Origin of the sequence: Streptomyces vinaceus (assembly GCF_008704935.1) — a bacterium.
Lineage (GTDB): Bacteria > Actinomycetota > Actinomycetes > Streptomycetales > Streptomycetaceae > Streptomyces > Streptomyces vinaceus.
The window spans coordinates 3,898,483-3,954,860 of sequence record NZ_CP023692.1; the positions used below are offsets into that span (position 1 = coordinate 3,898,483).

The 56,378-nt window shown below is 71.7% G+C and carries 53 protein-coding genes, 6 tRNA genes and 1 other RNA gene; 26 read left to right on the plus strand and 34 right to left on the minus strand.

Going from position 1 to position 56,378, the window contains the following annotated elements; genetic code table 11:
• Positions 1-23: 23 nt before the first annotated feature.
• The gene (locus CP980_RS17495) at positions 24-1,604 is read right to left on the minus strand and encodes an MDR family MFS transporter (RefSeq protein WP_483028308.1); all 1,581 of its coding nucleotides are present in this window, start codon (positions 1,602-1,604) and stop codon (positions 24-26) included.
• 109 nt (positions 1,605-1,713) lie between these two features.
• Entirely contained in the window at positions 1,714-2,106 is a 393-nt protein-coding gene (locus CP980_RS17500; protein ID WP_229907426.1) for a MarR family winged helix-turn-helix transcriptional regulator, read from the minus strand.
• 267 nt (positions 2,107-2,373) lie between these two features.
• Between CP980_RS17500 and CP980_RS17505 the strand changes: the two genes are divergently transcribed.
• On the plus strand, positions 2,374-2,607 hold the full coding sequence (locus tag CP980_RS17505; protein ID WP_099890897.1) for a hypothetical protein: 234 nt from the start codon (positions 2,374-2,376) through the stop codon (positions 2,605-2,607).
• A gap of 142 nt (positions 2,608-2,749) precedes the next feature.
• On the opposite strand, the gene CP980_RS36380 is transcribed toward CP980_RS17505, so the two are convergent.
• The 10 genes from CP980_RS36380 to CP980_RS17555 all read right to left on the minus strand — a co-directional run bounded on the left by CP980_RS36380 (position 2,750) and on the right by CP980_RS17555 (position 9,572).
• On the minus strand, positions 2,750-3,442 hold the full coding sequence (locus CP980_RS36380; RefSeq protein ID WP_268257479.1) for a hypothetical protein: 693 nt from the start codon (positions 3,440-3,442) through the stop codon (positions 2,750-2,752).
• A gap of 75 nt (positions 3,443-3,517) precedes the next feature.
• Positions 3,518-4,375, minus strand: a complete 858-nt coding sequence (locus tag CP980_RS17515; RefSeq protein WP_099890899.1) for an RNA polymerase sigma factor SigF — start codon at positions 4,373-4,375, stop codon at positions 3,518-3,520.
• Positions 4,376-4,594: 219 nt separating this feature from the next.
• Complete coding sequence (locus CP980_RS17520; RefSeq protein WP_132761405.1) at positions 4,595-5,572, minus strand: RNA polymerase sigma factor SigF; 978 nt, start codon at positions 5,570-5,572, stop codon at positions 4,595-4,597.
• A 219-nt stretch (positions 5,573-5,791) separates the two neighbouring features.
• A complete protein-coding gene (locus CP980_RS17525) occupies positions 5,792-5,953 on the minus strand; it encodes a hypothetical protein (protein ID WP_165937499.1) in 162 nt (53 codons plus the stop codon).
• A gap of 378 nt (positions 5,954-6,331) precedes the next feature.
• Positions 6,332-6,619, minus strand: a complete 288-nt coding sequence (locus CP980_RS17530; protein ID WP_099890903.1) for a hypothetical protein — start codon at positions 6,617-6,619, stop codon at positions 6,332-6,334.
• A gap of 175 nt (positions 6,620-6,794) precedes the next feature.
• Positions 6,795-6,879: transfer RNA gene (locus tag CP980_RS17535), tRNA-Ser, on the minus strand.
• A gap of 78 nt (positions 6,880-6,957) precedes the next feature.
• Entirely contained in the window at positions 6,958-7,449 is a 492-nt protein-coding gene (gene tadA / locus CP980_RS17540; RefSeq protein WP_132761407.1) for a tRNA adenosine(34) deaminase TadA, read from the minus strand.
• Positions 7,449-8,000: a tRNA adenosine deaminase-associated protein gene (locus tag CP980_RS17545; RefSeq protein WP_150528572.1), complete on the minus strand. Its 552-nt coding sequence runs from the start codon at positions 7,998-8,000 to the stop codon at positions 7,449-7,451. Before CP980_RS17545 ends, tadA begins: the two co-directional genes overlap by 1 nt.
• A 277-nt stretch (positions 8,001-8,277) precedes the next feature.
• Entirely contained in the window at positions 8,278-8,472 is a 195-nt protein-coding gene (locus tag CP980_RS17550) for a hypothetical protein (protein WP_132761409.1), read from the minus strand.
• 152 nt (positions 8,473-8,624) lie between these two features.
• On the minus strand, positions 8,625-9,572 hold the full coding sequence (locus tag CP980_RS17555) for a universal stress protein (protein WP_150528573.1): 948 nt from the start codon (positions 9,570-9,572) through the stop codon (positions 8,625-8,627).
• 236 nt (positions 9,573-9,808) lie between these two features.
• Between CP980_RS17555 and upp the strand changes: the two genes are divergently transcribed.
• On the plus strand, positions 9,809-10,444 hold the full coding sequence (gene upp, locus CP980_RS17560; protein ID WP_030160225.1) for a uracil phosphoribosyltransferase: 636 nt from the start codon (positions 9,809-9,811) through the stop codon (positions 10,442-10,444).
• Positions 10,445-10,589: 145 nt separating this feature from the next.
• On the opposite strand, the gene CP980_RS17565 is transcribed toward upp, so the two are convergent.
• Positions 10,590-11,252: a LytR C-terminal domain-containing protein gene (locus CP980_RS17565; RefSeq protein WP_099890914.1), complete on the minus strand. Its 663-nt coding sequence runs from the start codon at positions 11,250-11,252 to the stop codon at positions 10,590-10,592.
• Between the two features lie 152 nt (positions 11,253-11,404).
• Positions 11,405-11,704, minus strand: coding sequence for a type II toxin-antitoxin system VapB family antitoxin (locus CP980_RS17570; RefSeq protein ID WP_030160221.1), 300 nt, complete (start codon positions 11,702-11,704; stop codon positions 11,405-11,407).
• An 88-nt stretch (positions 11,705-11,792) separates the two neighbouring features.
• Between CP980_RS17570 and CP980_RS17575 the strand changes: the two genes are divergently transcribed.
• Complete coding sequence (locus CP980_RS17575; protein ID WP_150528574.1) at positions 11,793-13,373, plus strand: helicase HerA-like domain-containing protein; 1,581 nt, start codon at positions 11,793-11,795, stop codon at positions 13,371-13,373.
• Between the two features lie 102 nt (positions 13,374-13,475).
• The gene (opcA, locus tag CP980_RS17580) at positions 13,476-14,411 is read left to right on the plus strand and encodes a glucose-6-phosphate dehydrogenase assembly protein OpcA (protein ID WP_150528575.1); all 936 of its coding nucleotides are present in this window, start codon (positions 13,476-13,478) and stop codon (positions 14,409-14,411) included.
• Positions 14,412-14,428: 17 nt separating this feature from the next.
• On the opposite strand, the gene CP980_RS17585 is transcribed toward opcA, so the two are convergent.
• A complete protein-coding gene (locus tag CP980_RS17585) occupies positions 14,429-15,037 on the minus strand; it encodes an HhH-GPD-type base excision DNA repair protein (protein ID WP_132761412.1) in 609 nt (202 codons plus the stop codon).
• 105 nt (positions 15,038-15,142) lie between these two features.
• On the opposite strand from CP980_RS17585, the gene CP980_RS17590 reads away from it, so the two are divergent.
• The 3 genes from CP980_RS17590 to CP980_RS17600 all read left to right on the plus strand — a co-directional run bounded on the left by CP980_RS17590 (position 15,143) and on the right by CP980_RS17600 (position 17,315).
• On the plus strand, positions 15,143-15,961 hold the full coding sequence (locus CP980_RS17590; protein WP_132761413.1) for a VOC family protein: 819 nt from the start codon (positions 15,143-15,145) through the stop codon (positions 15,959-15,961).
• A 598-nt stretch (positions 15,962-16,559) separates the two neighbouring features.
• Positions 16,560-16,751, plus strand: a complete 192-nt coding sequence (locus CP980_RS17595; RefSeq protein WP_132761414.1) for a DUF1059 domain-containing protein — start codon at positions 16,560-16,562, stop codon at positions 16,749-16,751.
• 144 nt (positions 16,752-16,895) lie between these two features.
• Complete coding sequence (locus CP980_RS17600; RefSeq protein ID WP_099890926.1) at positions 16,896-17,315, plus strand: TOBE domain-containing protein; 420 nt, start codon at positions 16,896-16,898, stop codon at positions 17,313-17,315.
• A gap of 24 nt (positions 17,316-17,339) precedes the next feature.
• Here CP980_RS17600 and CP980_RS17605 read toward each other — a convergent pair whose 3' ends face one another.
• The 3 genes from CP980_RS17605 to CP980_RS17615 all read right to left on the minus strand — a co-directional run bounded on the left by CP980_RS17605 (position 17,340) and on the right by CP980_RS17615 (position 21,501).
• Entirely contained in the window at positions 17,340-17,786 is a 447-nt protein-coding gene (locus CP980_RS17605) for a molybdopterin-dependent oxidoreductase (protein ID WP_229907423.1), read from the minus strand.
• Between the two features lie 80 nt (positions 17,787-17,866).
• Positions 17,867-20,668 carry a molybdopterin-dependent oxidoreductase gene (locus CP980_RS17610; RefSeq protein ID WP_150528576.1) on the minus strand — a complete coding sequence of 934 codons (2,802 nt, stop codon included), beginning with the start codon at positions 20,666-20,668 and terminating at the stop codon, positions 17,867-17,869.
• Positions 20,665-21,501, minus strand: coding sequence for an FAD binding domain-containing protein (locus CP980_RS17615; RefSeq protein ID WP_150528577.1), 837 nt, complete (start codon positions 21,499-21,501; stop codon positions 20,665-20,667). Before CP980_RS17615 ends, CP980_RS17610 begins: the two co-directional genes overlap by 4 nt.
• A gap of 254 nt (positions 21,502-21,755) precedes the next feature.
• Here CP980_RS17615 and CP980_RS17620 point away from each other — a divergent pair, with 254 nt between their 5' ends.
• Positions 21,756-23,216 carry a PucR family transcriptional regulator gene (locus CP980_RS17620; protein ID WP_150528578.1) on the plus strand — a complete coding sequence of 487 codons (1,461 nt, stop codon included), beginning with the start codon at positions 21,756-21,758 and terminating at the stop codon, positions 23,214-23,216.
• Between the two features lie 7 nt (positions 23,217-23,223).
• On the opposite strand, the gene CP980_RS17625 is transcribed toward CP980_RS17620, so the two are convergent.
• Complete coding sequence (locus CP980_RS17625; RefSeq protein ID WP_132761420.1) at positions 23,224-23,628, minus strand: TOBE domain-containing protein; 405 nt, start codon at positions 23,626-23,628, stop codon at positions 23,224-23,226.
• An 84-nt stretch (positions 23,629-23,712) separates the two neighbouring features.
• A complete protein-coding gene (locus CP980_RS17630) occupies positions 23,713-24,279 on the minus strand; it encodes a threonine/serine exporter family protein (protein ID WP_150528579.1) in 567 nt (188 codons plus the stop codon).
• 97 nt (positions 24,280-24,376) lie between these two features.
• Here CP980_RS17630 and CP980_RS17635 point away from each other — a divergent pair, with 97 nt between their 5' ends.
• Positions 24,377-24,889, plus strand: coding sequence for a PadR family transcriptional regulator (locus CP980_RS17635; RefSeq protein WP_132761422.1), 513 nt, complete (start codon positions 24,377-24,379; stop codon positions 24,887-24,889).
• On the opposite strand, the gene CP980_RS17640 is transcribed toward CP980_RS17635, so the two are convergent.
• Positions 24,886-25,875: a sigma-70 family RNA polymerase sigma factor gene (locus tag CP980_RS17640; RefSeq protein WP_150528580.1), complete on the minus strand. Its 990-nt coding sequence runs from the start codon at positions 25,873-25,875 to the stop codon at positions 24,886-24,888. The genes CP980_RS17635 and CP980_RS17640 overlap by 4 nt on opposite strands.
• Before the next feature lie 117 nt (positions 25,876-25,992).
• Here CP980_RS17640 and CP980_RS17645 point away from each other — a divergent pair, with 117 nt between their 5' ends.
• Entirely contained in the window at positions 25,993-26,409 is a 417-nt protein-coding gene (locus CP980_RS17645; protein ID WP_132761424.1) for a hypothetical protein, read from the plus strand.
• Positions 26,410-26,414: 5 nt separating this feature from the next.
• On the opposite strand, the gene CP980_RS17650 is transcribed toward CP980_RS17645, so the two are convergent.
• Positions 26,415-26,502: transfer RNA gene (locus CP980_RS17650), tRNA-Ser, on the minus strand.
• Between the two features lie 142 nt (positions 26,503-26,644).
• Here CP980_RS17650 and ffs point away from each other — a divergent pair.
• The 6 genes from ffs (at position 26,645) to CP980_RS17680 (ending at position 35,048) form a co-directional block, all read left to right on the plus strand.
• Positions 26,645-26,743: signal recognition particle sRNA small type (ffs, locus tag CP980_RS17655), an RNA gene on the plus strand.
• 88 nt (positions 26,744-26,831) lie between these two features.
• Positions 26,832-29,090, plus strand: coding sequence for a DNA polymerase III subunit gamma and tau (locus CP980_RS17660; protein ID WP_150528581.1), 2,259 nt, complete (start codon positions 26,832-26,834; stop codon positions 29,088-29,090).
• A gap of 60 nt (positions 29,091-29,150) precedes the next feature.
• A complete protein-coding gene (purD, locus tag CP980_RS17665) occupies positions 29,151-30,404 on the plus strand; it encodes a phosphoribosylamine--glycine ligase (RefSeq protein ID WP_132761426.1) in 1,254 nt (417 codons plus the stop codon).
• Positions 30,405-30,703: 299 nt separating this feature from the next.
• Positions 30,704-32,317 carry a M48 family metalloprotease gene (locus tag CP980_RS17670; RefSeq protein ID WP_150528582.1) on the plus strand — a complete coding sequence of 538 codons (1,614 nt, stop codon included), beginning with the start codon at positions 30,704-30,706 and terminating at the stop codon, positions 32,315-32,317.
• Positions 32,318-32,531: 214 nt separating this feature from the next.
• The gene (locus CP980_RS17675; RefSeq protein ID WP_132761428.1) at positions 32,532-34,028 is read left to right on the plus strand and encodes a N,N-dimethylformamidase beta subunit family domain-containing protein; all 1,497 of its coding nucleotides are present in this window, start codon (positions 32,532-32,534) and stop codon (positions 34,026-34,028) included.
• 117 nt (positions 34,029-34,145) lie between these two features.
• Positions 34,146-35,048: a phosphoribosylaminoimidazolesuccinocarboxamide synthase gene (locus CP980_RS17680; RefSeq protein WP_150528583.1), complete on the plus strand. Its 903-nt coding sequence runs from the start codon at positions 34,146-34,148 to the stop codon at positions 35,046-35,048.
• Between the two features lie 121 nt (positions 35,049-35,169).
• On the opposite strand, the gene CP980_RS17685 is transcribed toward CP980_RS17680, so the two are convergent.
• The 6 genes from CP980_RS17685 to CP980_RS17710 form a co-directional block, all read right to left on the minus strand.
• A tRNA-Gly gene (locus CP980_RS17685) sits at positions 35,170-35,245 on the minus strand.
• A 24-nt stretch (positions 35,246-35,269) separates the two neighbouring features.
• Positions 35,270-35,881 carry a response regulator transcription factor gene (locus CP980_RS17690; protein ID WP_099890959.1) on the minus strand — a complete coding sequence of 204 codons (612 nt, stop codon included), beginning with the start codon at positions 35,879-35,881 and terminating at the stop codon, positions 35,270-35,272.
• Positions 35,878-37,104 carry a sensor histidine kinase gene (locus CP980_RS17695; protein ID WP_150528584.1) on the minus strand — a complete coding sequence of 409 codons (1,227 nt, stop codon included), beginning with the start codon at positions 37,102-37,104 and terminating at the stop codon, positions 35,878-35,880. Before CP980_RS17695 ends, CP980_RS17690 begins: the two co-directional genes overlap by 4 nt.
• A gap of 71 nt (positions 37,105-37,175) precedes the next feature.
• Positions 37,176-37,248: transfer RNA gene (locus CP980_RS17700), tRNA-Gly, on the minus strand.
• Between the two features lie 80 nt (positions 37,249-37,328).
• Positions 37,329-37,400 (minus strand) — tRNA-Gly (locus CP980_RS17705).
• A gap of 150 nt (positions 37,401-37,550) precedes the next feature.
• On the minus strand, positions 37,551-37,868 hold the full coding sequence (locus CP980_RS17710) for a histone-like nucleoid-structuring protein Lsr2 (protein ID WP_030292364.1): 318 nt from the start codon (positions 37,866-37,868) through the stop codon (positions 37,551-37,553).
• A gap of 348 nt (positions 37,869-38,216) precedes the next feature.
• On the opposite strand from CP980_RS17710, the gene purS reads away from it, so the two are divergent.
• The 5 genes from purS to CP980_RS17735 all read left to right on the plus strand — a co-directional run bounded on the left by purS (position 38,217) and on the right by CP980_RS17735 (position 43,166).
• Complete coding sequence (gene purS / locus CP980_RS17715) at positions 38,217-38,468, plus strand: phosphoribosylformylglycinamidine synthase subunit PurS (RefSeq protein WP_008740952.1); 252 nt, start codon at positions 38,217-38,219, stop codon at positions 38,466-38,468.
• A 2-nt stretch (positions 38,469-38,470) separates the two neighbouring features.
• Positions 38,471-39,151 carry a phosphoribosylformylglycinamidine synthase subunit PurQ gene (purQ, locus tag CP980_RS17720; protein WP_150528585.1) on the plus strand — a complete coding sequence of 227 codons (681 nt, stop codon included), beginning with the start codon at positions 38,471-38,473 and terminating at the stop codon, positions 39,149-39,151.
• The gene (gene purL, locus CP980_RS17725; RefSeq protein ID WP_150528586.1) at positions 39,148-41,397 is read left to right on the plus strand and encodes a phosphoribosylformylglycinamidine synthase subunit PurL; all 2,250 of its coding nucleotides are present in this window, start codon (positions 39,148-39,150) and stop codon (positions 41,395-41,397) included. The genes purQ and purL overlap by 4 nt, the downstream gene beginning before the upstream one ends.
• A gap of 128 nt (positions 41,398-41,525) precedes the next feature.
• On the plus strand, positions 41,526-42,317 hold the full coding sequence (locus CP980_RS17730) for a maleylpyruvate isomerase family mycothiol-dependent enzyme (protein WP_132761433.1): 792 nt from the start codon (positions 41,526-41,528) through the stop codon (positions 42,315-42,317).
• 36 nt (positions 42,318-42,353) lie between these two features.
• Positions 42,354-43,166: an META domain-containing protein gene (locus CP980_RS17735; RefSeq protein ID WP_150528587.1), complete on the plus strand. Its 813-nt coding sequence runs from the start codon at positions 42,354-42,356 to the stop codon at positions 43,164-43,166.
• 39 nt (positions 43,167-43,205) lie between these two features.
• Here CP980_RS17735 and CP980_RS17740 read toward each other — a convergent pair whose 3' ends face one another.
• On the minus strand, positions 43,206-44,600 hold the full coding sequence (locus CP980_RS17740) for a sulfatase-like hydrolase/transferase (RefSeq protein WP_373313004.1): 1,395 nt from the start codon (positions 44,598-44,600) through the stop codon (positions 43,206-43,208).
• Positions 44,601-44,769: 169 nt separating this feature from the next.
• On the minus strand, positions 44,770-44,865 hold the full coding sequence (locus CP980_RS36740) for a putative leader peptide (RefSeq protein WP_350325720.1): 96 nt from the start codon (positions 44,863-44,865) through the stop codon (positions 44,770-44,772).
• 147 nt (positions 44,866-45,012) lie between these two features.
• Between CP980_RS36740 and purF the strand changes: the two genes are divergently transcribed.
• Both purF and purM read left to right on the plus strand, forming a co-directional pair.
• Entirely contained in the window at positions 45,013-46,530 is a 1,518-nt protein-coding gene (purF, locus tag CP980_RS17745; protein WP_132761436.1) for an amidophosphoribosyltransferase, read from the plus strand.
• Between the two features lie 108 nt (positions 46,531-46,638).
• Entirely contained in the window at positions 46,639-47,709 is a 1,071-nt protein-coding gene (gene purM / locus CP980_RS17750) for a phosphoribosylformylglycinamidine cyclo-ligase (RefSeq protein ID WP_150528589.1), read from the plus strand.
• Positions 47,710-47,813: 104 nt separating this feature from the next.
• Here the strand turns inward: purM and CP980_RS17755 are convergent, their stop codons facing one another.
• Positions 47,814-48,080, minus strand: coding sequence for a DUF3073 domain-containing protein (locus CP980_RS17755; protein ID WP_030292353.1), 267 nt, complete (start codon positions 48,078-48,080; stop codon positions 47,814-47,816).
• A 281-nt stretch (positions 48,081-48,361) separates the two neighbouring features.
• Entirely contained in the window at positions 48,362-49,474 is a 1,113-nt protein-coding gene (locus CP980_RS17760) for a Leu/Phe/Val dehydrogenase (protein WP_048476884.1), read from the minus strand.
• 183 nt (positions 49,475-49,657) lie between these two features.
• On the opposite strand from CP980_RS17760, the gene CP980_RS17765 reads away from it, so the two are divergent.
• On the plus strand, positions 49,658-50,512 hold the full coding sequence (locus tag CP980_RS17765; RefSeq protein ID WP_189999135.1) for a DUF8083 family protein: 855 nt from the start codon (positions 49,658-49,660) through the stop codon (positions 50,510-50,512).
• Between the two features lie 500 nt (positions 50,513-51,012).
• On the plus strand, positions 51,013-51,219 hold the full coding sequence (gene bldC / locus CP980_RS17770) for a developmental transcriptional regulator BldC (RefSeq protein WP_003949541.1): 207 nt from the start codon (positions 51,013-51,015) through the stop codon (positions 51,217-51,219).
• Between the two features lie 524 nt (positions 51,220-51,743).
• Here bldC and CP980_RS17775 read toward each other — a convergent pair.
• Both CP980_RS17775 and hrpA read right to left on the minus strand, forming a co-directional pair.
• Positions 51,744-51,817 (minus strand) — tRNA-Asp (locus CP980_RS17775).
• A gap of 69 nt (positions 51,818-51,886) precedes the next feature.
• Positions 51,887-55,822, minus strand: a complete 3,936-nt coding sequence (gene hrpA / locus CP980_RS17780) for an ATP-dependent RNA helicase HrpA (protein WP_150528590.1) — start codon at positions 55,820-55,822, stop codon at positions 51,887-51,889.
• Positions 55,823-56,126: 304 nt separating this feature from the next.
• On the opposite strand from hrpA, the gene CP980_RS17785 reads away from it, so the two are divergent.
• Positions 56,127-56,363 (plus strand): hypothetical protein, encoded by a 237-nt coding sequence (locus CP980_RS17785; protein ID WP_150528591.1) that lies wholly within the window; start codon positions 56,127-56,129, stop codon positions 56,361-56,363.
• The last annotated feature ends 15 nt before the right edge of the window (positions 56,364-56,378 follow it).

Below are 56,378 nucleotides of genomic sequence, written 5' to 3' on the forward strand. Positions count from 1 at the left end.
GGTGCGCGAACCGCTCGGTGCCGCTACTCCGCAGCAGCGGCGGAGGCGGCGGCCGGTGCCGTGGCCGGTGCCGGGGCCGCCGAAGCGGCCGGGGCGTGGGCGGCCGGCTTGGACTTCAGCGCGACCTCCTTGATGAACAGCACCAGGACGAGCCCGAGCAGCGCGAACGGGGCCGCGTAGAGGAAGACGTCGCCGACGCCGTGCCCGTAAGCGGACTCGATGACCGTGCGGAACGGCGCGGGCAGCTTGTCGAGATCGGGGATCCCGCCGCCGGCGGTGCCGCCGTGGCCCATCGCGGCGGCCTTCGGGCCGAGTTCGGCCAGCCCGTCCTTGACGTAGTGGGTGACCCGGTTGGCCATGACCGCGCCGAGCGCCGAGACGCCCATGGCGCCGCCGAGCGAGCGGAAGAAGGTGACGACGGAGCTCGCGGAGCCCAGGTCCTCGGGGGCGACCTGGTTCTGCGTGGCCAGGACGAGGTTCTGCATCATCATGCCGAGACCGAGGCCGGTCAGCGCCATGTAGATGGCGATGTGCCAGTACGGGGTGTCGTAGCGCAGGGTTCCCAGGAGCCCGAGGCCGGCCGTCAGGAGGACGCCGCCGGAGACGAGCCAGGCCTTCCACTTACCGGTCTTGGTGATCACCTGACCGGAAACGGTGGAGGAGACGAAGAGTCCGCCGATCATCGGAATCGTGAGGATTCCGGACATCGTGGGGGACTCGCCGCGGGCCAGCTGGAAGAACTGGCTGAAAAACACCGTGCCCGAGAACATCGCGATGCCGACGAACAGCGAGGCCGCCGAGGCGAGGGAGATGGTCTTGTTGCGGAACAGGCGCAGCGGGATGATCGGGTCGCTCGCCTTGGACTCGACGAGGAGGAAGAGCAGTCCGAGGACGACGGCGCCGCCGGTCATGGCCGCGGTGGTCCAGGAGATCCAGTCGTACGAGTCGCCGGCCTGCGTGACCCAGATCAGGAGCAGGGACACGGCCCCGCTGATCAGGAAGGCGCCGAGCCAGTCGACCTTGACGTCGCGGCGGACGACCGGGAGGTGCAGGGTCCGCTGGAGGACGATCAGGGCGATGACCGCGAACGGCACGCCGACGTAGAAGCACCAGCGCCAGCCGAGCCACGAGGTGTCGGTGATGACACCGCCGAGCAGCGGGCCGCCGACGGTGGCGACGGCGAAGACCGCGCCGAGGTAGCCGCTGTACCGGCCGCGCTCGCGCGGGGAGATCATCGCGGCCATGACGATCTGGGCGAGGGCGGAGAGGCCGCCGACGCCGATGCCCTGGACGACGCGGCAGGCGATGAGCATGCCGGTGTTCTGGGACAGGCCCGCGACCACGGAGCCGAGGACGTAGATCACCAGGGATATCTGGACCAGCAGCTTCTTGCTGAAGAGGTCGGACAGCTTGCCCCAGAGCGGGGTCGCGGCCGTCATCGAGAGCAGGGCGGCGGTGACGACCCAGGTGTACGAGGACTGCGTGCCGCCGAGATCGCTGATGATCTGGGGCAGGGCGTTGGAGACGATCGTGGACGACAGGATCGCCACGAACATGCCCAGCATCAGGCCGGACAGCGCCTTCATGATCTGCGCGTGGGTCATGGGGGCGGGGGAACCGGAGCCGGGGGTGGACGCGGGGTCGGACGTTGTCTCCGACCGGCTGCCTCCCTGCACACCGGTGGGTGCGGTGGTCGCCATGGGGTTCCTTTGTCTAGAAGCTCGATCGGAGCCGGGTCAGCAAGGTGTTGAGTACGTCGATGTCGTGCGGGGACCAGTCGGCCAAGGCCTTTTCCAGCGCGCCGGTGTAGCGGGCGCCCACCTCGGCGAGGAGGGCGTGGCCGGCCGGGGTGAGCCGCAGGATGCGGCAGCGGCCGTCGCCGGGGTCGATGTCGCGGGTGATCCACCCGCGGTCGGCGACGTAGGCGACGTGGCGGCTGGTCACCGAGATGTCGATGGCCATGAGGTCGGCGAGGCGGCTGAGCCGGACCTCGCCGTGGCGGTCGAGCAGGGTGAGGACGGCGGCGGAGCCGGGCGGGCAGTCCGGGGGGAGCAGGCGGGCCAGGTCGCGCTTGACCGCGCCGATGCCGGTGAGCTGGCGGGCCAGCTCTTCGTAGCGGGTGGTGGGGGCGTGCGGCGCGGGTGGCGTCTGTGGTGCCGGTGCCGGTGCATGTGATGCAGGTGCCGGTGCCGCTCCTCGTGCCTGTGGCGCTTGCAGCGTCTGGGCTTCCGTGGCCATGGGGCTCCCCCCTCTCTTTCCTCGTCCTGGATGTTGTTGCTTAGGGCAACCATAGAAGCGATTGGTTGCTACAGGCAAATGAATAGGGGGGTGGGGGCGGTAAAGGAATCGGAAAACCCGCTAGGGTCCTGAGGCATGGCTGCGAACCACAACTCACAGGGACCCGAGGGCAACTACGACCCCGCGGGCAGCACTCAGATGTTCCGGGCGTTCGTCGAGGAGGCCGCGCCGGCCGGGCCGGGGCCGGTGGCTCCGGGGTCCCGCCGGCGCCAGGCGGCACAGGGCTCGGGGTCGAAGACCGGGCTGTGGCTGGGGGTGGGGGTCGCCGCCCTGGTGCTGATCGGGCTGGTGGCCTGGCTGGCCCTGTAGCCGCGGCGAGGGCCGACGGGGCCGGGAGGGCTGGCAAGGCCGGCAAGCCGGGAAAGCCCGACGAAGCCGGGACGGCCGGGGAAGCCGGTGCGGCCGTGAGCGGCGGGGAGGCCTGGACGGCCGCGAGGGGGCGGCGCCGTCCTCAGGTCCAGGTCGCCGTGGCCTTCCGGGTCTCCACGTGCATCCCCAGGGGGACCCGCCAGGATTCGACGCAGACCGTGTAGGTCTGCGCCTTCGTCGTGCCGCCGGGGATGGGGGCCGGGAGGGGCTGGGCCGTCGTGATCGTGGCCCAGTCGACGCCCAGCGCGCCGATGATGTGCGTCGAGAACGTGACCGTGCCCGAAGCGGCCGCCTTCGTCCCCGTGTTGGTGAACGCCACCGTGACCTTCTCGCACCACCGGTCCGCCGCCGGGGCGCGGGTCGGCGGGCCCAGGGTCAGGTTCGCCGGCGTGCTCGGGGGAGCGGTCCCCGGGGTCGGGACCGGGGCGGGCGGCTTCGAGGTGGTCGGGGGCTGCGCCGGCGGGGGCTGGGGCGACTGGGCGGTCCCGGGCTGGGTGGCCGGGGATCCGCCCTGGGCGGAGGGCGCGGCACTCCTCGGGGCCGGGGTACCGGACGACGTACTGCCTGTCGAGGCCGCGGGGGCGGGGCCGTCGCCCAGTGGCCGCAGCTCCACCGGGGACTGCGGCGGTACGTTGTCGCCCGCCCGGCGTTCCGGGCCCGGGGCCACGGCGCCCGCGGCGGCGTAGCCGTCACGTGCCGGGCCGCCGCACCCCGTCAGGCATGCGGCGGCCAGAGAGCAGCACAGGGTCGTCAGGGTGAGCGTTCGGCGGTCCACTCGCATCGCCGTAGTTTCGCTGACCCTGCGTCAGGTGGGAACCCTCGCGGCCGCGAGGGTTCGCCGCTGCCGCGGCTACTCGCCGATCAGGCCCACGCGCAGCTGCGCCAGCGTGCGCGTCAGCAGCCGGGAGACGTGCATCTGGGAGATGCCGACCTCCTCGCCGATCTGCGACTGCGTCATGTTCGCGAAGAACCGCAGCATGATGATCTGCCGTTCCCGGGGCGGGAGTTTGGCGAGCAGCGGCTTGAGCGACTCGCGGTACTCGACGCCCTCCAGCGCGGTGTCCTCGTACCCGAGGCGGTCCGCGAGCGAGCCCTCGCCGCCCTCGTCCTCGGGGGAGGGCGAGTCGAGCGAGGAGGCGGTGTACGCGTTGCCCACGGCGAGGCCGTCGACGACGTCCTCCTCCGACACCCCGAGTACGGCGGCCAGTTCCGGCACCGTCGGCGAGCGGTCGAGCTTCTGGGCGAGCTCGTCGCTGGCCTTGGTGAGGGCGAGGCGCAGCTCCTGGAGGCGGCGCGGGACGCGCACGGACCAGGAAGTGTCCCTAAAGAATCGTTTGATCTCTCCCACGACGGTCGGCATCGCGAACGTCGGGAACTCCACGCCGCGTTCGCAGTCGAACCGGTCGATCGCCTTGATCAGGCCGATCGTGCCGACCTGGACGATGTCCTCCATCGGCTCGTTGCGGCTGCGGAAGCGCGCGGCCGCGTACCGCACCAGCGGCAGGTTCAGCTCGATCAGGGTGTCGCGTACGTACGCCCGTTCGGGGCTGTCCGCGTCCAGGGCGGCGAGTCGCTGGAAGAGGGAGCGGGAGAGGGTGCGGGTGTCGATGGCTTCCGAGCGGACAGGCGCTGCAGGCAGTGCAGGCGCTGCCGGTGCCTCGCTCTTGACGAGCGTGAGCACCTTGGAGCTGCCCTGGTCTACGGACATGCCACCCCCTTGAGGTCGCGGACGGTCGCGTACGGCGCGCCCGTCGGAGGAACGCAGCCTCCACCTGAATACCGGAGGCGGGGCTGCGGCAAACGCGGTTCCAGCAGAATGTCACATGTCGGCAACGCGCTGTAGCGCCAAGTCGACATATATCTCCAGCGACAGAGCGGAATGAGCCCATTCCGTGGGAAACGGCGGAGCGACCTCCACCCGTTCCAGCTACGCCTCGATCCTGTTTGCGGACCGGAGCCGGGCGAAGCTGCGCGCGAGCAGTCGCGAAACGTGCATCTGGGACACCCCGAGCTCCGCGCTGATCTGGGACTGCGTCAGATTGTTGTAGTACCGCAGCAGCAGGATCCTTTGTTCACGTTCGGGCAGCTGTACGAGGAGGTGCCGTACGAGGTCGCGGTGCTCGACCCCGGCCAGCTCCGGATCCTCGTAGCCGAGGCGGTCCAGCAGCCCCGGGAGCCCGTCGCCCTCCTGGGCGGCCTCCAGCGAGGTGGCGTGGTACGAGCGCCCCGCCTCGATGCAGGACAGCACCTCGTCCTCAGTGATCCGCAGCCGCTCGGCGATCTCGGGGGTGGTGGGCGTGCGCCCGTGCAGGGTGGTGAGGTCCTCGGTGGCCGCGTTCACCTGGACCCACAGCTCGTGGAGCCGGCGCGGCACGTGGACGGTGCGGACGTTGTCGCGGAAGTACCGCTTGATCTCGCCCACGACGGTCGGCATGGCGAACGTCGGGAACTGCACGCCGCGGTCGGGGTCGAACCGGTCGATCGCGTTGATGAGGCCGATGGTGCCGACCTGGACCACGTCCTCCATCGGCTCGTTGCGGCTGCGGAAGCGGGCGGCCGCGTACCGCACCAGCGGCAGGTTCGCCTCGATGAGGGCCCCGCGCACCCGGTGGTGCTCGCTCGTACCCGGCTGAAGGCCCTTCAGCTGCCCGAACAGGACCTGGGTGAGCGCCCGGGTGTCCGCGCCCCGGCTCTGCGGTCTCGGGGGCGCCGGTGGCTCCGCAGGGGGGTCCTGCTGGGGCGGGACCTGGGAGTCGTGGGGCGAGGGCGAGGGTGAGGGCGACGACGAGTCCGGGGAGGGGCCCTGGGTGGCGCTCTGGGGGGCGGGGCCTTGCGGGGAATGCGGGGAGGAGTCCTGCGGGGGCTCCTGCTGGGGTGGCACCTGAGGCGCAGTACTGGCCGGCACGGTCACGCCACCCCTTCATGTCAACTCATCCGTCAAAAGCGGTCATAGCATCACAAGACATGTGCACTGTGTGCAAGCACCGTATATCGCCGTGTTGAGGGCAAGTTGGGCATAATGGGGTGTTTTGGGCAAGGTAATGACGAGGGTGCGGGAACGTAAAAGCCCCCCACCCGTCGGAGTGGGGGGCCGGTCGGTCGAAAGGCCGCGTCAGCGTACGGGTCAGCGCACCAATTCGGTCATGAACGCGCCGATGCCGTGAGCGGCGTCCGATATGCCCTGGAAGCCGATTTTGACGATGTCGGCAGCCTTGACCGGCTGGGTGATGATCACGAAGAGCACGAATACGACGAGCCCACTCATGATCATCTTCTTGGTGTCCATCAGCGGTGTCGGCCTCCCCAACCGGTACTGCCAAGTCGGGTGAGTCTAACCGTTCGTCTTCGGACACTCACCAGGCCTTTATGGACCAATGACCCGGCGGTCCGGGCCCTTTGCCGCGGCGGGGGAAGGTGGGGGTGGCGCAGTATTGAAGACGAGCCCACCGGTTCTGGCAGGAAATCGGTGGGTGAGGGACAGGACCTCACTGCGGGGTCCGAGCCGCAAGCTTCCCCCTGACTGCGGCCCGGACTGGCAGGTTCCGTCCTCGTCGGGGGAAGTGGCTTGTCCCCCCGATGCCACTTCCCCCGCCCGTACGTCGAAGGCCCCGACCCCGGTCGGGGCCTTCTTCGGGTTCCGCGGCCCGCAGCTACCGCCTGTTGGTTACTGGATGGCGCCGAGCAGACCCAGGACGGGCTCCACGGGGGCGACGACGGGCATCAGGTCGTTCGGCAGCTCCGTCAGCCGGCCGAGCTTGTCCAGCTCGTTGAGCTTCCCGCCGATCTCCTGGACGGAGCCGGGCGTGGCCCCCTGCGGCATGCCCGGGGCGGCCTGCGGCAGGTCCGGGAGGGTGATCGGGGCCGGGGCGGCGGCGGAGGCGGCGGGAGCGGCGAGGCCCGCGGCGGCCCCCGCGAGGGCGAAGGCGGCGAGCATGCGCTGGGTCTTGGTCATGCCGTGACAACGGCCGAGCGGGGCGCGCGGTCACGCGGACGTCATCCGTAAAGACGCGAAGGGCGCGCCGGTACGCGTAGGGCGCGCCGGTACGCGGCGGTGGGCCCGTGTGCGGCGGTGGGCCCGGAAAACGCCGAGAGCCCCGTCCCTTGCGGGGCGGGGCTCTCGAACGAAGCGGTAGTGGAGGGATTTGAACCCCCGATGGGTTGCCCCATACTCGCTTTCGAGGCGAGCTCCTTCGGCCACTCGGACACACTACCGAGATGGATCCTAGCCTAAGGATCGGCATCAAATGAAATCGGTGCCGCCGAGCCCCCTCAGCGCCCCTCAGCGCCCCCTCAGCGGTCGCGGAAGAAGTCCGTCAGCTGCCGCGCGCACTCCTGCGCGAGCACGCCGCGGATCACCTCCGGACGGTGGTTGAGCCTGCGGTCCCGTACGAGGTCCCAGAGCGACCCCGCGGCACCCGCCTTCTCGTCGTCGGCGCCGTAGACCACCCGGGCCACCCGCGACTGCACGAGCGCGCCCGCGCACATCACGCACGGCTCCAGGGTCACCACGAGGGTGCACCCCGGAAGCCGCCATTCCCCGAGCCGGGCGGCCGCCCGGCGCAGCGCCAGCACCTCGGCGTGCGCCGTGGGGTCGCCGGTGGCCTCGCGCTCGTTGTACCCGGAGGCGAGGAGCTCCCCGTCCGGGCCCAGCACGAGGGCGCCGACCGGCACGTCGCCGGCCGGCACCGCCCGGGCGGCCTCCGCGAGCGCGAGGCGCATGGAGTCCCGCCACGGGTCCCGTACGGGATCGGGGCCGTGCGCGGGGTGGTGCGTGGTGATCACTAGCGGACGGCCTCCAGCACCTCGGTGGCGCCGAGGGACTCGGCGATCTCCGAGAGGGCGTCCCCGTCGAGGGTCATCAGTTGTTTGTTGCTGACGCCGAGGTCGTCCAGCAGCCGGGGGTCGCCGAGCGGACCGGTGGGTACCGGTTCCGCGCTGGGCGAGTCCTCCTCGTCCTCGTCCTCGTCGTCGGCATCGGTGAACGCGGCGATCGTGTCCTCCTCGCCGTCCTCGGTGCCGTCCAGGTCCAGTTCGTCGAGTTCGTCGTCCTCCTCGTCGCTGCCCAGCAGCTCGTCGGTCAGCATCGAGCCGTAGGAGCTGCGGGAGGCGGCCGAGGCGTTCGACACGAAGTACCGCGGGTCCTCCTCGCCGTCCACGCGGACGACGCCGAACCAGGCGTCCTCCTGCTCGATGAGGGCGACCACCGTGTCGTCGTCGACAGCGGCGGCACGGGCGAGATCGATCAGATCACTGAGGGACTCGACGTCGTCGAGTTCCATGTCGCTCGCTTCCCACCCGTCTTCGGTGCGCGCGAGCAGTGCGGCGAAATACACCGTGACTCTCCCACTGGTCATAGGCGTGCCGGTTGGAGGTCCCCCCGGCCGGAGGTGGGGAGGGTTGGAACGGCTGTCCTGCTCGCCGTTTCGTGCCCCGCCCAATCGGCATCGTGGCAGAAAGCGCGGCTTTGCGAGAGGTCTTCGGCGCTTGCGTCGTCCCGTGCCGTGCGCTCAGCGGGCTGTACGGGGGCTGTACGGGGGCCGCCGGGGCGCCCTGCGGCGGCCTCGCGGGGGTCCCGCGATCCCGCCCCGGCCCTCGGCGCGGCGCCCCGGGTCACCAGCGGAACGTACGCATGCGCATCTGCTGGCGCATACGGGCGGCGCGGGCGCGGCGGGGCTGGACGCGGTCGCGCAGGGCCCGCGCCTCCATCAGGTCGCGCAGGAACTGCGCGCGGCGCGCTCTGCGCTGCGCCGGCGTCTCCGGCTGCTCAGGCGCGTCGTCGCTCCGGCTCGGCTGCGTCTCGGGCATCGGCCACCACCCCGGCTGGTCCGGTCGTCCTCCTCCGCCGACGCGAAGCAGACCCCCCGCACCCCACCTTCCCCCGGACCGGCGGATTGATGCCACCCTTTCTCGGCGCCTTCGCAGCTCAGGAGGGTGTCGGGAGCGTGTCGGGGGGCGTGTCAGGGGGCGTCTTCCCCGTCCGGCAGGGTCGGGACGACCGCCACGGGCCCGTGCGCGTGGTGCAGGACCGCGTGGGCCACCGAGCCGATCATCAGGGATCCCACGCTGCGCCGCGGGTGGTGGCGGCCCACCACCACCAGGTCCGCCGACCGGGAGGCCGTCACCAGCCGCTCCGCCGCGTCGCCCGGGACCGCCGCCTGTTCCACGGGCACCTGCGGCCAGCGGGCCCGGAACGGCGCCAGCCGCTCCGTCTGGGAGCGCAGCATCTCCCGCTCCGCCGGCACCGCGTTCCCGTCGTCGGCCAGCCCCTCCGGCGGGATCACCTGGAAGGGGGCGTCCACCACCATCACCGGAGCCGGCGGGATCGCGTACGCCGAGACCACCTGGACGGTGGTCCCCCGTGCGGCCGCTTCCGCGAAGGCGAAGGCCACCACGTCGTCCGCCGTCTCCGCGGCGTGCAGGCCGAGCACCACCCGCCCGCCGGACGGCCCGGACCCGGCCGCGGCGCTGCGCTCCGCGTGCGGGACCACCACCACCGGGCACACCGCCGAAGACGCCACGGCGCGGCTGTTCGACCCGAGCAGCAGGGCCGCGAAGCCGCCGCGCCCCCGGGAGCCCATCACCACCATCAGGGCCTGCTCCGCGGTGACCCGCAGGGCCTCCGGTACGGAGCCCTCCAGCGACTCGTACCGCACCTCGGCCGGCAGCTCGGCGGCTCCGGCGAGGACGTCCCGCACGTGCTCCCCGACGGGGTCGGGGTGCTCCTTCGGCTGCGAGGGGTCGGCGAGGGAGGAGCGGCGCGCCGCGTACAGCTGGACGCTGTCGGACAGTACGTGCGCGACCACGAGCGCGGTGCCGCGCCGCAGCGCCTCGGTCCGCGCCCATTCCAGCGCTCTGAGGCTGTGCTCGGACCCGTCGACCGCCGCGACCACCGGTGCGTTGCTCATCCGTCCAGCGTGCTGGGCGTCCGGGCGGGTCGCATCCGCACGGGATGCGCGGCGGATCCGGCACGCATCCGGCACGTATCCGGTACGCATCGGGCGCGCATCCGCGGGCGGCGGCGCGGGTTCGTACGCGCGGGGGTGCGCGCACCGCGTAGCCTTTTGACCGTGGGTCGCGAAAAGGTGCGGCCGTTTTTGCAGGTCGCAGGTCGAAACCCGGCAGCTGAGCCTTGGAGGATGTTGTGCGTTTGCAGGTCGTCGATCACCCCTTGGTGGCGCACAAACTGACCACCCTGCGCGACAAGCGCACCGACTCCCCCACCTTCCGTCGGCTCGCCGACGAGCTGGTGACCCTCCTCGCGTACGAGGCCACCCGCGACGTGCGCACCGAGCAGGCCGACATCGTCACCCCGGTCGGCCCGACCACCGGCGTGAAGCTCTCGCACCCGCGGCCGCTGGTCGTGCCGATCCTGCGCGCCGGTCTCGGCATGCTGGACGGCATGATGCGGCTGCTGCCGACCGCCGAGGTGGGCTTCATGGGCATGGTCCGCAACGAGGAGACCCTGGAGGCCTCCACGTACGCGACGCGCATGCCCGAGGACCTCTCCGGCCGTCAGGTGTACGTCGTCGACCCGATGCTGGCCACCGGCGGCACGCTCGTCGCGGCGATCCAGGAACTGATCAAGCGCGGCGCCGACGACGTCACCGCCGTGGTGCTGCTGGCCGCCCCCGAGGGCGTCGAGGTCATGGAGCGCGACCTCGCGGGCACCCCGGTGACGGTCGTGACCGCCGCGGTGGACGAGCGCCTCAACGAGCACGGCTACATCGTCCCGGGCCTGGGCGACGCGGGGGACCGCATGTACGGCTCGGCCGAGTAGGACCCGGCACCGGTACCAGCACCGGCACCGGCACGCGAGACGGCCGGCCACCGCTTCGGGGGTGGCCGGCCGTCTCGCGTTCGTCGGGTCGTCGGGGCGGGTCGTCGGGTCGGGAGGGCCGCCGGAGGGCCTGGTACCCGGCGGCTCAGCAGGTCTTGGCGGGCGCGGGCTGCGGATTGGCCAGCAGGTACAGCTCCTTGTCCGCCGCCTCCTTCGGACTGAGCTCCTTGAAGGCGTCGCCGAGGATCAGGTCGACGTCCGTGCCCTCGCGGGCGTCGGTCTGCTGCGTATCGCCTTCGAGCTGGGTGCCCAGGACGGCGAAGACCGCCTTGTCGGTCGTGGGCGAGCCGAGCAGTATCCCCGTGCCGGGGACCTTCTTGTCGAAGTCGGCGGGCGCGTTGCCGACCTTGCCGATGGTGAAGCCGCGTTTCTTCAGCTCGTCGCCGACCGCCTTGGCGAGCCCGGCGCGCGGGGTCGCGTTGTAGACGTTGACCGTGATCTCGCCGGGCTGGGGCAGGGCCGCGGCCGGTTTGGCCGCGGCGGGGCTGGCGGCCGCCGCGGCGCCCGCCCTGGGCTTCGGGGTCGCGCAGTCCTTGCCCGCGGCGCTCTGGTGTTTGCCGCTGCCGCCCTCACCTCGGAACACGTTCATGAGCTGCACGGATCCGTAGCCGAGCAGGGCCAGACCGAGGACTGCTCCGAGCACGGTGAGGACGATCCGGCGGCGCCGCCGCGGTCGGCTCATGCGGGGGTAGGCCGCTCCCGTGACGCGGTACTTTCCGCCCATGCCGGGGGGAGTGAGCATGCTCATGGGCGCAGCGTAGTACCGCCTGCCTGCGATGCCCACCAAATGATCTGTTGATAGGGCAAGACCGACCCGAAAGGCGCAATTCTCCCGAACCGGAAACCCAAGGGGCGCCCGGGCAGGAGCGTTTCCGGGACTCGCCTACGGCGTGTTCCGGCTCAGTAGTCCATTTCGAGTACGCGGGCGTGCAGAACCTGGCGCTGCTGCAGGGCCGCGCGCACGGCGCGGTGCAGTCCGTCCTCCAGGTACAGGTCGCCCTGCCACTTCACGACGTGGGCGAAGAGGTCCCCGTAGAACGTCGAGTCCTCCGCGAGCAGCGTCTCCAGGTCCAGCTGCCCCTTGGTCGTCACCAACTGGTCGAGCCGGACCGGGCGCGGGGCGACATCCGCCCACTGCCGGGTGGTTTCCCTGCCGTGGTCGGGGTACGGCCGCCCGTTTCCGATGCGCTTGAAGATCACACGGAAAGCCTACCGGGCCGGTGCCTGCGGGCGCAGCCTTGCCAAGCCGGTGCAAAAGTGGCACGCAGGGCTATTTCGGGAGTGATGTATGAGCGAGAGCACCGACCCCGCGTCCCCGGCCGACCAGATCGCCGCCGGGTACGCCTTCACCGGACCCGCGCTCGAACTGGGTGCCCTGCTCTGGGACGGAGCCTGCCTGCCGGACTGCCAGATCCGCATCCCGCTGTCGATGCTCAACCGCCACGGCCTGGTTGCGGGCGCCACCGGCACCGGCAAGACGAAGACGCTCCAGCTCATCGCCGAGCAGCTCTCGGCGGGCGGGGTTCCGGTGTTCCTCGCCGACATCAAGGGGGACGTCTCCGGGATTTCGGCGCCGGGCACGCCCAACGAGAAGACCGCGCAGCGGGCGGCGGAAGTCGGCCAGCAGTGGGAGGCCACCGGATTCCCGAGCGAGTTCTATTCGCTGGGCGGGATCGGAGCGGGCATTCCCGTACGGGCCACCGTGACGAGCTTCGGTCCGGTGCTGATGTCCAAGGTGCTCCAGCTCAACCAGACCCAGGAGCAGTCGCTCGGCCTGATCTTCCATTACGCCGACGCCAAGGGACTGGAGCTGATCGACCTCAAGGACCTGCGGGCGGTCGTCGCCTTCCTCGTCTCCGACCAGGGGAAGGCCGAGCTCAAGGGCATCGGCGGGCTGTCCACGGTGACGGCCGGGGTGATCCTGCGGGCCCTGACCGCGTTCGAACAGCAGGGCGCCTCGGAGTTCTTCGGCGAGCCGGAGTTCGATACCGGCGAATTCCTGCGGACCGCCGCCGACGGGCGCGGGCTGGTCTCCGTACTGGAACTCCCGGCGGTCCAGGACAAACCGCAGCTCTTCTCCACCTTCCTGATGTGGCTGCTGGCCGACCTCTACGGTGACCTGCCGGAAGTCGGAGACCTGGAGCGGCCGAAGCTCGTCTTCTTCTTCGACGAGGCCCACCTGCTGTTCAACGGCGCGTCGAAGGCCTTCCTGGAGTCCATCACCCAGACCGTGCGGCTGATCCGCTCCAAGGGCATCGGCGTCTTCTTCGTGACGCAGACCCCCAAGGACGTGCCGGCGGACGTGCTGGCGCAGCTCGGCAACCGCGTGCAGCACGCGCTGCGCGCCTTCACCCCGGACGACGCGAAGGCGCTGAAGGCCACGGTGAGGACCTTCCCCAACTCCGCGTACGACCTGGAGGAGCTGCTGACCGGGCTCGGCACGGGCGAGGCGGTGATCACCGTACTCAGCGAGAAGGGCGCCCCGACCCCGGTCGCGGCGACCCGGCTGCGCGCCCCGCAGTCGCTGATGGGCCCGGTCGGGGCGGAGGCCATGGACGCGGCGGTGAAGTCCTCGCTCCTCCACTCGCGCTACGCGGAGCCGGTCGACCGCGAATCGGCGTACGAGAAGATCAGCGCCGAGCAGGCCGCGGCCGAGGCGGCGGCGGAGGCGGCCGCGGCGCAGGTGGAGGCGGAGAAGCAGGCCAAGGAGGCGGCGAAGGCGGCGCGCGGCGCGCCGAAGCCCGAGCCCTCGCTCGCCCAGCAGGTGGTGGGGAGCGGGCTGTTCCGCTCGCTGGCCAGGTCGGTCGGCACCCAGCTGGGGCGGGAGATCTCGCGGTCGCTCTTCGGGACGGCGAAGCGGCGCAGATGAGACGGGGCCGCGCGGCGGTGCGCGGCGTACGTGACGGATTCCGGCGGCCGGTTCCCTCGCCGGGGTGCCGCCGGGGGCTTCGGCGCTGACAGACTTCGGCCCATGCGGACCGAACTCACCGACACCACGTCCAGCAAGATCGACCGGGCCCTGCTCGACGCCCGCCGCGCCGTGGGCAGCCCCACGATGGGCCTGGTGCTGACGCTCGTCATAGCCACGGACGAGGAGAACGCGTACGACGCCGTCCGCGCGGCCTCGGAGGCCTCGCGCGAACACCCCTGCCGCATCATCGTCGTGATCAAGCGCACCTTCCGCGGCCCGCACAAGCTCCGCCAGACCCGGCTCGACGCGGAGCTGCGGGTCGGCTCCGACGCCGGGACCGGGGAGATCGTGCTGCTGCGCCTGCACGGGGCGCTGACCGAGCAGGCGGGCTCGGTGGTCCTCCCGCTGCTGGTGCCGGACGCGCCGGTGGTGGTGTGGTGGCCGGCCGACGCCCCCGCCGACCCCGCGCGGGATCCGCTGGGCGCGCTCGCCCAGCGCCGGATCACGGACGCGGAGGCCGTCGCCGACCCGGTGGCGGTACTGGACCGGCGGGCCGCCGCGTACGCCCCCGGGGACACCGACCTCGCCTGGACCCGGCTGACGCCGTGGCGGGCGCTGCTGGCCGCGGCGATGGACCAGAAGCCACTGCCGGTGACGGGCGGTGCGGTGGAGAGCGAGGCCGACAACCCGAGCGCCGAACTGCTGGCCCGCTGGCTGGAGGACCGGCTCGGGGTGCCGGTGGAGCGGGTCGCCACGGACGGGCCCGTGATCACCCGGGTCCGGCTGGCGACCCGGGAGGGCGAGATCACGGTGGACCGCCCCGACGGAGCGCTGGCCACGCTGATCCTGCCGGGCGGTCCCGACCGCAAGGTGGCCCTGAAGATCCGCAGCACGGCGGAGCTGATCGCGGAGGAGCTGCGCCGCCTCGACGCGGACGAGGTGTACGCGTCGGCGCTGCGCGGGCGCCCGGCCGGGACGGCCGGAACCGCTCGCTAGGCCTTCCCCGACTCCCCCTACTCCTTCGTCTTCTCCGTCTTCTCCGCTTTGGCGGCCTTGGCGGCCGCCTTCATCTCCTGTTTGTGCGCCCGCACCTTCGCCAGGGACTCCGGCCCGGTGATGTCCGCCGCCGAGCGGTAGACGTTCGCCGGGCCGTAGCCGCCGGCCGCCTCGCGCCAGCCCTTGGGGCGTACGCCGAGCTGCTTGCCCAGCAGCGCCAGGAAGATCTGGGCCTTCTGCTCGCCGAACCCGGGCAGTTCCCTGAGCCGCTTCAGCAGCTCGTCCCCGGTCCGTACATCGCGCCAGAGGGCCTCGGCGTCGCCGTCGTAGTGCTCCACCAGGTACGCGCACAGCTGCTGCACCCGCTTCGCCATCGACCCCGGGTAGCGGTGCACGGCCGGCTTCTCGGAGAGCAGTGCGGCGAACGCCTCGGGGTCGCTGGCGGCGATGGCGTGGGCGTCCAGATCGTCGGCCCCCATCCGGCGGGCGATCGTGTACGGGCCCGAGAACGCCCACTCCATCGGCACCTGCTGGTCGAGCAGCATGCCGACGAGTGCGGCGAGCGGGCTGCGGCCGAGGAGTTCGTCGGCCTCCGGCTGCTGGGCCAGCCGCATCGTGATGTCCATGGACCCAGCCTCCCGCGCGGCCGCCTTCCCCGCGCGGTCGGCGCACCGCGGGCCTAGCGTGAGAACCGCGCAAAAGCGACGAAATGACACAGGAGTCGATCGATCATGGCTGAGTTCCCGGAAGGCGCTCCGTGCTGGGTGGACGCGATGTTCAAGGACGTGGAGGGCGCCAAGACCTTCTACTCCGACGTGCTGGGCTGGACGTTCGGCGAGTCGTCCAGCGAGTACGGCAACTACACGCAGGCGTACTCCGACGGCAAGGCGGTGGCGGCGGTCGTCCCGCCGATGCCGGGCGCCGATGCCCCGTCGCAGTGGTGCCTGTACTTCGCCTCGCCCGACGCGGCGGCCACGGCCGAGAAGATCAAGGCGGCCGGCGGGCAGCTGATGATGGAGCCGATGCAGGTCGGCGCCTTCGGCACGATGGCCATCGCCAAGGAACCGAGCGGCGCGGTCTTCGGCGTCTGGCAGCCGGGCGAGCACAGGGGCTTCGAGAAGCTCGGCGAGCCGGGCGCGTACGCCTGGGCGGAGGTCTTCACCCGTGACCCGGACAAGGCGGACGGGTTCCTCGCGCAGGTCTTCCCGTACGGGGTCCAGAGGATCGAGCCCGGCGACGACCCCGAGATGGCCGGGATGGACTTCAAGATCTTCAGCGTGGGGGGCAAGGAGAACCCGGTCCTCGGACGGATGAAGATGGGCGACGAGTTCCCGCCGGAGATCCCCCCGTACGTCCAGGTGTACTTCGCGGTCCCGGACTGCGACGAGGCCGTGGCCAAGGCCAAGAAGCACGGCGGCGCCCTCCACTTCGGCCCGATGGACAGCCCCTTCGGCCGCTTCGCGGCGGTGACGGACCAGCAGGGCGCGGCCTTCGCCGTGATCGACATGTCGAAGACGACGGGCGAGATGCCGAAGATGTCGGACGCGTAACCGCCGCCTCCGGGCCGGATGTGCGGGGCCGCCGACCGGGTGGCCCCGCCCTCACGCGTAGGCGGGCCGGCCGCGTGGAGGTGCAGCCTCGGCAGGTGCCGGGGGTGGGGCTGCGGAACTGTTGAACGCCGTACGTGGCGCGCGAGCTCGCGTTAGAGTGCTGGAAAGCCATCGGGAAGTTGGATCCTTCTCGTGGTCAGGCCCTCGTCGGGATTGCGAGTCCCGGCGGGGGCTGCCTTGTGTCTGGAGTTGTCGCGGCGAGCATATGCCAGGCAACCACCACTAAATCCAACCGAGTTGGGACCTTTCGCCCGTGTGAGTGAGTGCCGCGCCGGGTCGCGCCCGGGCGCGACCCGCCTGCGGGAGCGGCCCGCAAGAATGTCCGCGACTTCGTCTCGTTCCCGGCCCGGATCTCGTCGGGGCCGTCCTTGCTGGTCTTCCCGCCGTTTTTCGCGATCAGGCGCATCCGGCCGTCCCCTGGTGGTCCCCCGGCCCTGACCGTGCCCGGCGGCTCGGGCGCATCCTCCCCTTTCCCCCGGGCCCGGCTTTCGCCGCGTGGGCGAGCGGAGGATCGTGGGGAGTGGAAGGGAGGCGCGTCATGCGCAAGGTCATGGACTGCAGGGAGTACCCCAGCGAGATCGGGTGCACCCTGACCATCACGGGTGAGGAAGACGAGGTCATGGGGGCGGCCGTCCAGCACGCCGTCGCCGTGCACGGAGAAGAGGACACCGAGGAATTCCGCGACGCGCTGCGCGGCATGCTGAAGCCGGAGGTGCCCCAGGACGCCTGAAAACCGCAGAGGCGAGCCGCGCGGGTGGATCCGGCTGGCGGATGCGATGGGTCGAACGCGCGCCGGGGCCGGGGTGTTTACGGTCGATCTTGTGTGGTTCCCCCGGACCGCGCGAGGTCCCTACCGAAGAGGTCGAACAAGCCCATGAGCCTGAGCATCCGCAACCAGATCGCCGGTACCGTCACCGCCGTCACCACCGGCGAGGCCATGGCCACGGTCAAGGTCCGTCTGGAGGGCGGCCAGGACATCACCGCCGCCATCACCACCGACGCCGTCAAGGACCTCGGCATCGCCGAGGGCTCCGCGGTCAAGGCGCTCGTCAAGGCCACGGAGGTGGCGCTGGCCACAGGCGCCGTCGAGGGCATCAGCATCCGCAACCAGCTGGCCGGCACGGTCTCCGACGTGGCCACCGGTGGCGCCATGGCCTCGGTCAAGGTGGACGTGAACGGCGGCGGGCTGACCGCCGCCATCACCAAGGACGCGGTCGAGGCGCTCGGCCTGGCGGCCGGGTCCTCCGTCGTCGCGCTGATCAAGTCGACCGAGATCTCGCTCGCGACCGCCTGACCGCCTGATCGTCTGATCGCCTGGTCACAGGCCCAGGTTCGGTGGCGAGAGCGAGCCGAACCACACGTGCGTGACGGCGCTGACGTAGCGCGCCCCGCACCGGTCCGACGGGACCACCAGCTGCGCGCCCGCCTCGTCGAGGTCCTCCCCGTCGAGGCGGGTCGCCAGCAGTACCGGGCTGTTGCCGAAGTCCGCGTCGAGCTCGGCCCAGGACAGGACGGTGTGGTGCCCGTCCCCGCCGCTGACCGCCAGCAGGAAGCGGCTGCGGTCCTTGCGCCGGCGCGCGTCGAAGGACGGCCCGGCGTCGGAGACCACGTCGCGCAGCAGCGCGCCTTCGAAAACATGGTGCTGCGGGCCGTTCGTCGCGCAGTCGAAGGTGACCTCGGCCCGGTGCTGTATCCAGTCCCGCAGGTCCGCGACGCTCAGGGTCGCGGGGTGGTCCAGATCTCCGTGCAGCATGAGTTTGGCCATGGGGCGATTGTGCCCGGGGGCCGTCATTCCGGAACCTCATCTGCGAGGTTGATGGCCTGATGCAACCAGCAGATGTGGCGTCATCGTGTGTTCTGCCCTTGCAGGTCCTGCTCGCCGTGCAGCCTCTGGTTCACCTTCCGCCAGACGAGGTCGCGCGTCACCGGCGTCTCGGTGAACCGGACCCCGGTCGCGTCCCGCAGCGCGTTGGCGAACGCCGGGGCCACCGGGTTGAAGGGGCTCTCGCTCATCGACTTCGCGCCCAGCGGGCCGATCGCGTCCGAGGTCTCCATGAAGTGCACCTCCGTGCGCGGGACGTCCGCGTACTGCGGGAGCCGGTAGCGGCGGAACGCCGCCGTGGTCACCTCCCCGCGCTCGTCCACCCGTACGGTCTCGAACAGCGTCGCGCCCAGCGCCTGGGCCACGCCGCCCTCGACCTGGCCGCGGCACTGCATCGGGTTCATGACCTTGCCCGCGTCCGCCGCGTGGACGGACCGCAGGATCTTCATCTCCCCCGTGTCCGGGTCGACGGCGAGGCGGAACCACTGCGCGTTGAAGGCCACCGAGCGCGGTGAGCCGGTCCAGTGGCCGTCCGCGGCCATCTCCTCCAGCTTGCCCTTGTCGTACGCGGCCTCGTACAGCTCCTTGAGCGTGACGGTCCTGCCCGCGCAGTCGAAGGACTCGGCCGACAGCGTGCACAGGTGCCGGGCCACGCCCGTGTGCCGGGCCGCGAAGGTCAGCAGGCGCTCCGCGAGCGAGTTGGCCGCCAGCATCACCGCCTTGCCCGCCACCACCGTGCCCGCCGAGCCGAAGGCGCCGGTGTCGTGGCGGACCACGTCCGTATCGGACTGCCTGATGGTGATCCGGTCGACCGTGGTGTTGAGGGCGCCCGCGGTGATCTGCTTGTGGACGGTGGTCGTGCCGTTGCCGAACTCGGCAGTGCCCACCGCGATGTCGTACGTGCCGTCGCGCAGCAGCGAGACCCGGGCGTCGGCGAAGTGTCCGCCCGGCGGGCCGGTCGCGATCATCGCGACGGCCGATCCCGTACCGGTGAGCCAGCCCTCCGGGACGTCCTCGTGGCTGCGGTCCTCGGCGATGGCCCTGCGCACCACGTCCATGCACTGCTTCATCCCGTACGAGGCGATGAACAGGTCCTCCTCGTGGCCGATCGGGGTCACCATGGGGTCGCCGGCGCCGATGACGTTCTTCTCGCGCAGGACGAGCGGGTCCATGTCCAGCTTGCGCGCGAGTTCGTCCATCACCGATTCGAGGGCGAAGAGGACCTGGCCGAGGCCGTAGCCGCGGAAGGCGCCGGCCGGCACGCCGTTGGTGTAGACGGAGTACGCCTCCACCTCCTTGTTCGGCGCCTTGTAGACGGCGAAGGACTCGCCGACGCTGTGGAACATCACCGCCGGGCCGTGGTTGCCGTACGCGCCGGTGTTGGCGAGCACGCGGATGCGCAGCGCGGTGAGGGTGCCGTCGGCCTTGGCGCCGATCTTGATGGTGATCTTGAAGGGGTGGCGGGTGGTGGCACCGTAGAACTGCTCGGCCCGGGTGAATTCGAGTTTCACCGGCCGCCGCAGCTTCAGGGCGGCGAGGACCACGATGTCCTCGGTGAGCATCTCCTGCTTGCCGCCGAACCCGCCGCCCACGCGGCCCGCGACGACGCGGACCTCGTCCTCGTTCAGGTCGTAGAGCGCGCACAGCGCCCGCCGGGTCAGGAACGGGGCCTGGGTGGAGGAGCGGACGGTGATGCGCTCGCCGTCGCCCTCCTCCTTGGGTTCGAAGTACGCCACGCTGCCGTGGGTCTCCAGGCTGGCGTGCTGCACGCGCTGCGTCCGGAAGGTCTCCTCGTAGACGACGTCCGCCTCCGCGTACCCCTGCTCCATGTCGCCGATCGTGTGGTGGACCTCGCCGCACACGTTGTTCTCGGCGCGCAAGATCCCCGACTCGGGGCCCTTGGGGTGGAGGACGGGGGCGCCCGGGAGCATGGCCTCCTCCGGGTCGAGGACGTACGGGAGCTCCTCGTACGTGACCACCACGCGGCGGCAGCCCTCCTCGGCGGCCTGCTCGCTGTCGGCCACGACGGCCGCGACGCGCTGCCCGACGAAGCGGACCACGTCGTCCAGGACGCGGGTGTCCATCGGGTCCTCGGTCGGGTGCTCGTGCCGGGCGGACGAGTACAGGCGGTCGGGGGCGTCGTGGTGGGTGAGGACGGCGTGCACGCCCGGGACCTGGAGGGCCTCGCGGACGTCGATGTCGACGATGCGGGCGTGCGGGTGCGGGGAGCGCAGCAGCTTCATGTGGAGCAGCCCGGGCACCTCCACGTCGAAGGTGTAGCGGGCGGTGCCGGTGACGACGAGGGGACCGGCGGGGGCGCCGAGGGACCTGCCGACGGCCGCGCCCTGTTCCGGGGTTTCGGTGTGCTTCACCCCGCGTACGGCGTCCTCGATGGCGCGGTAGCCCGTACAGCGGCAGATGTTGTCCTTGAAGGCGCGCGGGAGGTCCTGGAGCTTGCCGTCGTCGTGGGCGGTGCCCTCCTCGGCCTGGAGGGCTGCGGTGGTCATCAGGAAGCCGGCCGTGCAGAAGCCGCACTGGAAGCCCTGGGCGTCGAGGAACTGCTGCTGGACCGGGTGGAGCTCGCCGCCGGGCTCGGCGAGGCCCTCGACCGTGGTCACGCGGCGGCCCTCGGCGCGGACGGCCGGGTAGAGGCAGCTGTGCACCGGCTGCCCGTCGACGTGCACGGTGCAGGCCCCGCAGTCGCCCTGGTCGCAGCCCTTCTTCACGCCGAACCAGCCGCGTTCGCGCAGGTAGGTGCGCAGGCACTGGCCGGCGCGGGGCTCGGTGTCGAAGCGCTCCTTGTTGATCTCGATCTCGTAGCTCATCGGGAAACCTCCTCCGGCGACGCCGGCGTCAGTTCGCGGCGGATCTCCTCGGCCAAGCGCAGGGCCATGTGGCGCCGCCAGTCGGGCAGTCCGTGGATGTCGTCGAACCACTCGTCCGGCCGGACGGCGGTGTCGATCGCCTCGCGCAGCTCGGCGGCGGTGGGCGGCAGCGCGAACCAGAAGCGGAAGGGGCGGGTGGTGGCGGCGCTGACCGTGAGGGCGAACGAGCCGTCCTGGGGGTCGCTCGTGCCGATGACGAGGGCGCCGGAGCGGCCCAGCCCGTAGAGGGAGGCCTGCTGGAAGGCCGTACGGCAGGTCAGCGAGCGGGCCGGGACGCGGACGGAGCGCAGCAGTTCGCCCTCGCGCAGGTCCTTGACCCCGGCTCCGCGGATGAAGTCGGTGACGGGCAGGCGGCGGGTGGCGCCGTCCTGGCCCTGGAGGAGGACGGTGGCGTCGAGGCCCGCGGCCAGGGAGATGACCGGGCCGGCCGGCAGGCCGTTGCAGAGGTTCCCGCCGACGGTGGCCATGTTCCAGATCTTGAAGCTGGCGAGGAAGGCCCGGCAGCACTGCTCGATCAGCGGCGCCGCGGTCGCCGGCAGGGACCGGCCGAACCGGGACAGCTCGGTGATGGTGCAGGTGGCGGCGATGTCGAGGTCGCCGTCGGGCTGCCAGGACAGGGGCGGCCAGCCCATGCGCGAGAGGTCGACCAGGCGGCGGATGTGCGGCTGGGGCTCGGAGAAGAGGTACGTGCCGCCGCCCAGCCACGCGTCGCCGGGACGCCAGGGTTCGCGGCGGCGTGCGTCGCGCACGTCGATCACGGTGTTGAGATCCAACGGGAGCCACCCACCTCTCCGGTCCGAGGACCGCGCGTTTCCGGACCGTGCGTTTCCAGTCAGTGAACCAACGGTGGCGGGGCCGGGACGACTGTGGCCGGGCACGGAAAGAGACGGTCCTCCGGGACTCCTCCCTGGATGATCAACCAAGAGGCAGATGGCACACTAGACCTTGCATTTACGATGGTGTTTCTCATATTCGCCTGGCGAATGTGGCCACCGTGGGCTGCCACCCACCCCAAGGAGTCCCCGCCATGCACGTCCTCGACCTGCTTCAGTCCGACAACCTCGGCCTCACCCTGCTCTGGGGCGAGGACGCCCTTCTCGGCCAAGAGGTCAGCGGGGTCACCGCCACCGACCTGGAGGACCCGCGCCGCTTCCTGGGCCCCGGCGAGCTCGTGCTCAGCGGCCTCGTGTGGTGGGCCGACGGCGACCTGGCGAAGGCGGACCGGTTCGTCTCCGCGCTCGCCGAGGCCGGGGCCACCGCCCTCCTGGCGGGCGAGGAGACCCACGGCCGGGTCCCCGACGAGCTGGTGGCCGCCTGCCGTGCCCACCGCGTGCCGCTCGTGGCCGTGCCCGCGCAGACCAGCTTCCGCGCGGTCACCGAGGCGGTCTACCTGCGCCAGTGGGGCGATCTGAGCCGCCGCCCGAACCGCCTCTTCGCGCTCCCCGAGAACGTACGCGCCGAACTCAGCCGCCTCCTCGAAGGCGGCGCGGGCCCCGCCGAGCTGCTGGACCGGGCCTGCGCCCACCTCGGCAAGGTCGCCTGCTACCTGCTCACCGCGAGCGGGCGCACCGTCGCACGTACCCCCTCGGCGCCCGCGATCCCGGCCCAGCGGGCGGGCGCGGGCGCGCTGCGCGAGGGGCTGTCGCTGCGCATCGAGGCCGAGAGCACCCCGTACGACGCCTGGCTGCTGCACGTGCCGGACGCGGACGCGGCGCCCCCGCGCGTGCTCCACGAGATCGCCGAGGTCTTCGCCCAGTACCGCGACGGCCGGGGCCGGCGGGCCGACGCGGTCCGCGCCGCCGGCCGGGAGCTGGCCGCACTGCTCGAAGCGGAGGAGACGGCCACGGATCCGGGGGCGCTGGAGGAGGCGCTGGCCGCGGCCGGCCTCCCGGCGGGCGGCCCGTACCGGGTGCTCGCGGCGACGGACGGCGACGCCCTGGCCGAGGCGCTGGCCCACCTGGAAGAAGTGCCGTACGCGGTGGGCCGCTCGGTCGCGGTGCTGTACGAGGGCCAGGACGCGGAAGTCGACGTCCCCGGCCTGCTCCGCCCGGTCTGGCCGCTGATCCGGGCCTGCGGGGCCCCGGAGGCCGACCTCCGGCTCGGCGCCGGTGCGCGGGCCGCGGGCGCCGAGGCGCTACGCGCGTCGATGCGTCAGGCCCGCTTCGCCCTGACGGCGACGGACGAGACGGCTCCGGTGCGCGGGGTGGAGCAACTGGACACCCTGTCGGCCCTGTTGTCGGGGGTTCCGCAGGAGGTCCGGTCGGTCTACGCGACGCGGACGCTGGGGGCGCTCGGGGACGGGATGCTGCGCGAGACGCTGGAGGTGTTCCTGGCCAACAACTGCTCCTGGACGCGCACGGCGGAGGCCCTGCACCTGCACGTCAACACGGTGCACTACCGGATCGAGCGGGTGGAGTCCCTGACGGGCCGTGACCTTTCGCGCCTGGACCACAAACTGGACCTCTACGCGGCGCTGCACTGCGGGTGACGCCCGCTCAGGGGAGGTCCACGTAGACCTCGGTGGACTTCACCCGGGCGATGACGCTCACCCCGACCTCGATCCCGAGCTCCTCGACCGACTCCCGGGTCACCACCGACACCACCCGGTGCGGGCCCGACTGGATCTCCACCTGGGCCGCCACGTCGTCGAGCCGTACCGCGGTGACGATCCCGACGAAGGAGTTCCGTACGGAGGTGGCCGTCCCGTTCCCCGCCGGAGGCTGCGGTCGCGGGTCGCCGGCCCGCGCCTTGGCGAAGGCGGCCAGCGTCGCCCCGTCGAAGGAGCGGGCCCCGTCGGCCGTGCGGCGCACGGGCAGCCGCCCGGCGTCGGCCCAGCGGCGGACGGTTTCGGCGCTCACGCCCAGCAGCCCCGCGGCCTGCCCGATGGAGTACGACGACACGCCCGCACCCTACCCCCGCCGGGGCGGGCGGCTCCCGACGGGCGGCGGCCCGGGGGCGGCGGTGGCCGCGGTGGCCGCGGTGGCTCAGCGCGCGACGGCGCCGGCCCCGGCCTTGGCCCGCGCGGCGGCGGCGTAGCGGACGGTGAAGAGCATCGGCACGACGAACCCGGCGGCCTGCACGAGCGTGGCGGACGCCGAGTGGCCGTGACCGGCGTGGGCGAGGGCCGCGAGCGCGCCGGCGGTGAGGGCGAAGGCGGCGGTCCACGCGCCGGTGATGACCGCGTTGACGCGGATGAAGGGCCGCAGGCCCCAGACCTCGCGGGGGGTGCTGCGCTTGGCGATGCCCAGGGTGAACGGCTTGCCCACGAGCAGCGAGACCCCGGCGACGAGGGCCAGCGTGGCCGAGGAGAGGGCCGCCGAGTAGTCGTGCACGCCCGAGTGCGGGTCGGCGAAGGCGATGGCCGTCAGGGCGGCGAAGAAGACCGCGGAGCCGATCTCGATGATCAGCGCGTCGAACCCGGCCCCGGCGAGGCGCTGCCGGACGGTCACCGCCACCGCCGCGACGAGCCCGGCGAGCGCGGCCCACTGCCACTGGCCGGAGGGGAGCACCGCGAAGACGATCCACGGAAGGAAGGTGCGTACGTACGACATCGGAGACCCCCGGCTGATGCTGACGTTCCTGTTCTGACATGTCGAAAGTAGATGTTCCACAAGTGACATGTCAAGGATGGAATGTAAGGTGAGGGCCATGAGCCTTCGACATGCCCTCCTCGGACTCCTGTCAGAGCGCCCGGCCAGCGGATACGACCTGCTCAAGCGCTTCGAAACCTCGCTGGCCACCGTCTGGCCCGCCACCCAGAGCCAGATGTACACAGAGCTCTCCAAGCTGGCCGACGCCGGGATGATCAGCGTTTCGGCGGAGGGCCCGCGCGGGCGCAAGGAGTACACCCTCACCGACGAGGGACTGGCCGAACTGCGCCACTGGCTGACCGCGACCAAGCCGCAGCGCAACACCCGCAGCGACGTCCTGCTGAGGGTCTTCTTCCTCGGCGTGCTGACGCCCGAGCAGGCGCGGGGCTACCTCACCGAGCTGACGGAGATGTCCGAGCAGGAGTACGAGGGCCTGCGGCAGCTGGAAGCGTCGATCGACTGGGGCGACGACCCCCTCTCGGTCCACGGCAGGATCGCCCTGGAGTACGGCCTCCGCTTCCACGCGATGCGCCGCGAGTGGGCCGAGTGGGCCGCCGCCCAGATCCGCTAGGACGCACCCTCACGGTTCCACGCACGGAGTTTCTGCGGATTGCGGACGGCCCAGATGTGCGTGACGCGGTCGGCGGCGAGGCCGAAGGCGGCTACGGTCACGGTGGTGCCGCAGTGCCGGGCCACCAGGCCCGGCGCTCCGTTCACCGTCTGCTCCAGGAGCGTCAGCCCGGGGGCCTTGGCGGCCATGTGGATCAGGTACTGGGCGATGCGCTCACCGCCCTCGACCGGGCGGAGCGCGGCGCCGACCAGTCCGCCGCCGTCGGCGACCATCGTGGCGTCGGGATCGAGGAGGCCGACGAGGGCCTTGATGTCCCTGGCCTCCCACGCCTCCTTGAAGTGCCGCACGAGGGCGGCCTGCCCGGCGGTCGTGGTTGCGGTCGTGGCCGTGCTCCTGCCCGTGCCCGTGCCCGTGCCCGTGCCCGTGCTCGGGCTCGGGCTCGGGCTCGCGGGAGGCTGTGCGGAGCGGACGCGGCGGCGGCCCGAGGCCGCCAGCTGCCGGCAGGCGGCCGGCGACCTGGCGATGATCCCGGCTATCTCGGCGAAGGGGTAACGGAAGACGTCGTGCAGGACGAACGCCACGCGTTCGGCCGGGGTCATCGACTCCAGCACGACGAGGAAGGCCATGTTCACCGACTCGTGCAGGGCGACCCGGTCGGCGGGGTCGGCCGGCCCGCCGGCCCAGTCCGTACGGTCGGGCAGCGGCTCGGGGATCCACGCGCCGACGTAGCGCTCGCGCCGGGCCCGCGCGGAGCCGAGCAGGTCCAGGCAGATGCGGGCGGCCACCGTGGTCAGCCAGGCGCCCGGCGTCTCGACGGCCTCGCGCTGCCGCGCGGACATCGCGTACCAGCGGGCGTAGGCCTCCTGTACGGCGTCCTCGGCGTCGGCCAGTGAACCGAGCAGCCGGTAGGCGACGGCGATCAGCCGGCGCCGCTCACCGAAGACCGGGTCCGGGTCCGGGCCGGGGTCTGGCTCGGAGGTGCTCACGGCAGCGACCGCCCCTCCCCTTTTTCTCGCGCGCGCCTCACATTTCGCGGGCCCACGTCGTCGGACTGCCGAGACAGTACCGAGCCACCGCCGCGAGGCGGGAAAGGGGACCCCACCATGACAGCCCGCACGACAGCGGACCGGCGCACCCGCACCTTCCTCCGGGTCTCGATCGCCCTGCAGACCCTGGCCGTCTTCTTCCAGGCGGCCACCGCCGGACTGCTGCTCTCCACGTCCTACGGCGAGACGCTGCACGGCGTCGGAGCGCGTGTGATGTACGGCGCATCGATGCTGTACCTGCTCGCCGCGATCCTGGCGTGGCGTCCGGGAGGCGGCAGCCCACGCCCGATCCTGTACGCGTCCGGCTTCCTGGCCCTCGCCTCGGTGCAGGTGGTGCTGGGCGTGGCGCACATACCGTCGTTCCATGTGCCCCTGGGCGTCCTGATGTTCGGCCTGAGCCTGCTCGCACTGGTCCGGGCAACGTCGAAGGGCCCCACCGCAAGCGGTGGGGCCCTTCGACAACGTGCCCGGTGAGGCACTGGCGGAGGATACGAGATTCGAACTCGTGAGGGGTTGCCCCCAACACGCTTTCCAAGCGTGCGCCCTAGGCCACTAGGCGAATCCTCCGCCGCAAACAATACAAGACGTTGAGGGGTGCTCGCGAACGTGATCGTTCGCGAGGCATCCCGGCGGCGACCTGGTCGGGTGCCGGCGAGGTCCGGGCCGGGGGCAGGGTCGATTCCGGGGCCTTTCATCCGCTAGGGTGGGGCCCAGCCCCTCACGTGGCGCTATCTCACCCAACTCCCCCAGGGCCGGAAGGCAGCAAGGGTAAGTGGGCTCTGGCGGGTGCGTGGGGGGCGCTTTGCGTTCCGGGGCGGCCTGCGGGGCCTGCGGCAACGGCCTGCGCGGCCGTCGGCGGGACGTCTTTGTCGGTGGGCCCGGATAACCTCGTAGACGTGTCGTCCCTTGCGCTGTACCGCCGCTATCGCCCCGAGTCGTTCGCCGAGGTCATCGGGCAGGAGCATGTCACTGTCCCCCTGATGCAGGCCCTGCGGAACAACCGGGTCAATCACGCGTACCTGTTCAGTGGGCCGCGAGGCTGTGGCAAGACCACCAGCGCGCGCATCCTGGCGCGGTGCCTGAACTGTGAGCAGGGTCCCACCCCCGAGCCCTGCGGCGAGTGCCAGTCCTGCCGGGACCTGGCGCGCAACGGGCCGGGCTCGATCGACGTCATCGAGATCGACGCCGCCTCGCACGGTGGTGTGGACGACGCCCGTGACCTGCGGGAGAAGGCCTTCTTCGGGCCCGCCTCCAGCCGCTACAAGATCTACATCATCGACGAGGCCCACATGGTCACCTCGGCGGGCTTCAACGCCCTGCTGAAGGTGGTCGAGGAGCCGCCGGAGCACCTCAAGTTCATCTTCGCGACGACCGAGCCCGAGAAGGTCATCGGGACCATCCGGTCGCGTACGCACCACTACCCGTTCCGGCTCGTGCCGCCGGGGACGCTGCGGGACTACCTGGGCGAGGTCTGCGGGCGCGAGGGGGCCAAGGTCGAGGACGGCGTGCTGCCGCTCGTGGTGCGGGCCGGCGCCGGATCCGTGCGTGACTCCATGTCCGTCATGGACCAGCTCCTCGCCGGCGCCGCCGAGGACGGTGTGACGTATGCCATGGCCACCTCTCTGCTCGGGTACACCGACGGCTCGCTGCTCGACTCCGTCGTCGACGCCTTCGCCGCCGGGGACGGGGCGGCCGCCTTCGAGGTCGTCGACCGGGTGGTCGAGGGCGGCAACGACCCGCGCCGGTTCGTGGCCGACCTGCTAGAGCGGCTGCGAGACCTGGTGATCCTGGCGGCCGTGCCCGATGCCGGGGAGAAGGGGCTCATCGACGCCCCCGCCGATGTCGTCGAGCGGATGCAGGCCCAGGCGTCGGTGTTCGGCGCCGCCGAGCTGAGCCGCGCCGCCGACCTGGTCAACACCGGGCTCACCGAGATGCGCGGAGCGACCTCGCCCCGGCTCCAGCTGGAGCTGATCTGCGCTCGGGTGCTGCTGCCCGCGGCCTTCGACGACGAGCGTTCCTTCCAGGCCCGGCTCGACCGGCTGGAGCGGGGCGGGTTCGCGGCCGCCGCTGCCGCTGCCGGCGCCGGTATGGCGGCCGCCCCGGCCGGGGCGCCCGCCATGGGGTACGTGCCCGGGCCCGAGGCCCACGGCATGGCTCCGGCCGGGCCCGGCGGGGCCGTCGCCGCGGCGCGGGCCGCCGCTGCCGCCGTACGGGCTCCCGAGCCGGCTCCCGCGGCCGCGCCGGCGCCCGCTCCGGCCCAGGCAGCCGCTCCGGCCCAGGCTCCGGCGCCGGCTCCCGCACCTGCTCCGGCTCCCGCGCAGGCTCCCGCCGCCGCGCCCGGGGCCTGGCCCGGCGCCGCGCAGCCCGGTGGCGGAGCCGCCCCCGGCGCCTGGCCCGGCGCCGCCGCCCCCGCGCCGACCGCACAGACCCCCGCAGCCGCCCCCGCCCCCACCGCCGGGGCCTGGCCGAGCGCCGCCGCGCCCGGATCGGGCCAGCCCGCCGCGGCCGCACCCACCCCGGCTCCGGCCGCCCCGGCCCCCGCTGCCGCTCCCGCCGCCGCGCCTTCGCCCGGCATGGCCGCCGGCGCCGGGCAGGTCCAGGCGATGTGGCCCGGCATCCTGGAGGCCGTCAAGAACCGCCGCCGGTTCACCTGGATCCTGCTCAGCCAGAACGCCCAGGTCACCGGCTTCGACGGGACCACCCTCCAGCTGGGATTCCCCAACCCCGGGGCCCGCGACAACTTCGCGAGCAGCGGCAGCGAGGACGTGCTCAAGGCGGTCTTGGCCGAGCAGTTCCAGGTCAACTGGAAGATCGACGCCGTGGTGGGCGCGGGCGGCGGCCAGCCTGCGGCCGGGTCGGCCCCGTCCTCGTACTCCGCCCCGGCCGCCCCCCCGCCGCCCGCCGCCCCCGCCCCGGACCGGCAGACGCCCCCCGCCCCGCAGCAGCAGCCGTACCAGCCGCCGCAGCCCCCGTCGTCCGGGCAGGGCGGTTCCGGCCAGCAGCCCCCCGTACGGCAGGCGCCCCCGCCGGTCGCACCCGAGGACGACGTACCGGAAGAGGACGATCCGGACCTCGTCGACAGCGCCCTGACCGGACACGACCTCATCGTGCGCGAGCTCGGAGCCACCGTCATAGAGGAATACACAAACGAGTAGGGCCGTCTCATTGGGTGGCCGCACGAAGGGCATCGCGCCAAGCGGGCTAGGCTGCATGGCGTGAAGGTCCTCGTCATCGGCGGCGGCGCCCGCGAACACGCCCTGTGCCGCTCTCTGTCCCTCGACCCCGACGTCAACGCGCTGTACTGCGCTCCCGGCAACGCCGGCATCGCCGAGGTGGCGGAGCTGCGCCCGGTCGACGCCCTCGACGGCGCGGCCGTGGCCCGCCTCGCCACCGAACTCGGCGCCGACCTGGTCGTCGTCGGTCCGGAGGCGCCCCTGGTCGCCGGCGTCTCCGACGCCGTCCGTGCCGCCGGCATCCCCGTCTTCGGCCCGTCCGCCCAGGCGGCGCAGCTGGAGGGCTCCAAGGCGTTCGCCAAGGACGTGATGGCCGCGGCCGACGTCCCGACCGCCCGCAGCTACGTGTGCACCACCCCGGAAGAGGTGGACACGGCCCTCGACGCCTTCGGCGCCCCGTACGTCGTCAAGGACGACGGCCTCGCCGCCGGCAAGGGCGTCGTGGTCACGGAGGACCGGGCCGCCGCCCGCGCGCACGCGCTCGGCTGCGACCGCGTCGTCATCGAGGAGTACCTCGACGGCCCCGAGGTCTCCCTCTTCGCCATCACCGACGGCGTCACCGTGATCCCCCTCCAGCCCGCGCAGGACTTCAAGCGCGCGCTCGACGGGGACGAGGGCCCCAACACCGGAGGCATGGGCGCGTACTCGCCCCTGCCCTGGGCCGACCCGAAGCTCGTCGACGAGGTCATGGAGAGCGTCCTCCAGCCGACCGTGGACGAACTGCGCCACCGCGGCACCCCGTTCTCCGGGCTGCTGTACGCCGGCCTCGCGATCACCTCGCGCGGAGTGCGCGTCATCGAGTTCAACGCCCGCTTCGGCGACCCCGAGACCCAGGTGGTCCTGGCCCGGCTGCGGACCCCGCTCGCGGGCGTGCTGCTGAACGCCGCCAACGGCACCCTGGACACCCAGCCGCCGCTGCGCTGGAGCGCGGACGCGGCCGTCACCGTGGTCATCGCCTCCCACAACTACCCGGAGACCCCGCGCACCGGGGACCCGATCGAGGGCCTGGCCGAGGTGGCCGCCGAGGACGGGCCGGACGCGTACGTCCTGCACGCCGGGACCCGGCGCGAGGGCGCGGCGGTCGTCAGCGCCGGCGGCCGCGTGCTCTCGGTGACGGCGACCGGTTCCGATCTGGCACAGGCCCGTGAGAAGGCGTATAAGGCCGTCGCCCGGATCCGGCTGGACGGCTCGCAGCACCGTACGGACATCGCCGCCAAGGCGGCCGAAGGCCGCTGAGCAGGCCGAGCGGCACGGCGAGCGGCCCGCGGGCCCGGTACGCATCCAGGTGCGCACCGGGCCCGCGCGCGTGTCCGCGTGCGAGTGCATCCGGCCGCGTTCGAACGCAGCCACCTTTACCCAAAGCCATTCCATCGGGTGATGGTCACCCGGTCCGGCTGACTGCCGCTCGCTCCCCAACTAGGGTGCGATGCCAAGCATTCCGGCACTTGGCCCACCGGCATTGCGATGTCAGTGGCGGGTGTCACAGTGGGGGAGTGAGCAAAACCGCCGCAGGGCAGAGGGGGTGAGGTCCGGCCGTGTCCGGAACGGGTTCGATCGTGGAAGGGGGCGCGCCGTCCGCGCGCTCCCGGGCCCTGGCCGTGCTGCGGGTGCGCAGCCGGGCGCTGGCCCTCGGGGTGCTGCCCGCCGCCCTCGCGGTGGTGCTGGTGAGCGCCCGGATGACGGGCCGACTGGCCGGTGACCCCTGGCCCACGGTGACGCTCGTCGTGTGCGTCGTCGCCGTCCTGGTGCTGCTCGTCGGCGGGGTGTTCGCCGCGGTGGTGCTGCGGGCGAGCCCGGCCGTGACGCCGACGGTGCCGCTGCCGGAGTCCGCCGCGCCCGACCTGTACCGGCTGGTGCGGGACCTGGCCGAGCGGATGGACGTGCCGGCGCCCTCGGCGATAGCCCTGACGCCGGACTGCGACAGCTGGCTGGAGGACCGTACGCATGCGGCCCACCGGCGCGCCGGCATATCGGGCGGGCGCGGGGCGGAGCCGGGCGCGGCCCCGGTGCTGGTGATCGGCTCGCCGTTCCTGTGGTGGATGCGGGTCGCCGAGCTGCGGGCGGTCCTGGCGCCGGTCGTCGCCGGTACGGGCCCCTCCGCGCATCCGGACATAGCCGACGCGCGGGGCTTCGTACGCGGGCTCGACGCCGCGGTGGACGTGGGCAGCCGGCCCGGCCTCGGCTGGATCGGGCGCCCGGCCAGGCTGCTGCTGAGGCTGTGCCAGGCGGACGCCGCCGAGATGGAGCGCGGGGTCGCGGCCGCCGCCTCGGACCGTGCCCAGGGGGTGGACTACGGGCTGCGCATCGTCGCCCAGGAGCAGGTCGGCCTCGCCTACGCGGGCTGGGACCGGCTGCTGACCCGGGTCGCGCTGCCCGCGTGGCGGATGGGCCGCTGGCCGGCGCATCTCGACGCCGGGGTGGTCTCCGCCCTGACCGAGCTGTCCCGGCGGGACCGGCTCGCCGAGAACTTCACCTCCCGGCTCGGGGAGCGGCCCGCGTGCGACCTCCTGGAGCGGCCCGGGGTGATCGACGAGGCGGCTTCGCTGCTCGCCGCCCGGCTCTTCCACGGCGGCCCCGCCGAGGCCGGACCGGACTGGTCGCCGGTGGACTGGGCGGCGTATCCGGAGGAGGTCGTGGACCGCAAATGGCGTGCGGAGGCGACCCGGCTCCACGAGGCGCTGGACGCCCTCGCCGTCCCGGCCGGCCCGGGTCCCACGCTGGACCGGGTGCTGGGCTATCTCACGGACGCCGCCGGGGAGTGCGCGGCCGGCGAGGCGCTGGCCGGCCGGCTCAGCGGAGACCTGGCCCGGGAGGAGCGTTCCGCGGGCGCGGGCGGGACCGGCGCGGGCGCCGCCGTGGCGCGCGGGGCGGACGCGGTGCCGCTGTTCCCGCTCCAGCCGCCCCGCAGCGGGCGGGACCTGCTCGCCGACCACGTGACGGCGATGGTCTGCGCGGCCGCCGTCGACTCGGCCGATGCCGCGCCGGGGCTGGACTGGCTCGACGGCCCGGTCCTCCTGGTCGCCGGCGAACGGCGCGCGGACCTCGCCCCCCGGGTGCTGAGCCTGGTGGAGGACGGGGATCCCGAGCCCCTGCGCGACTGGCTCGCCGAGCTCGGCGTACGCCCGGAGAAGCCGGTCCGCCTGGTCTGAGCGCCCCCGCGGCGGTGGCGCCCCGCCCCGCGCTGCCGGACCCGGCCCGGCGTACGCGGCACTCCAAGCCTCCGGATGTGGCGAACGGTGACGGAATGAGTGCGTTATGTGATGTGCTGGGACCGGTAGCGGTTCGATGTCCGGAAACCGTGCCGTGTCCATGTGTGTCGACGTGCACAAGAGTCCGTTCGGGGGAGCGAGGGAGGGGAGCGGTATGGGTGGTGCGGACCAGATCCGGCGTTGGGAGTCAGGTGCGCTCGCGCACGCGGTGACCGATCCCTTCGGCCAGGGGCCGCTGCCGTGGTTCCGGGGCAGCGAGCTGTACTTCGACGACACCGGGCACGTCGTGCCCTGGTACGTGGACCCCGCCCTCGCCGATCCCGCGCTCGCCCCCGGCCAGATCCCCCGTGCCCGCGGCAACGGCGGCCCGCGCACCGCCGACGACGTGCACCGGCAGATCAAGGGCTTCGCCTCCACCGGAGCCGTCGCCCCCGGCGAGGCCATCGACTTCCACATCACCGTGGACCCGCCCCAGCAGTTCTCGGTCGACGTCTACCGCATCGGCCACTACGGCGGCGACGGCGCCTCCAAGATCACCACCAGCCCCCGGCTCTCGGGCATCGTCCAGCCGGCCCCGCTCACCGCGGACCGCACCGTCTCCTGCCACCACTGGTGGCTCTCCTGGCGGCTCCAGGTCCCCTCGTACTGGAGCGTCGGCGCGTACGTCGCCGTCCTCACCACCGCCGACGGGTACCGGTCCCACATCCCCTTCACCGTCCGCGACGACCACCCCGCCGATCTCCTCCTCCTGCTGCCCGACATCACCTGGCAGGCCTACAACCTCTACCCCGAGGACGGGCGGACGGGCGCGAGCCTCTACCACGCCTGGGACGAGGAGGGCCGGCTGCTCGGCGAGCAGGACGCGGCCGTCACGGTCTCCTTCGACCGGCCCTACGCCGGCGCCGGGCTGCCCCTGCACGTGGGCCACGCCTACGACTTCATCCGCTGGGCCGAGCGCTACGGCTACGACCTCGCCTACGCCGACACCCGCGATCTGCACGCCGGCCGCGTCGACCCCACCCGCTACCGGGGCCTGGTCTTCCCTGGCCACGACGAGTACTGGTCGGCGCCCATGCGCCGCACCGTCGAGCGCGCCCGCGACCACGGCACCTCGCTCGTCTTCCTCTCGGCCAACACCATGTACTGGCAGGTCGAACTGGGCCCCTCCCCCTCCGGGGTCGACGACCGGCTCCTCACCTGCCGAAAACGCCGCGGCCCCGGCCGCCCCAGCCTCTGGCGCGAGGTCGACCGCCCGGAGCAGCAGCTGCTCGGCATCCAGTACGCGGGGCGGGTCCCCGAGCCCGCGCCCCTGATCGTGCGCAATGCCACGCACTGGCTCTGGGACTCCACCGGCGCCGCCGAGAACGACGAGCTCCCCGGCCTGGTCGCCGGCGAGGCCGACCGGTACTTCCCGCGCACCCAGCTCCCCGAGCACCAGGACCGGATCCTGCTCGCGCACTCCCCCTACCGGGACGGCGAGGGCGCCAAGCGCCACCAGGAGACCTCCCTGTACCGCTCCCCGAGCGGCGCCCTGGTCTTCGCGTCGGGCACCTTCGCCTGGTCACCGGCCCTGGACCGGCCCGGCCACGTCGACGAACGGGTCCAGCGGGCCACCGCCAACCTCCTCGACCGGATCTGCAAGCGGGACTGAGCCACCGCCCGAGCCGCGGACCGGGCCGGAACCGCACCGGCCGGGCCCCCGGACCCGGGCACGGGCCCGCGTACGCGAGAATGGGGCTGCGCTCGTACAGAACCACAGGGAGACCCCGTGTCCGGATTCGTCGAAAAGCCCGAGCCGGTTCAGGTGCCCGGCCTCGTCCACCTCCACACCGGCAAGGTGCGCGACCTCTACCGCGACGGCGACGGCAACCTCGTCATGGTCGCCAGCGACCGCATGTCCGCGTACGACTGGGTGCTCCCCACCGAGATCCCGGACAAGGGCCGCGTCCTGACCCAGCTCTCCCTCTGGTGGTTCGACCAGCTGCGGGACCTCGTCCCGAACCACGTGATCGGGACGGACCTGCCCGCGGGAGCCCCCGCCGACTGGGCCGGCCGCACGCTGATCTGCAAGAGCCTCGACATGGTCCCGGTCGAGTGCGTGGCCCGCGGCTACCTCACCGGATCCGGCCTCGCCGAGTACGAGAAGACCCGTACGGTCTGCGGACTCGCGCTGCCCGAGGGGCTCGTGGACGGCTCCGAGCTGCCCGCCCCGATCTTCACCCCGGCCGCCAAGGCCGCGGTCGGCGAGCACGACGAGAACGTCTCGTACGAGGAGGTGGCGCGCACCACCGGCGCCGAGACGGCGGCGCTGCTGCGCCAGACCACCCTGGCCGTGTACGGCCGGGCCCGGGACATCGCCCGCGAGCGCGGGATCATCCTGGCGGACACCAAGTTCGAGTTCGGCTTCGACGGGGACGGCACGCTCGTCGCCGGCGACGAGGTGCTGACCCCGGACTCCTCCCGCTTCTGGCCGGCCGACCAGTGGGAGCCGGGCCGCGCCCAGCCCTCCTACGACAAGCAGTTCGTCCGCGACTGGCTCACCTCCCCCGCCTCCGGCTGGGACCGCACGGGCGAACTCCCGCCGCCGGCCCTCCCGCAGGAGGTCGCCGAGCAGACCAGCGCCAAGTACATCGAGGCGTACGAGCGGCTCACCGGCCTCAGCTGGGCCTGAACACCCGGGCCCGAGAACACCCGGGCCCGGGAACACCCGGGCCTGGGAACACCCGGGTCCGGGAACACCTCGGCCCGCAACACGAAGAAGCCCCCGGTCAGGAGACCGGGGGCTTCTTCGATGGAGCGGACAACGCGACTCGAACGCGCGACATCCACCTTGGCAAGGTGGTGCTCTACCAACTGAGCTATGTCCGCAGGTGCGCCGTAACGCGAGAACTACTATACCCAACCTCGCTCGCGTGCGAGACGCACTGCCGTGTGACGGTTCTCGGCGCCCAGCTTCGTCGCCGCCGACGACAGGTAGTTCCGTACCGTCCCCGGCGAGAGCGAGGCCCGCTCGGCGATCTCCGCGATCGGCGCCCCGTCCCCCGCGAGTTCCAGTACCTCGGCCTCGCGCGCGGTCAGCGGAGAGTCCCCCGCGCTGATCGCGTCGGCCGCCAACTCCGGGTCCACATAACGCCCTCCGGCGTGCACGGTGCGGATCAGCTCGGCCAGCCGCTGCGCCGAGACCGTCTTCGGCGCGAAGGCCCGCACCCCCGCCGCCAGGGCCCGTTTCAGGTGCCCGGGCCGCCCGTGACTCGTCACGATCATGGTGCGGCAGCCGGGGAGTTCGCCCCGCAGGGCTGTGGCGACACTCACACCGTCCGCCCCCGGCATCTGCAGGTCCAGCACCGCCACGTCCGGCCGGTGGGCCCGCGCCATCGCGATGGCCTCGGGGCCCGAGGCCGCCTCCGCGACGACGAGCAGATCGTCCTCCAGGGCCAGGAGGGCGGCGAGCGCGCCGCGGATCAGGTGCTCGTCGTCGGCCAGCAGTACGCGTACGGGGCTCATGCCCGTGCCTCCAGTCCTCGCGCTCGTCCGTCCGGGATCCGGGCCAGCAGGCGGAAGCGGCCGCCGTCGACCGGTCCGGCCTCCAAGGTGCCGTCCAGGGCCGCGAGCCGCTCCCGCAGGCCCGCGAGACCGGAACCTGGCGGTCCGGCCAGGACCTCGGGAGCCCCGTCGTTCTCCACCACCAGCGTCAGCGCGCCCGCATCGGGCGCCGTGAGCCTGATCACACAGCTGCGCGCGTCCCCGTGCCGCAGGACGTTGGTGGTCGCCTCCCGGACCACCCAGCCGAGCGCCGACTGCACTTCGGGCCGCAGCTCCCGGCCGGCCTGCACCTCTACGCGGCAGTCCATCCCGGCCGCGCTGAGCACCCCGCGGGCCCCCTCCAGCTCCACGGTGAGGTCCGCCTCGCGGTAGCCGCGTACGACGTCCCGTACCTCGCGCTGCGACTCACGGGCGATCCGCTGGACCTCGATCATCTGGTCCACGGCCTCCGGGCGTTCGCGACGGGCCAGCTGGACGGCCAGCTCGCTCTTGAGCGCGATCACCGCCAGGTTGCGCCCCATCACGTCGTGCAGGTCCCGCCCGAAGCGCAGCCGCTCCTCGGCGACGGCGAGCTGGGCCTGGAGCTCCCGGGCCCGGTCGAGTTCGTACACCGTCTTCAGCAGCCAGGAGGAGAAGCCGCAGGCGAGGACGAGCAGGCCGCAGGTGAGGAAGACGCCGACCCCGTAGCCGGCCGCCTCTGCGGCGGGGTGCCCCACCGCCAGGGCCACGCCCGCCGCCGAGGTGCCCGCGGCCGGGGCCACGCAGAGCATGTGCCGGACCCGTGTCAGGGCCAGCGTCAGCGAACCCGATGCGAACGCGACCGTGTTGACCACGAGGGCGGGGGCGACGCCCGCGTGGGAGAGGGCGCCGGCCGAGCGCAGGACCAGTACGGCGACCGCCAGCGAGGCGGTGAGCACGGCGACGGCAGCCGCCAGCCGTACGGGCCGCTCGCGGTGGCCGAGCACCCAGTCCAAGGCCCTGGAGGAGAGCACTCCGCACAGCGCGATCTGCGCGCACAGGGGCAGGAGCAGGGCGGCGCTGACGGATCCGAGGCCCTCGGGGGCGAGGCCGAAGAGCACCGAGAGGGATTCGAGGAGGACGAACAGGTGGAACGACCAGCGGGTGTAGAGCTCGATCTTGGCCGCACTGCTGCGGTTCCTCCACCACCCCGTCAGCTTCGACACGGTCCCAGCCCCCCGGTGAGTAAACGCATACGACAAAGGCCCTGATCAATGATCAGGGCCTTTGCACGCTGAGCGGACGACGCGACTCGAACGCGCGACATCCACCTTGGCAAGGTGGTGCTCTACCAACTGAGCTACGTCCGCATGCTGCCTCGGCATGAATGCCGCTGCGATGCGTGCATCACTCTACCCGATCCACCGGAGTGGTCGGTAAAGCGTTGCAGAGCGGGTGACAGGGATCGCACACTGCGCCTTCCCCCTGGAAGGGGGATGTTCTGCTACTGAACTACACCCGCACGACCTTCGGGGCTTTGACCTGCGGCCTCGCCCCTCGGCGTGATCCACACACTAGCGGACCGGAGGGGGTGGATGGCAAATCGGCCCCCGGCGGGCCCCGTTAGCGGCCCTCGGCGGGGCCCCGGCGCGTGCCGGGGGCCCCGGTGGACTCAGTGGGCCTCGTTGTACGCCGCGTACACCCGCTTCGGGATGCGGCCGCGCGGCGGCACGTCGAGGTCGTTGGACCGGGCCCAGGCGCGGACGACCGCCGGGTCGGGGGCCAGGGAGGTGTGCTTGTACGTCTTCCCGGAACGGGCCTGCCGGCGTCCGGCTGCCACGAAGGGCGCGAGGCTCTTCCGCAGTTTCTTTGCGTTGGCCAGATTGAGGTCGATCTCGTACGACTTACCGTCCAGGCCGAACGTGACCGTTTCCGCCGCTTCCCCGCCGTCGATGTCGTCGGAGATCGTGACTACTACGCGCTGCGCCACGGATATCGGTCCCTTCGCGCGACGCCGCCCACCCGTCGGGACGTGCGGTGATGTCGCCTGTGTGGATGTTTCGGAGCAATGCATGATTCCGCCCCGGATCGTGCGGTGAAAAATGCCGCTGTTCCGGTGGAATCCTTTGTACCGCGATTCCCATTGCATTGCGAAGCCCAGTTAATTGTCTCCGCGTGTCCCGCCGCAATCCCGGGTACGTGGTTTTCCGGTGGATTTTGCGAAGCGTTGGTGAAGCCGAAACGGGGTGCCGGGAGCGCCCGAAGGAAATCTACCCGCGTAGAAATTTCGGCCGGGTACGCTGAGGGAACCGCCTTCGCACCAACCACCTCATCGGGAGTGCCAGTGGCACGCGTCGTAGTCGACGTCATGCTCAAGCCGGAGATCCTCGACCCCCAGGGCCAGGCGGTGCAGCGTGCACTGCCGCGCCTGGGCTTCGAGGGCATCGCCGACGTCCGCCAAGGGAAGCGCTTCGAACTGGAAGTGGAGGGACCGGTCGACCAGGCCGCCCTCGACCGCATCCACAAGATGGCCGAAACGTTCCTCGCCAACACCGTCATCGAAGACTTCACCGTGAAGGTCGAGGCCTGACGGTGACCACTCGCATCGGAGTCGTCACGTTCCCCGGAACGCTCGACGACCGTGACTCGCTGCGCGCCGTCCGCCTCGCGGGGGCCGAGCCCGTCTCGCTGTGGCACCGCGACAAGGACCTGCACCAGGTCGACGCGGTCGTCCTCGCGGGCGGCTTCTCCTACGGGGACTACCTGCGCGCCGGAGCCATCTCCCGGTTCTCGCCGGTGATGGAGACCATCATCGAGCAGGCCAAGGCCGGCATGCCGGTCCTCGGCATCTGCAACGGCTTCCAGATCCTCACCGAGGCCCACCTGCTGCCGGGGGCGATGCTCCGGAACAACCACCTGCACTTCATCTGCCGCGACCAGAAGCTGCGGGTGGAGAACGCGGAGACCGCGTGGACCGGCGACTACACCGCCGGCCAGGAGATCTCCGTACCCCTCAAGAACGTGGACGGCCGGTACGTCGCCGACGAGCGCGTCCTCGACGAGCTCGAAGCCGAGGGCCGTGTGGCCTTCCGCTACGTCGACGTGAACCCGAACGGGTCGCTGCGCGACATCGCCGGCATCACCAACGCCGCGGGCAACGTGGTCGGCCTCATGCCGCACCCCGAGCACGCGGTCGAGCCGCTGATCGGGACGGGCCGCACCGACGGCCTCCCGTTCTTCACCTCGGTCCTGAAGAAGCTGGTCTCCGCATGAGCCTCGACACCGTCAAGAACGCCACCGAGACCCCGGACGCCTCCCAGCCCTGGAAGGAACTCGGCCTCAAGGAGGACGAGTACGCCCGGATCCGGGAGATCCTCGGCCGCCGCCCCACCGGCGCCGAGCTCGCCATGTACTCGGTCATGTGGTCCGAGCACTGCTCGTACAAGAGCAGCAAGGTCCACCTGAAGCAGTTCGGCGAGAAGGTCCCGCCGAACGACGCCATGCTCGTCGGCATCGGCGAGAACGCGGGCGTCGTCGACGTCGGCCAGGGGTACGCGGTCACCTTCAAGGTCGAGTCGCACAACCACCCCAGCTACATCGAGCCCTACCAGGGCGCGGCCACCGGCGTCGGCGGCATCGTCCGCGACATCCTCGCCATGGGCGCCCGCCCGGTCGCGGTCGTCGACCCGCTGCGCTTCGGCGCGGCCGACCACCCCGACACCAAGCGCGTCCTGCCGGGCGTGGTCGCGGGCATCGGCGGCTACGGCAACTGCCTGGGCCTGCCGAACATCGGCGGCGAGGTCGTCTTCGACGCCTGCTACCAGGGCAACCCGCTGGTCAACGCCGGCTGCATCGGCGTGATGAAGCACGAGGACATCCACCTCGCCAAGGCCTCCGGCCCCGGCAACAAGGTCATCCTCTACGGCGCCCGCACGGGCGGCGACGGCATCGGCGGCGTCTCGGTCCTCGCGTCCGAGACCTTCGACGACACGAAGCCCACCAAGCGCCCCGCCGTCCAGGTCGGCGACCCCTTCCAGGAGAAGCTCCTCATCGAGTGCACCCTGGAGATCTTCAAGGAGAAGCTGGTCGCGGGGATCCAGGACCTCGGCGGCGCCGGGCTCTCCTGCGCCACCTCCGAGCTGGCCTCCGCCGGCTCCGGCGGCATGCGCGTCGAGCTCGACACCGTCCCGCTGCGCGACGCGACGCTCTCGCCCGAGGAAATCCTCATGAGCGAGTCGCAGGAGCGCATGTGCGCGATCGTCGAGCCGCAGCACGTCGACCGCTTCATGGAGATCTGCGAGAAGTGGGACGTCATCGCCACCGTCATCGGTGAGGTGACCGACGGCGAGCGCCTGGAGATCTTCTGGCACGGCGAGCAGATCGTGGACGTGCCGCCGGGCACCGTCGCCCACGAGGGCCCGGTCTACCACCGCCCGTACGCGCGCCCCGAGTGGCAGGACGCCCTCCAGGCCGACGACGCGGGCAAGCTGCCCCGCCCGCAGACCTCCGAGGAGCTCCGCGCGCAGGTCCTGGCGCTGGTCTCGTCCCCGAACCAGGCCTCGAAGTCCTGGGTCACGGACCAGTACGACCGCTTCGTCCAGGGCAACACGGTGCTCTCGCAGCCCGAGGACGCGGGCATGGTCCGCATCGACGAGGAGTCCAACCTCGGCGTGGCCATGGCCACCGACGGCAACGGCCGCTTCGCGAAGCTCGACCCGTACACGGGCGCGCAGCTCGCGCTGGCGGAGGCGTACCGCAACGTCGCCGCGACCGGCGCCAAGCCGCTCGCCATCTCCGACTGCCTCAACTTCGGCTCCCCCGAGGACCCGGGCGTCATGTGGCAGTTCGCCGAGGCCACCCGCGGCCTCGCGGACGGCTGCTTCGAGCTGGGCACCCCGGTGACCGGCGGCAACGTCTCGCTGTACAACCAGACCGGTGACACCGCGATCCACCCGACCCCGGTCGTGGCGGTCCTCGGTGTGATCGACGACGTCAACCGCCGTACGCCGATGGCGTTCGCGGAGGCTGGCCAGCTGCTGTACCTGCTGGGCGACACGGCCGAGGAGTTCGGCGGCTCGGCGTGGTCGCAGGTCGTCCACGACCACCTCGGCGGCATGCCGCCCAAGGTGGACCTGGGCCGCGAGAAGCTGCTCGCCGAGATCCTGATCTCGGCGTCCCGCGACGGCATGGTCGACGCGGCGCACGACCTCTCCGACGGCGGCGTGATCCAGGCGCTCACCGAGTCCTGCCTGCGCGGCGGCAACGGTGCGCGGATCGTGGTGCCCGAGGGTCTGGACGCGTTCACCTTCCTGTTCTCCGAGTCGGCGGGCCGGGCCATCGTGGCCGTCCCGCGCAGCGAGGAGCTCCGCTTCACCGACATGTGCGGTGCGCGGGGCCTGCCCGCCACGCGCATCGGCGTGGTGGACGGCGAGGAGATCGAGATCCAGGGCGAGTTCACGATTCCGCTCGCGGAGCTGCGTACCGCGCACGAGGCGACGATCCCGGCGCTCCTCGCCTGATCACGTGCTCCTTCCCGAGCCCCCGTCCGCAGACTCCTGGTCTTCCGGGCGGGGGCTCGGGCGTTGCCGGACGCCGTCCGGTGTTGCGCGCCCGGCCGGTTGTCGGCCCCGGCGGATAGGGTCGGGCCATGCCACCCGCCAAGAAGAGGGCGCGTACCTACGACGCCGCGAAGATCCGGGCCGCCGTCATCACGCAGTTCGGGCATGTCGCCGACGCGGTAGGGGAGTTGGGCGAGGAGCAGCTGGCGCGGCCCAGCGGGGTCGGCGGGTGGAGCGTCGCCGAGCTCGCCGCGCACATCGCGTGGATCGCGGATTCGCTGGCCGCCGGGCTGGCCCGGCCCCCGGCCGCCGTGCCGGAGCTGACGGCCGTCGAATGGCCCTTCGCCACGGCCTCGCTCGCCGGGAAGATCTCCGAGGCGGCCAAGGAGACCCTGGAGGGCGCTCCGCTGCCCGAGCTGTACGAGCGCGCCGGCGCCCGCATGGGCGAGGAACTGGCCGAGAACCCGGGCAGCCGCGTGCTGGACCTGTGGGTCGGGGACATGACCCTGGCGGACTTCCTGGTCACCCGCGCCGTGGAACTCGTGGTGCACACGGACGACCTCAACCGGGCGGCGGGCCTGGACATCCCGATCGAGCGGCAGGCCCTGGCCGCCTGCACGCGGCTGCTCGCGGACGCCCTCGCGCTGAAGGCCCCGGGCGGCTCGGTGGAGGTACGGATCCCGCCGTTCGCGGTGGTCCAGTGCATCGAGGGGCCCCGGCACACCCGCGGCACCCCGCCGAACGTGGTGGAGACGGACCCGCTGACCTGGATCCGGCTGGCCACCGGGCGTACGGACTGGGCCTCGGCGCTGGAGGAGGCGCAGGTCAGGGCCAGTGGCGAGCGGGCCGACCTGTCCGGGCTGCTCCCGGTCATGAGCTGAGGGGAACCGCCCGCGGGCCGGATCCGTCCCAGGGGCATGCGTACGCCACGGCACCTCCCCGCCGCCCTCGTCGCCGTCCTTGTCCTGGCCGCGGCCACCGCCTGCAGTGACGGCGGTCCGCGCGGCACGCTTCCCGGCCACGGCTCGTCCGGGACCTGGTTCGTCCAGAGCGTGTCCACGGGCGGGAAGACCCTCACGGCGCCGCCCGTCGCGCAGGTCCACTTCCCCGCGTCCGAGTCCGAGCAGGCCACCGGCAACTACGGCTGCAACGGGTTCACCGCGGAGGTCACGTACGACGGCCCGGGCGCCATCACGCTGAAACCGGGCTCCACCACCGCCATGGCCTGCGAGAACACGGAGTTCGAGGCGGCCTTCGCCAAGCTCCTCACCGGCCGCCTCACGCTGGAGCGCCGGTCGGACCGGCTCACCCTGAAGACCGCCGACGGGAGCACCATCGCGATGAGCTCGCAGCCCCCGGCCCCGGACGCCCCGCTCACCGCCACCGCGTGGACGGTGACCTCCCTGGTCAGCGGCGGTACGGCCGCCTCCGTACCGGCCGAGGCGGCCGGCCGGGCCGTCTTCACGATCGCCCCCGACGGCGCCGCGAGCGGCAGCCTCGGCTGCAACCGCTTCAGTGCCAAGGCCGCCGTCGAGGGCCCCACGCTCTCCTTCGGTCCGCTGACCAGCACCCGGATGGCCTGCCAGGGTCCGCAGGGCGAGCTGGAGGCGAAGCTGACCGCCCTGTTCGGCAGCGGTCCGCTCACCTGGAAGGTCCAGGGCGCCACCCTGAACCTGACCGCGACCGACGGCAACGGCCTGACCGCGACGGCGGCGTCGGCGGCGGAATGACCCGCCGCGAGGCCCGGCCGCGGAACCGGTGTCCGGGCGTCAGCCGGGGTACGGCAGCAGTCCCGCGTCCACCTTCTCCCAGGCGGCGCGCAGTTCCGCCAGCCGGGCCGGCTCCAGCGCCGCCTTGTCGGCCTGTTCGCGGATGTCCCCGGCCAGGTTGAACAGCTGGTCCCTGCCCGTCTTGCCGCGGTAGTACTTCCAGTCCCCGCGGCGCAGGGCCCGCTCCCCGCGCACCCGCCAGAACAGGTTGCGCTCCGCGGTCCGCTCGCCGCGCAGCAGGTAGCCGGCCAGGCTCACCCCGTCCAGCGGGTGGGCCGGGTCGGGCCGGGTCCCCGCCAGCTCCAGCAGGGTCGCGGTCCAGTCCGGGGTGAAGACCGGCAGGTGGCTGACCTGGCCGCCGTCGATCCGGGCGGGCCAGCGCACGATGTTCGGCACCCGGATCCCGCCCTCCTGGAGGGAGGCCTTGTTGCCGGAGAGCGGCCAGTTGTACGAGAAGCGCTCGCCGCCGTTGTCGCTGGAGAAGAAGACCAGGGTGTCCTCCTCCTGGCCGGAGCGCTTCAGCGCCGCCAGCACCTTGCCGACCGAGCGGTCGAGGTCCTCGACCATCTCCTTGTACTTCTCGACCGAGCCGCCGTCCTGGTGCCACAGGGCCCGCGCGTCGCCCGCCTTGATCCGCCGCTCGACCTCGGCGCTCGCCTCGGTGTCCCCGTCGGCGATCCACGGCCAGTGCGGGGTGGTGAAGTTGAGGTTCAGCAGCCAGGGCTTGCCGTGGTGGTCGCGGGAGACGTACTCGCTCGCGCGCTCGGTGATGATCCGCGTGTAGTAGCGCAGGTCCTTGTACTCGGCGTCGCCCTCGTAGAGGTCGTACTCGCCGCCCAGGCCCAGCTTGGAGTAGTACTCCAGGGCCCCGCCGAAGTTGCCGAAGAACTCGTCCCAGCCCGACTTGGTGGGGCTGTAGTCGGGCAGGTAGCCGCAGTGCCACTTTCCGATCAGCGCGGTCGCGTAGCCGGAGGAGCGCAGCAGGGAGGCCAGCGTCGGGTGGGTGGGCTCCAGGCCCGCGCTCTTGTCGGCGATGGGCTCGGCGAGCCCGCCCGCGGTCCGGCCGGGGTAGCGGCCCGTGTACAGGCTGAACCGGGTGGGCGAGCAGGTGGCGGAGCCGGCGTAGGCGTCGGTGAAGCGGACGCCCTGGCGGGCCAGCCGGTCCAGGTTCGGGGTCTTGATGTGCGGGGAGCCGTACGAGGACAGGTCGGCCCAGCCCAGGTCGTCGCCGAGGATGAACAGGATGTTCGGGCGCCGGGACCGGCGGCCGCGGGCGGCCTGGAACGGGCGCTCCTGCGGGGTGCTCCCGGCGGCGTCGGAAGCGGCGTCGGAAGCGGCGTCGGAAGCGGCGGCCGGGCCGGCCCCGAGCCCCACCGCGGCGGCTGCGGCGGTCACTCCGACGGCACCTCCGAACGCCCGGCGGGACAGATGGCTGTTGTACGAAGACACGGGAACTCCAAGACACGGCTCGGCGGCCCCGCCCCGGGCGCGCGCGGGACGGCGCGCGGCACGGCGGAGCGGGGCTCGGCGGAGCGAAAGGGAAAAAGGAAGCGGAGAGTTGTGGCTACGCGGAACAGCGACAGATGGCGCTCGCGACACGGACCAGGTCTACGTGGCGGCGCTCGACGAGGGTGACGGAACGGTCACCGAGAGGCTGCATGGGGCGAGAGCCTGTACGAATACCTTCGTAGATGTCAACAAAGGCTCCGAATAGCGAGACAGAGTCGTCCCGTCACCCTCTGTGCTGTGACATTTCCCGGCCGTCCCCAATTCGGACCAGTGGTCGATCTCGCCTACACTCGGGAGCGTGCCTCGTGGTGATGGACGACTCAACCACGACCTGCTCCCCGGCGAAAAGGGCCCCCAGGACGCTTGCGGCGTCTTCGGTGTCTGGGCTCCGGGTGAAGAGGTCGCCAAGCTCACCTACTTCGGACTGTATGCGTTGCAGCACCGTGGACAAGAGTCCGCGGGTATCGCTGTGAGCAACGGTTCCCAGATCCTCGTCTTCAAGGACATGGGCCTCGTTTCCCAGGTCTTCGACGAAACCTCTCTCGGCTCGCTCCAGGGTCATATCGCGGTCGGTCACGCCCGCTACTCGACCACCGGAGCCTCCGTCTGGGAGAACGCGCAGCCCACTTTCCGCGCGACCGCCCACGGCTCCATTGCCCTGGGTCACAACGGCAACCTGGTGAACACCGCCGAGCTCGCCGAGATGGTCGCCGACCTCCCCCGTCAGGACGGCCGCGCCACCCAGGTGGCGGCCACCAACGACACCGACCTGGTCACCGCCCTGCTGGCCGGCCAGACGGACGACGACGGCAAGCCCCTGACGATCGAGGAGTCGGCCACCAAGGTCCTCCCGAAGGTCAAGGGCGCCTTCTCGCTCGTGTTCATGGACGAGGGAACCCTCTACACCGCCCGTGACCCGCAGGGCATCCGCCCGCTGGTCCTCGGCCGCCTGGAGCGCGGCTGGGTGGTCGCGAGTGAGACCGCCGCCCTCGACATCTGCGGCGCCAGCTTCGTCCGCGAGGTCGAGCCGGGCGAGCTCATCGCGATCGACGAGAACGGTCTGCGGACCTCTCGATTCGCGGAAGCGAAGCCCAAGGGCTGTGTCTTCGAGTACGTCTACCTGGCGCGCCCGGACACCGACATCGCCGGCCGGAACGTCTACCTCTCGCGTGTCGAGATGGGCCGGCGCCTGGCCAAGGAAGCCCCCGTCGAGGCCGACCTGGTGATAGCGACGCCGGAATCCGGCACGCCCGCCGCCGTCGGCTACGCCGAGGCCAGCGGGATCCCGTACGGCTCCGGCCTGGTCAAGAACGCCTACGTGGGCCGGACCTTCATCCAGCCCTCGCAGACGATCCGCCAGCTGGGCATCCGCCTCAAGCTCAACCCCCTCAAGGAAGTCATCCGGGGCAAGCGCCTGGTGGTCGTCGACGACTCGATCGTCCGCGGCAACACCCAGCGCGCCCTGGTCAAGATGCTCCGCGAGGCCGGCGCGGCCGAGGTCCACATCCGGATCTCCTCGCCGCCGGTGAAGTGGCCGTGCTTCTTCGGCATCGACTTCGCCACCCGGGCCGAGCTGATCGCCAACGGCATGACGGTCGACGAGATCGCCACGTCGCTCGGCGCGGACTCGCTCTCGTACATCTCGCTCGACTCGATGATCGAGGCGACGACCATCCAGAAGCCCAACCTCTGCCGTGCCTGCTTCGACGGCGAGTACCCCATGGAGCTGCCCGACCCGCAGCTCCTGGGCAAGCAGCTCCTGGAGAGCGAGCTGGCCGGCGGCACCGACGCCGCCGACGCGCTCCGGCGCCCGTAGCGCCGCGACCCGCGACCCCGGCTCCACCTGCGCCGGGCCCTGTCTTTACGAGTGCTTCTCCCAGGGCCCGGCACCACCCGCAGTAACGACACGAAAGCTCTCCCTGTCATGACAGAGAAGACCACCGGTGCCAGCTACGCAGCCGCGGGCGTGGACATCGAAGCCGGAGACCGCGCGGTCGAACTGATGAAGGAGTGGGTGAAGAAGACGCAGCGCCCCGAGGTCCTCGGCGGCCTCGGCGGGTTCGCCGGCCTCTTCGACGCCTCCGCCCTCAAGCGCTACGAGCGCCCGCTGCTGGCCTCCGCGACCGACGGCGTCGGCACGAAGGTGGACATCGCCCGCCAGCTGGGCGTGTACGACACCATCGGCCACGACCTCGTCGCGATGGTCATGGACGACATCGTCGTCTGCGGAGCAGAGCCGCTCTTCATGACGGACTACATCTGCGTCGGCAAGGTGCACCCCGAGCGTGTCGCGGCGATCGTGAAGGGCATCGCCGAGGGCTGCGTCCTCGCCGGCTGCGCCCTGGTGGGCGGCGAGACCGCCGAACACCCGGGTCTGCTGGGCCCGGACGAGTTCGACGTGGCGGGCGCCGGCACCGGTGTCGTCGAGTACGACCGCCTGCTCGGCGCGGATCGCATCCGTACGGGTGACGCCGTCATCGCGATGGCATCGTCCGGCCTTCACTCGAACGGGTACTCGCTCGTCCGGCACGTCCTTTTCGACCGCGCCGGCATGTCGCTCGACCAGCACGTGGAGGAGCTCGGCCGGACCCTCGGCGAGGAGCTCCTGGAACCCACCAAGATCTACTCGCTGGACTGCATGGCTCTCACCCGTACGGCCGAGGTGCACGCGTACTCGCACATCACCGGCGGCGGGCTCGCGGCGAACCTGGCCCGGGTCATCCCCGACCACCTGCACGCGACGGTCGACCGTTCGACCTGGGCCCCGGGCGCGGTATTCGACCTGGTCGGCAAGGCCGGCCGGGTGGAGCAGCTGGAGCTGGAGAAGACCCTGAACATGGGCGTCGGCATGATGGCCGTGGTCCCGCAGGAGTCGGTGGACGTGGCTCTGACCGCGCTGGCCGACCGGGGCGTGGACGCCTGGGTCGCGGGAGAGATCCTGGACCGGGGCGACCGCGGCGAGAGTGCGACCCTGACCGGTTCCTACGCGAGCTGAGCAGCACTGAACCCGGTCCGGGGCGATGCCCTGGACCGGGTTCAGTGCTTTTTGCGGTTTTTGCGTTGTGACTCGTGCAGACGCGAAAGAGACGCCGAAGGGCGTCAAGCGCCGCGACGCTGTGCCGACGGACCGGACTCTTCGTCCTCGTCGTCGTCATCATCGCTGTTGTACAGATCCGCGTACTTGGCGTACGGGTCGTCGTCGTCCAGATCGTCATCGACTTCGACCGGCTCGCTGACAGGCAGCAGCGGTTCCGTCGGCGATGCGCCCAGCTCATTGGCCAGACGCGAGAGGTCAGTCCCGCCGCTGTTGTACTTCAGCTGGCGGGCGACCTTTGTCTGCTTGGCCTTGGCCCGGCCGCGCCCCATGGCTCGACCCCCTCGGTGACGGGGCTCGACGGCCCCAGAGTCTGACACGCGTTCATGGTTCGGAGCGGGCTCTCCGTGGAGAGACCGTCCGTAGGGGTTTAACGGTACCTGCTTCCGCGGCCATACGGTACGCCGCCCGCATGACGTGCCCCGGTGCAGGACCAATGAGGCGCCCCGTCCTCGCTGGTCAGCTGCGATTTTAACCCTTTCCTGGCGGGCGACCCGCCGAAGTGCAGTGAGTTCCGTCTCGCCGCAACCCCGGCGGGCGCACGCAGGGGGTCCTACAGGGCCGGGGCCGAGCCCTTCGCGGCCTTCGCGGCGCGGGCGTCAGCCATGCGCTGCTCGGCGATCCGGTCGGCCGCGGCGGCCGGCGGAATACCGTCAGCCTTCGCACGAGCGAAGATTTCGAGGGTGGTGTCGAAGATCTTCGTGGCCTTCGCCTTGCACCGGTCGAAGTCGAAGCCCCGGAGCTCGTCGGCGACCTGGATGACTCCGCCCGCGTTCACCACGTAGTCGGGCGCGTAGAGGATCCCGCGGTCCGCGAGGTCCTTCTCGACGCCCGGGTGGGCGAGCTGGTTGTTCGCGGCGCCGCACACGACCTTGGCGGTCAGGGCGGGGACCGACTCGTCGTTCAGCGCACCGCCGAGCGCGCAGGGGGCGTAGATGTCCAGGCCCTCGGTGCGGATCAGCGCGTCGGTGTCCGCCACCGCGGTGACCTGGGGGTGCTTGTCGAGGACGCGGCGCAGCGACTCCTCGCGCACGTCCGTGATGACGACCTCGGCGCCGTCCTCCAGGAGGTGCTCGACGAGGTAGTGCCCGACCTTGCCCACGCCGGCCACGGCGACCTTGCGGCCGCGCAGCGTCGGGTCGCCCCACAGGTGCTGGGCGCTGGCCCGCATGCCCTGGAAGACGCCGAAGGCGGTGAGGACCGAGGAGTCGCCCGCGCCGCCGTTCTCGGGGGAACGGCCGGTCGCCCAGCGGGTCTCGCGCGCCACGACGTCCATGTCCGCCACGTAGGTGCCGACGTCGCAGGCCGTGACGTAGCGGCCGCCGAGGGACTCCACGAACCGGCCGTAGGCCAGCAGCAGTTCCTCGGACTTCAGTACGTCGGGGTCGCCGATGATGACGGCCTTGCCGCCGCCGAGGTCGAGACCGGCGAGGGCGTTCTTGTACGACATGCCGCGCGACAGGTTCAGCGCGTCGAGGACGGCCTCCTCGTCCGAGGCGTACGCGTGGAAGCGCGTACCGCCGAGGGCGGGGCCCAGGGCGGTGGAGTGGATCGCGATGACGGCCTTCAGGCCGGAGGCTCGGTCCTGGCACAGCACGACTTGCTCGTGGCCGCCCTGTTCGCTGCGGAACAGGGTGTGCAGGACGCCGTCGGTCATTTCGGTCACGGTGGTGACTCCCATGGAAGAGATGCGGCGGAATGACGCCCGCCCTGCGGGTGGGGGAGGGCGTGCTGGGAGCAGAGTAAGACCTCCGGGCCGTGCGTAGGCGACCTGTCCGGAGATCGGAACGCTCCGGGGGTGCGGGGCGCCCGGAGAGTAGCTCCCGGCGGGGCGGGGGAGTACGAGAGCGTGAGCGAATCCTCCGACCCCAAGCTGCCCGCGGCGCGCTCGGCGCCGACCGTCCCGTACGCCTCCTACCTGCGCGTCTACGAGCCCCTGGCGGCCTTCTCGGAGCCGGAGCGCACGCACTGGGCCTCGTACGCGCGGCGCGGCGTGGTGGCGACGGCCCAGGACGAACTGCGTCGCTCCCTCTCCGACTTGGTCCGGGTCCCGGTGGTCGGGGTGCCGGCGCACGAGAGCGCGGACGCCTTCACGGCGGAGGTGGACGGGGTGCTGCTGGTCTGCCCCTGGCGGACCAGACTGCGCGGCTGGCTGGCGCTCCAGGAGCTCGTCGACCAGTTCCCGCTCCCGGTGCTGGACGCGGCCCTCCCGCCGGGTGTGCGGCGCCGGGCGGCCGAGGAGTACGAGCGCTGGCGCGAGCGGAACCCCGACGCGCGCCCGTGGATCCGTACCGGGGTGTGGCAGGTGCCGCTGCGCTGGTTCGTGCTGGTGGCCGACGAGGAGCGGGAGTACCTGCCGGGCGAGCGGCTGCGCTACCGGACGCCGATGGTGCAGGCCCGGCGGCGGCTCGCGCGGGCCCTGCGGATCCTGCGGGCGGCCGAGGGGTACGGGGGGCTCGCGGAGGGGCTGGTGGACGTCGGCAGCTGGCTGGAGGAGTTCCACCCGCGTTCGATGGTCGAGCTGGACTACGCGGGCCTGGTGCACGCGCTGCCGGCGGAGCGGCTGCGCACCGACCGGTCGGCCCGGGAGGTGGCGGTGGGGATCGCGGCGCTGGGGGCCGGGGACGCGGACGCGGCGGCGGAGGCGTACGCGGAGCTGGCCGAACGCTGGCGGGAGGTCCGGGAGAGACTGTTCGCGAACTGACCCCCGGAGTGACCCCCGAGGTACTCCGTCACGACACTTTCGGGCCTTAGTTCCAGGACCTACGTCCCGATACGGGCCATTGACTCAAGCGTGACGGACCGCACTATCTACACCCTTGCGCCCTTCCCCTACCCTCGTGCCAAAATAGGACAAGGAGTCCGGGGAGGGTTCCTTCCACCCAACTTTGGGCGGAATGCTCGGCATTGCACTCTACGGGGGGTCCTGATGACTCCTGATCGCTCTGTGACTGATCGTCACAGTGGGGTGACTGTCCGTTATGGGGCGGTCCATCGGCTTCCGCCGCTGATGAACACCTCGGAGGGCAATTCCATCGGTTTGGCCGTCGAGGCTGGACGGATGGTGTAGTTGTAGTGCCGAGGACAAGCCGTTCGTCCTATAACCGACTCGGCCCGCGTATGTCCATTTCGGGCAACGCGGGCCAAGGTGCAGAATTTAGAGGAAAGAACCGAGATGGTTCGGTTCTCCCGAGGAGGCCGCTCATGACCGCTCGCACCCCTGATGCCGAGCCGCTGCTGACCCCGGCTGAGGTTGCCACGATGTTCCGCGTGGACCCGAAGACGGTCACCCGCTGGGCCAAGGCTGGCAAGCTCACGTCCATCCGCACCCTGGGTGGACACCGCCGTTACCGCGAGGCCGAGGTTCGCGCTCTGCTCGCGGGAATTCCGCAGCAGCGCAGCGAGGCCTGAGGTCGCGCAAGCACCCCGCTTTACCGGGCTTGAATCGGGTCCCCCAATCCGATGAAACCCAAAGGCTTCACACGCCTGGACCTGCCCCAACAGGTTCTTGTCGTCAGATCGCGCTGGACTCCGCCGGGTCCAGCGCGATCTTTTTTATGCCCGGGGAGGGGTGGGATCGGGCGCGCAAGGGGAGGTCGGCGGGTGGGTGCCATTGCACATATTAAATCGAGCACGCGTATGGGTGCGATAAATGTGCGAGTCTCAAAAACTCATGTGGTGACTCCCGTCACAGGCAGTGACCCTTGTGCGACGCGCAATGCACCCGTAAGGGGACGTGCGTCGCAGAGTGCCTCATGCGGACGGGGGATTTCGGCGCGGGGGGCGTGTGGGCGGCGCGCGGGGGGCGGCGCGGTGCGCCGGGCGAGGGGTGCCGCCTACCGGGTGCGAGGTGCTGGGTGCAGGGTGCGGGGCACGGGCCGCTGGGCAACGCAACAGGGCCCGTATCCCTGGGGATACGGGCCCTGCTCTTCTTGCGAACCTGACGGGACTTGAACCCGCGACCTCCACCTTGACAGGGTGGCGAGCTAACCAACTGCTCCACAGGTCCTTGATTTGCGGCCGCCGGGCGGCTGCGAATCAGACTGTACCCCAGCTCAGGGGGTGCAGTCGAACCCGATCAGCGGGCGGGCCCCGGGGCCGCCGCGTCCACCGCCTTCACGATCCGCTTGTCGGAGACCGGGTACGCCGTCCCGAGCGCGTGCGCGAAGTAGCTGACCCGGAGTTCCTCGATCATCCAGCGGATGTCGGTGACCGCGGACGGCACCGGCCGGCCCTTCGGGAGCTGCTCCAGCAGCCACGCGTACTCGTCCTGCATCTCGTGCACCTTCTGCATGCGCGTGGTGTCGCGCTGGGCGCCCGTGGGCATCTGCTGGAGCCGCCGGTCCACCGCCACCAGGTAGCGCATCAGGTCCGGCAGCCGGCGCAGGCCCGTGAGGGTCACGAAGCCGGGCGGTACGAGGGCCGCCAGCTGCGTCCTGACGTCCTGCACGTTCGCCACCAGGGCCAGGCTGTTCGTGGCCTTCAGGCGGCGCTCACAGGCCTGCCAGGCGGCCAGCACCTGCTGCACCTGGGCCACGGTCCGCACGGTCGTGTCCACGAGGTCGGCGCGGACGGCCTCGTAGAGGGCGCGGAAGGCCGCCTCGTCCCAGGCCGGGCCGCCGTGGTCCGCGATCAGCTTGTCGGTCGCGGCGGTCGCGCAGTCGTCGAACAGCGCCTGGATGGAGCCGTGCGGATTGCGGGACAGGGCCAGCTTCTGCTGGTTGGTCAGGTGGTCCGAGGCGAACTTCGCCGGGTTCACCGGGATGTTCAGCAGGATCAGCCGCCGCGTGCCGAGCCACATCGCCTGCTGCTGCTCGGCCTCCGTGTCGAAGAGCCGTACGGAGACGCTCGTCCCCTCGTCCACCAGCGCCGGGTACGCCTTCACCGGCTGTCCCGCGCGCCGGGTCTCGAAGACCTTGGTCAGCGTGCCGATCGTCCAGTCGGTCAGCCCCGTGCGCTCCAGCGACTCCCCGCCCGCGCGCTCGGCGGTGGCCGCGGCGGCCTTGGAGAGCGCCTGGCGGGCCTTGGGCTTCAGCTTCAGCCGCAGGGCCTCCAGGTCCTTGTCCTCGGCGAGGTTCTTGCGGCGCTCGTCGACGATCCGGAAGGTGATCTTCAGGTGGTCCGGGATCCGGCCGAGGTCGAAGTCCTCGGCCGTGACCGGGACCCCGACCATCCGCTGGAGCTCGCGCGCCAGCGTCACCGGCAGCGGCTCCTGGAGGGGCACCGCCGTGGCGAGGAAGCGCGTTGCGAAGTTCGGCGCCGGTACGTAGTGCCGGCGGATCGGCTTGGGCAGCGAGCGGATCAGCTCGGTGACGACCTCCTCGCGCAGGCCCGGGATCTGCCAGTCGAAGCCCTCGTCGGTGACTTGGTTCAGCACTTGGAGCGGGATGTGGACGGTGACGCCGTCCGCGTCCGCGCCCGGCTCGAACTGGTAGGTCACCCGGAACTTCAGCTGCCCCTGGCGCCAGGAGTCCGGATAGTCGGCCTTGGTGACCCCGGCCGCCTTCTCCGTCAGCAGCATCTCGCGCTCGAAGTCGAGGAGTTCCGGCTCCTCCCGCTTCTTGTGCTTCCACCAGGAGTCGAAGTGCGCGCCCGAGACCACGTGCTCGGGGATCCGCTGGTCGTAGAAGTCGAACAGGGTCTCGTCGTCCACGACGATGTCGCGGCGCCGCGCCCGGTTCTCCAGCTCCTCGACCTCGGTGAGCAGCTTGCGGTTGTCGGCGTAGAACTTGTGGTGCGTGCGCCAGTCGCCCTCGACCAGCGCGTTGCGGATGAACAGTTCGCGCGAGACCTCGGCGTCGATCCGGCCGTAGTTGATCTTCCGCTGGGCGACGATCGGCACGCCGTACAGCGTGACCTTCTCGTACGCCATGACGGCCGCCTGGTCCTTCTCCCAGTGCGGCTCGCTGTACGTGCGCTTGATCAGGTGCTGGGCGAGCGGCTCGACCCACTCCGGCTCCACCTTGGCGTTGACCCGCGCCCACAGCCGCGAGGTCTCCACGAGCTCCGCCGACATCAGGAACTTCGGCTGCTTCTTGAAGAGCGCCGATCCCGGGAAGATCGCGAACTTGGCGGACCGGGCCCCCAGGTACTCGTTCTTGTCGGTGTCCTTGAGGCCGATGTGCGAGAGCAGGCCGGCCAGCAGCGAGATGTGCACGCTCGTCTCGGGGGCGTCGCCCTCGTTGACGTGGATGCCCATGCCCTTGGCGACCGTGCGCAGCTGCGAGTAGATGTCCTGCCACTCGCGGATCCGCAGGAAGTTCAGGTACTCCTGCTTGCACATCCGGCGGAACGAGGACGAGCCGCGCTCCTTCTGCTGCTCGCGGACGTAGCGCCACATGTTCAGGAACGAGAGGAAGTCGCTGGTCTCGTCCTTGAAGCGGGCGTGGTTCTGGTCGGCCTGCGTCTGCTTGTCCGAGGGCCGCTCGCGCGGGTCCTGGATGGACAGGGCCGCCGCGATGACCATGACCTCGCGGACGCAGTTGTTCTTGTCCGCCTCGACGACCATGCGGGCCAGGCGCGGGTCCACGGGCAGCTGGGAGAGCTGCCGGCCCATCGGGGTGAGCCGCTTCTTCGGATCCTTCTCCGCGGGGTCCAGTGCGCCGAGCTCCTGGAGCAGCTGGACGCCGTCGCGGATGTTGCGGTGGTCCGGCGGGTCGATGAACGGGAACTTCTCGATCTCGCCGAGGCCGGCCGCGGTCATCTGGAGGATGACGGAGGCCAGGTTCGTCCGCAGGATCTCGGCGTCCGTGAATTCGGGACGGGAGAGGAAGTCGTCCTCGGAGTAGAGCCGGATGCAGATGCCGTCGCTGGTGCGGCCGCAGCGGCCCTTGCGCTGGTTGGCGCTGGCCTGGGAGATCCGCTCGATGGGGAGGCGCTGGACCTTGGTGCGGTGGCTGTAGCGGGAGATCCGGGCGGTGCCCGGGTCGATCACGTACTTGATGCCGGGGACGGTGAGGGAGGTCTCGGCGACGTTGGTCGCGAGAACGATCCTTCGGCCCGTGTGCTGCTGGAACACGCGGTGCTGCTCGGCGTGCGAGAGGCGCGCGTAGAGGGGGAGGACCTCCGTGGAGCGGAGGTTGCGCTTGTTGAGCGCATCCGCCGTGTCGCGGATCTCGCGCTCTCCGGAGAGGAAGACAAGGATGTCGCCCGGGCCCTCCGACTGGAGCTCGTCGACGGCCTCGCAGATCGCGGTGATCTGGTCGCGGTCGCTCTCCTCGCTGTCCTCTTCCAGGAGCGGGCGGTAGCGCACCTCGACCGGATAGGTGCGGCCGCTGACCTCGACGATCGGGGCCTCGCCGAAGTGCCGGGAGAACCGCTCCGGGTCGATGGTCGCCGAGGTGATCACGACCTTGAGGTCGGGACGCTTCGGCAGCAGCTGCGAGAGGTAGCCCAGGAGGAAGTCGATGTTGAGGCTGCGCTCGTGGGCCTCGTCGATGATGATCGTGTCGTACGCGCGCAGCTCGCGGTCCGTCTGGATCTCGGCGAGCAGGATGCCGTCGGTCATCAGCTTCACGAAGGTCGCGTCCTGGTCCACCTGGTCGGTGAACCGGACCTTCCAGCCGACGGTCTGCCCGATCTCGGACTTCAGCTCCTCGGCGATCCGCTCAGCGACGGTGCGGGCGGCGATGCGGCGGGGCTGGGTGTGCCCGATCATGCCCCGGACGCCGCGGCCCAGCTCCATGCAGATCTTGGGGATCTGCGTGGTCTTGCCGGAACCGGTCTCACCGGCGACGATCACGACCTGGTGGTCGCGTATCGCCTCGGCGATCTCGTCCTTCTTCTGGCTGACGGGCAGGTTCTCGGGATACGTGACCTCCGGCATCCGCGAGGCACGGCCGGCCAGTCGCGCGGCGGCCTTCTCGGCCTCCGCGGCGATCTCGTCGAGCACGGCCTGCTTGGCCTCGGGCTTTCGGATGCGGCGGGCGCCTTCGAGGCGGCGGCCGAGGCGGTGCGCGTCACGGAGGGAGATCTCACCGAGAAGCGTCTGCAGGGCGGCGAAGGAAGTAGACATACCTGATCGAGGATCTCACCCGCGGGCGCCGGGTGGCGAACGCATTTGTGCCCCCTCCCCGTACCATTTCGGGACGAGACCGACTGAACCGGCCTGTCGACCGTGCCGCTGACCGAGGGAGAGGCCCGCCGTGTACCGCTTCCGTGGTGTCCGGTGCCTGCTCGGCGCCGTGATCGCGGTCCTGGTCGGGTGTGCGGTGCCGGCCGCGGCGCTTCCGGTCCCGGCACCGGTTGCCGTTTCGGTTCGGGTTCTGGTCTCTGCTCCGGTTTCCGTTCCGGTCTCTGCTCCGGCGGCGACCGCTTCCGTGGCGCACGCCGTGGCCTCCGCCGAGCGGGGGCCCTCCTGCGACCCCGGCACCCGCGACCACGGGCAGGCTCCGGGGGTGCCGCCGCGCGGCGCCGGCGAGCATGCGCACGCCCCGGTGGGGCGGAGTGCGGGGGACCAGGTCTGGGCGGACCGGACGCCGGCCGCGCCGGTGCTCGTACGGGGGCCGGACCAGCCGGCTCCGGGACCGGTGGAGCTGTCCGTGATGCGGGTGTAGAGGACCGGCCTTCCG

Coding starts and splice junctions, on each gene's coding strand:
- CP980_RS17585 (WP_132761412.1), bottom strand. CDS start 15,037: ATGGACATCACGATGCGGCTGGCCCAGCAGCCGGAGGCCGACGAACTC.
- CP980_RS17515 (WP_099890899.1), bottom strand. CDS start 4,375: ATGTCCGTAGACCAGGGCAGCTCCAAGGTGCTCACGCTCGTCAAGAGC.
- CP980_RS17675 (WP_132761428.1), top strand. CDS start 32,532: ATGGGTGGTGCGGACCAGATCCGGCGTTGGGAGTCAGGTGCGCTCGCG.
- CP980_RS17555 (WP_150528573.1), bottom strand. CDS start 9,572: ATGAGCAACGCACCGGTGGTCGCGGCGGTCGACGGGTCCGAGCACAGC.
- CP980_RS17735 (WP_150528587.1), top strand. CDS start 42,354: ATGCGTACGCCACGGCACCTCCCCGCCGCCCTCGTCGCCGTCCTTGTC.
- CP980_RS17575 (WP_150528574.1), top strand. CDS start 11,793: ATGAGCGAGAGCACCGACCCCGCGTCCCCGGCCGACCAGATCGCCGCC.
- purL (WP_150528586.1), top strand. CDS start 39,148: ATGAGCCTCGACACCGTCAAGAACGCCACCGAGACCCCGGACGCCTCC.
- CP980_RS17690 (WP_099890959.1), bottom strand. CDS start 35,881: ATGAGCCCCGTACGCGTACTGCTGGCCGACGACGAGCACCTGATCCGC.
- CP980_RS17645 (WP_132761424.1), top strand. CDS start 25,993: ATGACAGCCCGCACGACAGCGGACCGGCGCACCCGCACCTTCCTCCGG.
- opcA (WP_150528575.1), top strand. CDS start 13,476: ATGCGGACCGAACTCACCGACACCACGTCCAGCAAGATCGACCGGGCC.
- CP980_RS17620 (WP_150528578.1), top strand. CDS start 21,756: ATGCACGTCCTCGACCTGCTTCAGTCCGACAACCTCGGCCTCACCCTG.
- CP980_RS17610 (WP_150528576.1), bottom strand. CDS start 20,668: ATGAGCTACGAGATCGAGATCAACAAGGAGCGCTTCGACACCGAGCCC.
- CP980_RS17605 (WP_229907423.1), bottom strand. CDS start 17,786: ATGGCCAAACTCATGCTGCACGGAGATCTGGACCACCCCGCGACCCTG.
- CP980_RS17530 (WP_099890903.1), bottom strand. CDS start 6,619: ATGACCAAGACCCAGCGCATGCTCGCCGCCTTCGCCCTCGCGGGGGCC.
- CP980_RS17635 (WP_132761422.1), top strand. CDS start 24,377: ATGAGCCTTCGACATGCCCTCCTCGGACTCCTGTCAGAGCGCCCGGCC.
- CP980_RS17590 (WP_132761413.1), top strand. CDS start 15,143: ATGGCTGAGTTCCCGGAAGGCGCTCCGTGCTGGGTGGACGCGATGTTC.
- CP980_RS17730 (WP_132761433.1), top strand. CDS start 41,526: ATGCCACCCGCCAAGAAGAGGGCGCGTACCTACGACGCCGCGAAGATC.
- CP980_RS17630 (WP_150528579.1), bottom strand. CDS start 24,279: ATGTCGTACGTACGCACCTTCCTTCCGTGGATCGTCTTCGCGGTGCTC.
- CP980_RS17600 (WP_099890926.1), top strand. CDS start 16,896: ATGAGCCTGAGCATCCGCAACCAGATCGCCGGTACCGTCACCGCCGTC.
- hrpA (WP_150528590.1), bottom strand. CDS start 55,822: ATGTCTACTTCCTTCGCCGCCCTGCAGACGCTTCTCGGTGAGATCTCC.
- CP980_RS17505 (WP_099890897.1), top strand. CDS start 2,374: ATGGCTGCGAACCACAACTCACAGGGACCCGAGGGCAACTACGACCCC.
- CP980_RS17525 (WP_165937499.1), bottom strand. CDS start 5,953: ATGGACACCAAGAAGATGATCATGAGTGGGCTCGTCGTATTCGTGCTC.
- CP980_RS17755 (WP_030292353.1), bottom strand. CDS start 48,080: ATGGGGCGCGGCCGGGCCAAGGCCAAGCAGACAAAGGTCGCCCGCCAG.
- CP980_RS17495 (WP_483028308.1), bottom strand. CDS start 1,604: ATGACCCACGCGCAGATCATGAAGGCGCTGTCCGGCCTGATGCTGGGC.
- CP980_RS17565 (WP_099890914.1), bottom strand. CDS start 11,252: ATGAGCATGCTCACTCCCCCCGGCATGGGCGGAAAGTACCGCGTCACG.
- bldC (WP_003949541.1), top strand. CDS start 51,013: ATGACCGCTCGCACCCCTGATGCCGAGCCGCTGCTGACCCCGGCTGAG.
- CP980_RS17595 (WP_132761414.1), top strand. CDS start 16,560: ATGCGCAAGGTCATGGACTGCAGGGAGTACCCCAGCGAGATCGGGTGC.
- CP980_RS36740 (WP_350325720.1), bottom strand. CDS start 44,865: ATGCAGCCTCTCGGTGACCGTTCCGTCACCCTCGTCGAGCGCCGCCAC.
- CP980_RS17550 (WP_132761409.1), bottom strand. CDS start 8,472: ATGCCCGAGACGCAGCCGAGCCGGAGCGACGACGCGCCTGAGCAGCCG.
- purM (WP_150528589.1), top strand. CDS start 46,639: ATGACAGAGAAGACCACCGGTGCCAGCTACGCAGCCGCGGGCGTGGAC.